This window comes from Proteiniphilum sp., from assembly GCF_034927365.1.
In the GTDB taxonomy this organism is placed as follows: domain Bacteria; phylum Bacteroidota; class Bacteroidia; order Bacteroidales; family Dysgonomonadaceae; genus Proteiniphilum.
Genome location: NZ_JAYFQD010000028.1, coordinates 1 through 57,671, shown reverse-complemented (window position 1 = coordinate 57,671; position 57,671 = coordinate 1). Strand labels below are relative to the sequence as shown.

The 57,671-nt window shown below is 44.4% G+C and carries 41 protein-coding genes, 2 tRNA genes and 1 pseudogene (1 of these 44 running past the window's edge); 34 read left to right on the top strand and 10 right to left on the bottom strand.

Features of this window, described 5'->3' with window-relative positions:
* On the bottom strand, positions 1–623 hold the 5' portion of the coding sequence (locus VB073_RS15220) for a hypothetical protein (RefSeq protein WP_323405043.1). The gene continues 118 nt to the left of window position 1, outside the view; only the first 623 of its 741 coding nucleotides appear in the window; the start codon lies at positions 621–623; its stop codon lies beyond the left edge, outside the window.
* A 630-nt stretch (positions 624–1,253) separates the two neighbouring features.
* Here VB073_RS15220 and VB073_RS15215 point away from each other — a divergent pair.
* Positions 1,254–1,400, top strand: coding sequence for a hypothetical protein (locus tag VB073_RS15215; RefSeq protein WP_323405042.1), 147 nt, complete (start codon positions 1,254–1,256; stop codon positions 1,398–1,400).
* Positions 1,401–1,634: 234 nt separating this feature from the next.
* Positions 1,635–2,831 carry a pyridoxal phosphate-dependent aminotransferase gene (locus tag VB073_RS15210; protein ID WP_323405041.1) on the top strand — a complete coding sequence of 399 codons (1,197 nt, stop codon included), beginning with the start codon at positions 1,635–1,637 and terminating at the stop codon, positions 2,829–2,831.
* A 109-nt stretch (positions 2,832–2,940) separates the two neighbouring features.
* On the opposite strand, the gene VB073_RS15205 is transcribed toward VB073_RS15210, so the two are convergent.
* From VB073_RS15205 to VB073_RS15195, 3 genes are all read right to left on the bottom strand, one after another.
* Positions 2,941–3,795 (bottom strand): endonuclease/exonuclease/phosphatase family protein, encoded by an 855-nt coding sequence (locus VB073_RS15205; RefSeq protein WP_323405040.1) that lies wholly within the window; start codon positions 3,793–3,795, stop codon positions 2,941–2,943.
* A gap of 169 nt (positions 3,796–3,964) precedes the next feature.
* The gene (locus VB073_RS15200; RefSeq protein WP_323405039.1) at positions 3,965–5,122 is read right to left on the bottom strand and encodes an FN3 domain-containing metallophosphoesterase family protein; all 1,158 of its coding nucleotides are present in this window, start codon (positions 5,120–5,122) and stop codon (positions 3,965–3,967) included.
* Between the two features lie 75 nt (positions 5,123–5,197).
* Positions 5,198–6,121, bottom strand: coding sequence for an endonuclease/exonuclease/phosphatase family protein (locus tag VB073_RS15195; protein WP_416349561.1), 924 nt, complete (start codon positions 6,119–6,121; stop codon positions 5,198–5,200).
* A 204-nt stretch (positions 6,122–6,325) separates the two neighbouring features.
* On the opposite strand from VB073_RS15195, the gene ileS reads away from it, so the two are divergent.
* The 5 genes from ileS (at position 6,326) to ppdK (ending at position 14,683) form a co-directional block, all read left to right on the top strand.
* A complete protein-coding gene (ileS, locus tag VB073_RS15190; RefSeq protein ID WP_323405038.1) occupies positions 6,326–9,742 on the top strand; it encodes an isoleucine--tRNA ligase in 3,417 nt (1,138 codons plus the stop codon).
* A 50-nt stretch (positions 9,743–9,792) separates the two neighbouring features.
* Complete coding sequence (locus VB073_RS15185; protein WP_323405037.1) at positions 9,793–10,173, top strand: TraR/DksA family transcriptional regulator; 381 nt, start codon at positions 9,793–9,795, stop codon at positions 10,171–10,173.
* 96 nt (positions 10,174–10,269) lie between these two features.
* On the top strand, positions 10,270–10,950 hold the full coding sequence (locus tag VB073_RS15180; protein WP_323405036.1) for a lipoprotein signal peptidase: 681 nt from the start codon (positions 10,270–10,272) through the stop codon (positions 10,948–10,950).
* Complete coding sequence (locus tag VB073_RS15175) at positions 10,937–11,857, top strand: DUF4296 domain-containing protein (RefSeq protein ID WP_323405035.1); 921 nt, start codon at positions 10,937–10,939, stop codon at positions 11,855–11,857. The genes VB073_RS15180 and VB073_RS15175 overlap by 14 nt, the downstream gene beginning before the upstream one ends.
* A gap of 105 nt (positions 11,858–11,962) precedes the next feature.
* Positions 11,963–14,683, top strand: a complete 2,721-nt coding sequence (gene ppdK, locus VB073_RS15170) for a pyruvate, phosphate dikinase (protein WP_323405034.1) — start codon at positions 11,963–11,965, stop codon at positions 14,681–14,683.
* A gap of 65 nt (positions 14,684–14,748) precedes the next feature.
* On the opposite strand, the gene VB073_RS15165 is transcribed toward ppdK, so the two are convergent.
* Positions 14,749–15,570, bottom strand: coding sequence for a ThuA domain-containing protein (locus VB073_RS15165; RefSeq protein WP_323405033.1), 822 nt, complete (start codon positions 15,568–15,570; stop codon positions 14,749–14,751).
* Positions 15,567–16,625, bottom strand: a complete 1,059-nt coding sequence (locus VB073_RS15160) for a glycoside hydrolase family 18 protein (RefSeq protein ID WP_323405032.1) — start codon at positions 16,623–16,625, stop codon at positions 15,567–15,569. Before VB073_RS15160 ends, VB073_RS15165 begins: the two co-directional genes overlap by 4 nt.
* Positions 16,626–16,925: 300 nt before the next feature.
* Between VB073_RS15160 and VB073_RS15155 the strand changes: the two genes are divergently transcribed.
* The 9 genes from VB073_RS15155 to VB073_RS15115 all read left to right on the top strand — a co-directional run bounded on the left by VB073_RS15155 (position 16,926) and on the right by VB073_RS15115 (position 25,830).
* Positions 16,926–18,293 carry a peptidylprolyl isomerase gene (locus VB073_RS15155; protein WP_323405031.1) on the top strand — a complete coding sequence of 456 codons (1,368 nt, stop codon included), beginning with the start codon at positions 16,926–16,928 and terminating at the stop codon, positions 18,291–18,293.
* Positions 18,294–18,312: 19 nt separating this feature from the next.
* Positions 18,313–19,932, top strand: coding sequence for an OstA-like protein (locus tag VB073_RS15150; RefSeq protein ID WP_323405030.1), 1,620 nt, complete (start codon positions 18,313–18,315; stop codon positions 19,930–19,932).
* Positions 19,933–19,994: 62 nt separating this feature from the next.
* Positions 19,995–20,318, top strand: coding sequence for a hypothetical protein (locus tag VB073_RS15145; RefSeq protein WP_323405029.1), 324 nt, complete (start codon positions 19,995–19,997; stop codon positions 20,316–20,318).
* 21 nt (positions 20,319–20,339) lie between these two features.
* Positions 20,340–22,175, top strand: coding sequence for a DNA mismatch repair endonuclease MutL (mutL, locus tag VB073_RS15140; RefSeq protein WP_323405028.1), 1,836 nt, complete (start codon positions 20,340–20,342; stop codon positions 22,173–22,175).
* 68 nt (positions 22,176–22,243) lie between these two features.
* Positions 22,244–23,209 carry an aldo/keto reductase gene (locus tag VB073_RS15135; protein WP_323405047.1) on the top strand — a complete coding sequence of 322 codons (966 nt, stop codon included), beginning with the start codon at positions 22,244–22,246 and terminating at the stop codon, positions 23,207–23,209.
* A 181-nt stretch (positions 23,210–23,390) separates the two neighbouring features.
* Positions 23,391–23,852, top strand: coding sequence for a hypothetical protein (locus tag VB073_RS15130; RefSeq protein ID WP_323405027.1), 462 nt, complete (start codon positions 23,391–23,393; stop codon positions 23,850–23,852).
* Between the two features lie 435 nt (positions 23,853–24,287).
* A tRNA-Gly gene (locus tag VB073_RS15125) sits at positions 24,288–24,360 on the top strand.
* A gap of 8 nt (positions 24,361–24,368) precedes the next feature.
* Positions 24,369–24,455 (top strand) — tRNA-Leu (locus VB073_RS15120).
* A 409-nt stretch (positions 24,456–24,864) separates the two neighbouring features.
* Entirely contained in the window at positions 24,865–25,830 is a 966-nt protein-coding gene (locus VB073_RS15115; RefSeq protein WP_323405026.1) for a glycosyltransferase family 92 protein, read from the top strand.
* Here the strand turns inward: VB073_RS15115 and VB073_RS15110 are convergent.
* A complete protein-coding gene (locus VB073_RS15110; RefSeq protein ID WP_416349562.1) occupies positions 25,791–28,289 on the bottom strand; it encodes a glutaminase domain-containing protein in 2,499 nt (832 codons plus the stop codon). The genes VB073_RS15115 and VB073_RS15110 overlap by 40 nt on opposite strands.
* Positions 28,290–28,820: 531 nt before the next feature.
* On the opposite strand from VB073_RS15110, the gene VB073_RS15105 reads away from it, so the two are divergent.
* From VB073_RS15105 to VB073_RS15045, 13 genes are all read left to right on the top strand, one after another.
* On the top strand, positions 28,821–29,870 hold the full coding sequence (locus VB073_RS15105) for a BF3164 family lipoprotein (RefSeq protein ID WP_323405024.1): 1,050 nt from the start codon (positions 28,821–28,823) through the stop codon (positions 29,868–29,870).
* Positions 29,871–29,912: 42 nt separating this feature from the next.
* Complete coding sequence (locus VB073_RS15100) at positions 29,913–30,515, top strand: hypothetical protein (RefSeq protein ID WP_323405023.1); 603 nt, start codon at positions 29,913–29,915, stop codon at positions 30,513–30,515.
* An 11-nt stretch (positions 30,516–30,526) separates the two neighbouring features.
* Complete coding sequence (locus VB073_RS15095; RefSeq protein ID WP_323405022.1) at positions 30,527–31,267, top strand: hypothetical protein; 741 nt, start codon at positions 30,527–30,529, stop codon at positions 31,265–31,267.
* A gap of 24 nt (positions 31,268–31,291) precedes the next feature.
* Positions 31,292–32,515 carry a 6-bladed beta-propeller gene (locus VB073_RS15090; RefSeq protein ID WP_323405021.1) on the top strand — a complete coding sequence of 408 codons (1,224 nt, stop codon included), beginning with the start codon at positions 31,292–31,294 and terminating at the stop codon, positions 32,513–32,515.
* 11 nt (positions 32,516–32,526) lie between these two features.
* Positions 32,527–33,699, top strand: coding sequence for a 6-bladed beta-propeller (locus VB073_RS15085; protein WP_323405020.1), 1,173 nt, complete (start codon positions 32,527–32,529; stop codon positions 33,697–33,699).
* Between the two features lie 327 nt (positions 33,700–34,026).
* Positions 34,027–35,094, top strand: a complete 1,068-nt coding sequence (locus VB073_RS15080) for an efflux RND transporter periplasmic adaptor subunit (protein WP_323405019.1) — start codon at positions 34,027–34,029, stop codon at positions 35,092–35,094.
* Positions 35,095–35,096: 2 nt separating this feature from the next.
* Positions 35,097–36,320: a 6-bladed beta-propeller gene (locus VB073_RS15075; RefSeq protein ID WP_323405018.1), complete on the top strand. Its 1,224-nt coding sequence runs from the start codon at positions 35,097–35,099 to the stop codon at positions 36,318–36,320.
* A gap of 40 nt (positions 36,321–36,360) precedes the next feature.
* Entirely contained in the window at positions 36,361–39,459 is a 3,099-nt protein-coding gene (locus VB073_RS15070; RefSeq protein WP_323405017.1) for an efflux RND transporter permease subunit, read from the top strand.
* 91 nt (positions 39,460–39,550) lie between these two features.
* Positions 39,551–40,774, top strand: a complete 1,224-nt coding sequence (locus VB073_RS15065; protein WP_323405016.1) for a 6-bladed beta-propeller — start codon at positions 39,551–39,553, stop codon at positions 40,772–40,774.
* An 18-nt stretch (positions 40,775–40,792) separates the two neighbouring features.
* On the top strand, positions 40,793–42,274 hold the full coding sequence (locus VB073_RS15060) for a TolC family protein (RefSeq protein ID WP_323405015.1): 1,482 nt from the start codon (positions 40,793–40,795) through the stop codon (positions 42,272–42,274).
* 11 nt (positions 42,275–42,285) lie between these two features.
* Entirely contained in the window at positions 42,286–45,570 is a 3,285-nt protein-coding gene (locus VB073_RS15055) for an efflux RND transporter permease subunit (protein WP_323405014.1), read from the top strand.
* A gap of 18 nt (positions 45,571–45,588) precedes the next feature.
* Positions 45,589–46,785, top strand: coding sequence for a 6-bladed beta-propeller (locus VB073_RS15050; protein ID WP_323405013.1), 1,197 nt, complete (start codon positions 45,589–45,591; stop codon positions 46,783–46,785).
* Between the two features lie 128 nt (positions 46,786–46,913).
* Positions 46,914–47,942, top strand: a complete 1,029-nt coding sequence (locus VB073_RS15045; protein ID WP_323405012.1) for a dihydroorotate dehydrogenase-like protein — start codon at positions 46,914–46,916, stop codon at positions 47,940–47,942.
* Positions 47,943–48,052: 110 nt separating this feature from the next.
* Here VB073_RS15045 and pepE read toward each other — a convergent pair whose 3' ends face one another.
* Positions 48,053–48,766: a dipeptidase PepE gene (gene pepE / locus VB073_RS15040; protein ID WP_323405046.1), complete on the bottom strand. Its 714-nt coding sequence runs from the start codon at positions 48,764–48,766 to the stop codon at positions 48,053–48,055.
* A gap of 165 nt (positions 48,767–48,931) precedes the next feature.
* Between pepE and VB073_RS15035 the strand changes: the two genes are divergently transcribed.
* Positions 48,932–49,591, top strand: coding sequence for a DNA alkylation repair protein (locus tag VB073_RS15035; protein WP_323405011.1), 660 nt, complete (start codon positions 48,932–48,934; stop codon positions 49,589–49,591).
* 64 nt (positions 49,592–49,655) lie between these two features.
* Here the strand turns inward: VB073_RS15035 and rlmH are convergent, their stop codons facing one another.
* Positions 49,656–50,129, bottom strand: coding sequence for a 23S rRNA (pseudouridine(1915)-N(3))-methyltransferase RlmH (gene rlmH / locus VB073_RS15030; RefSeq protein ID WP_323405010.1), 474 nt, complete (start codon positions 50,127–50,129; stop codon positions 49,656–49,658).
* Positions 50,130–50,241: 112 nt separating this feature from the next.
* Here rlmH and nadC point away from each other — a divergent pair, with 112 nt between their 5' ends.
* The 4 genes and pseudogenes from nadC to VB073_RS15010 all read left to right on the top strand — a co-directional run.
* On the top strand, positions 50,242–51,096 hold the full coding sequence (gene nadC, locus VB073_RS15025) for a carboxylating nicotinate-nucleotide diphosphorylase (RefSeq protein WP_323405009.1): 855 nt from the start codon (positions 50,242–50,244) through the stop codon (positions 51,094–51,096).
* A gap of 6 nt (positions 51,097–51,102) precedes the next feature.
* Entirely contained in the window at positions 51,103–51,558 is a 456-nt protein-coding gene (locus VB073_RS15020; protein WP_323405008.1) for a dCMP deaminase family protein, read from the top strand.
* Positions 51,555–53,195: a S41 family peptidase gene (locus VB073_RS15015; RefSeq protein WP_323405007.1), complete on the top strand. Its 1,641-nt coding sequence runs from the start codon at positions 51,555–51,557 to the stop codon at positions 53,193–53,195. The genes VB073_RS15020 and VB073_RS15015 overlap by 4 nt, the downstream gene beginning before the upstream one ends.
* A gap of 6 nt (positions 53,196–53,201) precedes the next feature.
* Positions 53,202–54,897, top strand: a pseudogene (locus VB073_RS15010) (polysaccharide biosynthesis protein); the annotation flags it as partial.
* 270 nt (positions 54,898–55,167) lie between these two features.
* On the opposite strand, the gene VB073_RS15005 reads toward VB073_RS15010, so the two are convergent.
* A complete protein-coding gene (locus tag VB073_RS15005; protein WP_323405005.1) occupies positions 55,168–57,006 on the bottom strand; it encodes an ABC transporter ATP-binding protein in 1,839 nt (612 codons plus the stop codon).
* Between the last annotated feature and the right edge of the window lie 665 nt (positions 57,007–57,671).

Below are 57,671 nucleotides of genomic sequence, written 5' to 3'. Positions count from 1 at the left end.
TTCAACTTCACTGTTTTGCCATTCGTGTCGGGTAATTTGTCGAGCTTGAATGCTACCAGAGCATCTCCCATTCTTCCATACAGGTCGTCGGAAGCATTATGCCTGAATTCCAGTTCATATGGTTTCTCAGGATCGGAACTTTCTACAAGATTGACATAATGGATCTTATCCCGGTATCCTCCCCACATGGTTCTGAAGCGTAAGGTCAGGTAACCGTCCTCGACAAGTGTTACCCAGTCCCTGACGATTTCCACCGGATCATTCCCGTATGCAGCAATATTTCCGTCTCCCAGATTTGGGACCATCGGTTTTGTCCGGATGCTGTCAATCCAGTTTATATGTACGGCTTTGCTATAAATGCCACTGGGTTTATTGACCTCCTCGAAGTTCACCAATGCACGCACCTCTTTTGAATCGAATGGATGTTTTGCCAGGTTCACAGGCAGCAATGTTGTCTTATCATCCAATTGCAGATAAACGGCGTTGTCGTCGACTGGTTTGACTGTCACAAGGGCATTCGGCCAATAACTGTATTCACGGGAATCATCTTTTAAACATGACTGAAATAAAAGGAGGGAACAAAGCAGACCTCCTGCCAATAAAAGTGGTTTTTTAGTCTTCATAATTTTACTATTGATAAATTGTTATACATTTTATATTGCTCGCTTTCTATAGATAGTAAATCCTGAAAATATGGAAACCTTGCATCAGACCAATTTATTTAACAAAAAATCACCGATTTTATTTAGATGAGCGGCGAAATAGTCCATAGGGTTGTTTGATTTTTGACATTCAATCTTTTCCGAAAATTGGCTTTTCCTTTTTCGTAGCGGTTTTCTTCGGTAATGGTCGCCTGTTTTTCTAATAGCACTTTAATTCCCTTTCTATAAATACTTCAATTCAAACTTCTTGTTCGGGCCAGTTATCATCTTTGGCAATTTTAGTTTCAAGAATCAGCAATACTTTGACTGTTATCAGTGGAAAGTTGTTTAGTCATTATCCGTTCGTTTTGGATATTCATTGAAAAGATTAGTAAAATCAGCTCTTTTTCATGATAGAATAGACGTTTTCTATCTTAATTTGCAAAAATCTATCAAAAATATGTTGTATAACATGTTTTTCGTAGTATCTTTGCATCGATTTAAATGGCAAGCGAGTTATTTGAAATTATTTTTTAGGTTATCAATTATTTACTGAAAAAGGCTTTTCTTAAAACGGTTGCCGATAAATCATAACTTTTAATAAAGAAAATTATGACTATCAAAAGCCTAACCAAAGAAGAAATTCTGTCACAGATCAAGTATCTGGAGCAGAACATCTCAAACGGGTCTGCCATATACCGTGCAAACAGGGTAAACAGACTCAGAACTTTGAGAGCAAGCTTGCGTATGGCAAGCTAATGAAACGGACTGTTGTCTGAAGCTGAGTAATCCAAAAGGGATTATGAAAGCTTTGTTTTGAATACTTATTTCAACCAATATATATAAATGAAGGCTGTTAAATACAGCCTTTTTTTGTGCCTTTCCTGAAGGCCTGTGTCAGATGCAAAAATAATAGTTAACCTCGCTTGATCGTGTATTTTTTATTATCTTTGCCCTCGTTATCTAACAAAAAGTTCAAATTTATTGCAATTTATGAAAGATTTATTATCAGCAAGATTGACTGCCTTATCGCCTTCTGAAACGTTTGCGATGGCACAAAAAAGCAATGAACTGAAAGCGCAGGGCATTGATGTGATCAATATGAGTGTGGGCGAACCCGACTTTAATACTCCCAAGCATATAAAGGAAGCGGCCAAGAAAGCAATTGACGATAATTTTTCTTTTTATTCTCCCGTGCCGGGATTTCCCGATTTGAGGAAAGCGATTTGCGAGAAGTTGCAAGCTGAAAACGGACTGGAGTACACACCCGCTCAAATTGTGGTCTCCGGTGGTGCAAAACAGTCGTTGTGTAATGTTATTCTTTCCATTGTGGATAAGGATGAAGAGGTAATTATCCCGGCTCCTTACTGGGTCAGCTATCCTGAGATGGTTAAGCTGGCGGAAGGAACACCGGTGTTTGTCTACGCCGGGATCGAACAGAATTTCAAAATCACACCACAGCAACTGGAAGAGACGATTACACCCAAGACCAAAGCGTTGATCCTCTGTTCTCCGTCGAATCCCACCGGTAGTGTATATACTAAAGATGAATTGGTTGCCCTTGCCGCTGTCCTGGAAAAATATCCGCAAGTGTACGTGATCTCCGATGAGATCTATGAACATATCAACTATATCGGGCAACATGAGTCGATTGCTCAGTTCGGCACTATCCGCGACCGGATAGTGGTGATAAACGGAGTATCGAAAGGGTATGCCATGACTGGCTGGCGTATCGGTTGGATTGCAGCACCGCAATGGATTGCATCGGCTTGTAACATGCTGCAGGGACAGTACACTTCCGGTCCCTCTTCCATCTCTCAAAAAGCAGCTTTGGCTGCCTATACCGGAGATCAATCCTGTGTAGCTGAGATGCGGATAGCTTTTGAAAGGAGAAAGAATCTTATCGTAGAACTACTGGGACAGATTCCGGGACTGAGGGTGAACAACCCGATGGGTGCTTTCTATATCTTCCCCGATTGCTCAAGTTACTTTGGACGGTCATATAATGGAAAAGCGATACAGACGGCTACTGATTTAGCCATGTATATATTGGAAGAGGCTCATGTAGCCTGTGTGGGAGGAGATGCTTTCGGTGCACCCGGATGCATCCGTTTGTCGTACGCTACTTCCGACGAGAATATTGCCGAAGCAGCTACCCGTATCAAAAAAGGACTGGAAAAATTATCATAAGGTTGCTTTCGTAGTAAAGCATACGATTTACGAGAGGTAAACATAAAATAACCCGGTTTGATTGTGAAATCAGCCGGGCTTTTTTATGTTGGGGAATTTGTCGGCTCTGTTACATCTTCGCCTGAATTACTACAGGAAAATGATCGGAAGGGAATTTACCATATGGCATCTCGTTGAGTACTCCATATTTCTTTACCGTGATATCCTTGGTAACCCAGATATAGTCGATCCTGCTCTTCATTGCGGAATTCAGCCTGTATGCATTGAAAGTGCCTTCTGTTCCGTAAGGAGGCTCTTGTGTTACAAGATAGGAGTCATTGAGTTTGCCTGAGTTGTAGATGGTTTGAATGGGTTCATCATCGGGAGTCGCATTAAAGTCACCCGTGGCAAATACCGGATTGTTCCCCGCGATCTGTTCAATCTTCTTCATCAGTAGTAATGAGGAATTTTTGCGTGCTATTTTTCCTTCGTGATCATAATGGGAGTTGAATACGAAGAACTTTTTGCCCGACACTTTATCCTTGAATTTTGCCCATGAACAAATACGGTTGCAGCAGGTGGCATCCCATCCTTTTCCGGGTACGTCCGGCGTTTCAGAGTACCAGAAGTCTCCATTATCTAATAGTTCGAGACGATCTCTCCTGTAGATGATGGCCGAATGTTCTCCCGCATCTTTCCCATCGTCGCGTCCACCGCCCACGTAGGCATACTCTTTGAGTTCAAGTATACCATCCAACTGATGCTTAAATCCTTCCTGGGTGCCGATGATATCCAGGTCGTGGAATCTGATCAGACTCTTTACCATCTCTTTCCTGTTGGCCCAGACGTTTTCCCCATCGTGGGGAGTGTCCATTCTCAGATTGAATGAGGCTACCCTCAGATTGCACTCTTTTTTGCGATTAATTTCGGCACTCGCTGTAATCATTGTCATAAGGGATAACCCCAGAATTAATAATTTCTTCATAACTTTTTTTTTAGAACCAAGACTTATAGAACCAAGACTTATAGAACCAAGACTTATAGAACCAAGACTTATAGAACCAAGACTGTTAGAACCAAGACTTATAGATTATTAGAGCCAAGACATTTAGATTGTTAGAACCATGGCACCTATCCACCTAACCACCTGTCCACTACTTGACTACATGCCTGTTCACTGTTTTACCCGACATATCTTTCTGTAATATCTCTATTTGGGAATTTACGGATATTTCAAGATAGGTTTCATCATCATTGATCAGGACCGGGAAATGGATGTTCTGATCATCTCCTTTATCAATATATTTATAGTTGTGGGTATGCCCTGACAGCATTATGTCGATATTGGCCTTATTCAACAAAGGTAGGAATTTTCGGGCGACATCCTGTGTGCCGTGCCAAGTCGTTCCTGAAGGCGGAATATGCATGATAGCGATCCTAAAGGGGGCCGATTGAAATTCGGGTGTAGCAATCACCGTTTCAATCCACTCCTTTTGTTCATCCCGGTAGTTGTCGAATTGAGACAATTCCGAATATTCAATGTCGGAATCGGGTTTATCCTCTCCGCTATCGAGTACCAGAAAGAATACAGGGCCGTGGCGAAATGCAAAATAAAAATGTCCGTTGCTACCGGGGAAATAATCGTACAGCCTGGTATTTGCCCTTCCACGGGTTTCATGATTTCCCCGGGTGTAAAAAATCGGGATCTCTTTGGCGAACAGTTCTACTGCAGTATCCATAAAACCGGTGAAAATCTCTTTTTCATCGTTAAGGGTTGAGATCATATCGCCGTTAAAGATAACCAGATCGGTATTCTCTTTTTTTACATCTTTCAGCATGGCCAGTAAATTATCGGCTTTGCCATGGATATCGTTGACTACCCGGAAAGAGAATGCTTTTTTATTCTTATCCAGCGTGGTGAAAGAAAAAGGTTTTCTGCTATATACGTTAGATGAGGCGATGGTGCCGTATAGTACCTGGTGTCCCGCGTAACCGGTCACCTCTTTCGAAAAGATACGGTAACGGTACTCCGTTCCTGGTGAAAGACCCTTCACTGTAATGCGGTGTAGTTTGCCTATTACCCGGCTGCCATGAGACGTGTTGTAATACCGGGGTCTTTCTGTAGCATAAAAACTGTCATTTCCGGCAGGAGCCAGTTCGAGCCAGGATATAGCATCATTGTTGGTGGTCCAGATAATAGTTGCTTCATTCTCTCCTATCCGTTGTAAGTATGGGCCGTTTGTTATCTGTATTCCCTGAGAGAAAAGGAAAATCGGTAAACAAAAGAAAATTAATAACCAGTTTGTTCTCATATCATAATATATTTTATGGTAATCCCGACTCACGATTTTTAAACTCATGATATTTTTGCCGGGGAAGGGATAAGATTACTTTTTGAAAGAGAGATTCACTTTTACTGGAAAGTGGTCCGACGGCATGCGTGCCATGTATCCCTTCAGGCTTACCTCTTTCGGGAAATCTCCTTTCCTTATAATGCTATCGTTGACTTGCGAACGGTAGGTATCGGTGAGGATACCATATTTCTCTACGGTGAAAGAGGGAGAGACAAATATATGATCGATACGACTGTCCGTTTTCAGGTCGGGATCGAAAGCGCTGAAAGTACCGTTGAGTGCGAAGCGGAATTGAGCAGTTTCATATGAATCTTTCAGGATGCCTGAATTGGCGAGGATATGGTAGTTGTTATTTGTTTGATCTACATTGAAATCCCCTGAAAGAATGACAGGGGCATTGCCGCATATCTCTTTGATCTTGTTCAGTACGAGTTTGGAACTCTCGTCACGGGCAACTACCCCTACGTGATCGAGGTGTAGATTGAAGAAATAAAACCGGAGTTTACTCTTTTTGTCTTTAAACTCGCCCCAGGTGCAGATTCGGGGAAGTGCCGCATCCCACCCTTTGTTGGGATAATCGGTATTTTCAGAGAGCCAGAAATTGCCTGAGTGCAGCAATTCGAAACGCTCGCTCTTGTAAAATATAGGGGCATATTCACCTTTTGTCTCCCCGTCGTCGCGTCCCACGCCGATATATTTATATCCCGGCAGATTGTCGAGCATATCGTGCAGCATGTGATCCAATACCTCTTGGGCACCAAATATTTCAATATCATTATAAAGAATGATTTGGGTGATGACAGGGAAACGGTTTTTCCAGCCATTACCTTTTTCAACGTCGCCTTTGTTGTCATAGCGCACATTATATGAAGCCACGGTCATTTGGTGTATGGAAGAGCATCCGGATGATGCAACCAGAAATATTATGGCCAGGAAGATAACAATTTTCTTATTCATGTTGTATTGTCTTATGTATGTAGTCGCATGAAACGGCTGGTAATACAGGGTGAATATCAGGGGCAAAATTATAATATTGTTCTTTCAAACGCAAATAAAACCGTTATATTTATAGAATAAAGAGAGGAGTGATTTCGGTTGCCATTTCTCATTTTATTGTTACCTTTGCACCTTAATTTTTGTGTGGTATAAATTTCATTGACAATGAATAAGAAATTTCCGGAATATAGCCATTTAGACCTCTCGGAAATAAATAGGGAGATGTTGAAAACCTGGGATGAGAAAGAGATTTTCAGGAAAAGTCTGGAAACACGGGAGGGACATACGCCTTTCGTGTTTTATGAAGGACCACCGTCGGCTAATGGGATGCCGGGCATCCATCATGTGATTGCACGTTCCATTAAAGATATTTTCTGTCGTTACAAAACGATGAAAGGTTTTCTGGTAAACCGTAAGGCCGGATGGGATACGCACGGATTACCCGTGGAACTGGGTGTGGAAAAATCACTTGGAATCACCAAGGAGGATATCGGGAAAAAAATATCGGTCGAAGAGTATAATTCAGCATGCCGTACCGAGGTAATGAAATATACCCGGGAATGGGAGGAACTCACCCGCAAAATGGGATACTGGGTAGATATGGGTGATCCTTACATTACCTATGACAATCGTTATATTGAAACGCTATGGTATCTGCTGAAGGATTTATATCAAAAAGGATATCTCTATAAGGGGTACACTATACAACCCTACTCGCCTGCTGCCGGTACCGGCCTGAGTACGCATGAGCTGAACCAGCCGGGATGTTACCGCGATGTGAAGGATACTACTTGTACAGCCCAATTCCCAATCAGGAACCCGTTGTCTGAGTGGAGTGAGTTCGGGGAGCCCTTCTTCCTGGCATGGACTACCACGCCATGGACGCTGCCTTCCAATGTGTTATTAGCCGTGGGACCTAAAATCGACTATGTAGCGGTACAGACCTATAACCCCTACAGCAGCCAGCCGATGACTGCTGTACTGGCTAAGAATTTGGTGAACAACTACTTCCCCGCGAAGAATGCGGAACTGTCACTCGATGATTATAAACCTGGCGATAAAAATATCCCATTCCGTGTACTCGATAAGGATTGGAAAGGTGCCGAATTGGAAGGTATTGCATACGAGCAGCTTATCCCCTGGGTGAAGGTGTCGGATAACGGTCTGAAAGTGGTGACGGGTGATTTCGTAACCACCGATGATGGAACCGGTATCGTGCATATAGCACCTACGTTTGGTGCCGATGATGCGAAAGTGGGCAAAGAGTACGATGTTCCTGGTCTGACCCTTACTGATAAAGAAGGGAATCAGCGTCCTATGGTCGACCTCACCGGAAAGTACTTCCGTCTGGAAGATCTTGATCCCGAATTTGTAGAAAACAATGTAAATACTGATCTCTATGGTGAGTATGCCGGCAGGTATGTGAAAAATGCGTACGACGACTCGCTCACCGACGACGATGCCACGCTCGACGTAGATCTCTCGGTCATGCTCAAGCAACAAAACCGTGCATTCCGTATAGAAAAGCAGGTGCACAATTACCCGCACTGCTGGCGTACCGATAAACCGGTATTATACTATCCGCTGGATAGCTGGTTTATCCGCACCACGGCATGTCGAGATAAGATGATAGCACTCAATAACACCATCAACTGGAAACCGCAATCTACCGGTACCGGCCGTTTCGGTAAATGGCTTGAAAACCTGCAGGACTGGAACCTGAGCCGTAGCCGCTATTGGGGTACACCCCTTCCGGTGTGGCGTACAGAGGATGGAAAAGAAGAAAAATGTATCGGTTCGGTGAAAGAACTCTTTGCCGAGATCCGGAAAGCGATAGAAGCGGGTGTGATGAAAGAGCTCCCATGGCAAGGAATGGAGTTGAGCGTAAATCAGGAGCCGGACTATGATAAGATAGACCTGCACCGTCCTTATGTAGATGATATCGTGCTGCTATCCGATAGCGGTAAGCCGATGAAACGGGAGACAGACCTGATCGATGTCTGGTTTGACAGTGGCGCAATGCCTTTTGCTCAGGTATTTTATCCTCATATAGGGGAAGAAGAGTTTCAGAAAATATTTCCGGCAGATTTTATCGCCGAAGGAGTCGACCAGACACGTGGATGGTTCTATACCCTGCACGCCATCGCCTCGATGGTAAAGGGAAGTGTCGCCTTTAAGAACGTGGTATCCAACGGACTCGTGTTGGATAAAAACGGTAATAAGATGTCGAAACGGTTGGGCAACGCGGTGGATCCCTTCGAAACCATCGACAAACATGGGTCCGACCCGCTTCGCTGGTATATGATTACCAATGCTGCACCGTGGGAGAATCTGAAATTCGACATCGAAGGAGTGGAGGAAGCACGCCGTAAATTTTTCGGTACACTCTATAACACCTATTCTTTTTTTGTGTTGTATGCCAACGTGGATGATTTCCGCGATCAACATACGCAGATGGCTCTCGAAGGGCGGCCCGAAATCGACCGATGGATACTCTCCATGCTCAATTCGTTGATAAAAGAGGTGGACCAAAGCTACGAGGCATACGAACCAACCAAAGCGGGACGTGCTATCGCTGATTTCGTGAATGATCATCTTAGCAACTGGTATGTACGTCTCAATCGTAAACGTTTCTGGGGCGGAGAGATGACTAACGATAAGTTGTCTGCCTATCAGACGCTGTATCAATGCCTGGTGACCGTGGCAAAGCTCATGGCACCCATTGCCCCCTTTTATGCCGACCGGCTTTATCTTGACCTGACCTCGGCAACCGGCAGCGAACAGTTTGAATCGGTGCACCTGGCCGAATTTCCCCAATGGGATGATTTGATGATCGATAAACCTCTCGAGGAGCAGATGTATCTGGCTCAGACAGCTTCATCCATCGTATTGTCATTACGCCGTAAGGTAAATATTAAGGTACGCCAGCCGTTATCCAAGGTTATGATCCCTGTAGTGGATGACCAGCAGAAGAAAAATATCCAGGCTGTTGAGTCGCTGATACTCAACGAAGTGAATGTGAAGGAACTGCAATTTGTCGATACGGACAGTGATATATTGGTGAAACGGGTAAAACCTGACTTTAAGAAACTGGGACCGCGCTATGGAAAGATAATGAAACAGCTTGCACCAAGGATTCAGGGAATGACACCGGCAGAGATCCAGGAACTGGAAAAGAATGCCCGGTTCAGTGTAACTGTGGAGGGGCAGGAGGCTGTGATAACGCTCGATGATGTGGAGATCATCTCCGAAGATATTCCGGGATGGTTGGTAGCCAATGAGGGGCGGTTGACAGTAGCGTTGGATATCACCCTCACTGATGAACTCAAGGAAGAGGGGATTGCCCGCGAGTTGGTAAACCGGATACAGAATTTGCGTAAGGCGAAAGATTTCGAGATCACCGATCGCATCACTGTCAGGATTTCGGCTCATGCTGCTTTTGATGAAGCCTTCATCCATAATGCCGGTTATATCAGGAATCAGGTGCTGGCCGATGAGATCGTTATTGTGAATGAACGGCTTGAAGATGAAATTGAGATCGATGATGAGCCGCTCACCATCAGCATAATGAAGAACAGTTGAGAATTATATGATTTATGCGTATATTTGCAAAATAAACAACGATATATATTATGAGCGAAAAGACGAGATATTCAGACGAGGAATTGGAAGAATTCCGTGCTATTATCAATGAAAAATTGCAGATAGCCAAACAGGAGTATGAAAATTATCGTGCTGCTGTCACTAATGCCGACGGGAACGATACGGTAGATACCTCTCCTACCTATAAAGTGTTGGAGGAAGGTGCATCCACTCTCTCCAAGGAGGAGGCGGGAAGGCTGGCCCAGCGTCAGATGAAATTTATCCAGAATCTGCAGGCTGCATTGATACGTATTGAGAACGGAACCTATGGTGTATGCCGCGAAACTGGTAAATTGATTCCGAAAGAACGTCTTCGTGCGGTACCACATGCCACATTGAGCATCGAGGCGAAGTCGCAAAAGAAAAAATAATTACTTCCCGATGAAGAAGTGGCTGGTATTTGTGAGAGTTAAAGGGAGGGGCGATACTCCTCTCAGGCTTTCTATGCCTGTAATAAAAGAAAATCTATGAAGAATAGTACACGAAATAGATGGATTGCTATTGCCGTTGTAGTAGCAGTGCTCCTGGTCGATCAACTCTCCAAGATATGGGTAAAAACGCATATGGAATTGAGGGAGTCCATTTATATTTTCGATTGGTTCCAGATCCATTTTGTGGAAAATCCCGGGATGGCATTCGGTATTGAAGCGGGAGGGAAATTATTTCTCTCGCTCTTCCGTATTATCGCAGTTATTTTTATAATCATTTATCTGTCGATGTTGATAAAGCGGAATTACAAGACCGGATTTATTGCCTGCTGGGCGCTGATCCTGGCGGGTGCTTCAGGAAATATTTTAGATAGTATTTTCTATGGTGTTATTTTTGAACCAAGCTACCAGGGGCATGTGGCCTCTTTTGTGCCTTGGGGTGAAGGATATGCTTCCCTGCTTCATGGGAGAGTAGTAGATATGCTCTACTTCCCGCTGATAAGTGGCGTATACCCCGATTGGGTGCCCTTTCTGGGAGGAGAGGAATTTCTTTTCTTCCGGTTTATCTTCAATGTTGCCGACTCGGCTATTACCGTAGGAGTTATCCTTATCCTGATTTTTTATAGAGGGGCATTCTCCTATTCATTGCTCTCGAAGAGTGAGCGTGAAAAACTGGATAGATTAAAACAAGAACAGCAAGTCGGAGGTGAAGAATTATAAAAGCGTTTCATATTTGTTCCTGCTCATTCTGATAGGCGGACTGGCCTACTCCTGCCAGAATCGTCCCAAGGAGGTATTGGGCAGGAAGCAGATGGAGCGGCTGATGTATGATGTGTATATCGCTGAAGCAACCATGGAAAACGATTACGCCAATTTTAATACCCCGGAAAAGAAAGAGGCATATATTCATAAAATATTCAAAGAACATAAAATTAGTCCGGCTCAATGGGACAGTTCGCTGGCGTGGTACTCCGACAGAATCAATATTTATCTGAAGATGAACGATTCGGTGAAAGTACGGTTGCAGCGGACCCGTCAGGAGGTTGAAGCCCTGGTGGCACAAAATCAAGCAAATCAGACAAATCAGTCCTTGTTGCAGGATTCTTATATTCCTCCTTTTTATGCGTTCTCTATGCCAAATACGATAAGGGGATTCCGCTTCCGATTGGATTCTCCCGATATCTCTTCCAAAATTGAAGGAGATGATTTTGCTTTTACATTCAGTGTAATAGGTATTCCTCCCCGCTTCTCTTCATCTTTTACATCATTATTAACATTAATATATGCCGATACCACCATTTATAGGTATGAGCAAATAAAAGAAAATAAAACATACGAACTCACCGGATCGAAATATATTACTGGCGATACACTTAACACAATCACGGGTTTTGTGCATTTGCATGATTCGACCGGTGTGATACCTCATATTCAGCTATACAATATATCGTTGCATGCCCGGACTCTCTTTTTAGAAACAGACACTTTAAAGATGGTACCGGATAGTATTGAGGGAGAGCCATTAGATAGTGATACCTTGAAGCTTACCAAATTGGTTGAGGCAAAACCTTTAAAGCCCGATTCCATACTACAGGGCAAGAAGGATTCCATAAGGCAGGTGGAATGAAAAAAACTTCATAGAGAAAAGTAATCTGTCATAATGACTTATATTTTAGATAAATTGTTATATTTGCAGAAATTTCATATTTAACTTATAGTAACTTAACATCAAATGGAAAAAAAGAGAGTTTATACCTTTGGGAATGGTGCTGCTGAAGGGCGGGCAGATATGAAGAATCTGCTTGGTGGAAAAGGTGCTAACCTTGCCGAAATGAATTTAATAGGTGTCCCCGTTCCTCCGGGTTTTACCATTACCACTGAAGTCTGTACGGAATATAACGAATTGGGTAGAGATTACGTGGTGAATCTTCTCAAAGGAGAAGTTGAGCAAGCCGTGTTACAAATTGAAGGATTAACGGGAACTAAATTCGGTGACAAGGAAAATCCCTGCTTGGTATCTGTCCGTTCAGGTTCGCGGGTATCTATGCCGGGAATGATGGACACTGTCTTGAATCTTGGTCTGAATGATGATGCCGTGGAGGGGATTGCTAAAAAATCGGGTAATGAACGTTTTGCATGGGATTCCTATCGCCGTTTTGTGCAGATGTATGGGGATGTAGTATTGGGGATGAAGCCACAAAGTAAGGAAGATATCGATCCTTTCGAGGAGATCATGGATCAGGTGAAGGAAGCGAAGGGAATTGAGCTGGATACCGATCTTAGTACCGACGACCTGAAAGAACTTGTCAAAAGATTCAAGGCGTCTGTAAAAGAAAATACCGGCAATGATTTTCCGGTAGATCCCTGGGATCAATTGTGGGGTGCCGTGTGTGCCGTATTCGACAGTTGGATGAATGAACGTGCGATCCTCTATCGTAAAATGAATAATATACCCGAAGAGTGGGGTACTGCTGTCAACGTGCAGGCTATGGTGTACGGGAACATGGGTAAGACTTCCGGTACGGGAGTTGCTTTCACCCGTGATGCTGCTACAGGAGAAGATATTTTCAACGGTGAATACCTGATCGATGCGCAGGGAGAAGATGTGGTTGCAGGGGTACGTACTCCGCAGCAGATTACTATCGAGGGATCACGTCGTTGGGCGAAGCTTCAGGGTATCTCCGAAGATGAACGTGCTGCAAAATATCCTTCACTCGAAGAGGCTCTGCCCGAGTGTGCAAAAGAACTGATTGAAGTGCAGCAGAAACTGGAGGATTATTTCAAGGATATGCAAGACCTTGAGTTCACCATTCAGGACGGTAAGCTCTGGTTGTTGCAGACCCGTAGTGGAAAACGTACCGGTGCGGCAATGGTGAAGATTGCTATCGATATGCTCCATCAGGGATATATTGATGAAAAAACCGCCCTGAAAAGGTGCGATGCAGAGAAGTTGGATGAACTGCTCCATCCGGTTTTCGACAAGAAACTGCTTGCACAGGCAAAACCGTTGACCAATGGTTTGCCGGCTTCTCCGGGAGCGGCTACCGGTCAAGTTGTGTTCCATGCCGATGAGGCTGAAGAGTGGAGCAAGGAAGGAAAACAGGTGATCCTTTGCCGTATTGAGACATCACCCGAAGATTTACGCGGTATGGCTACCGCTCAGGGAATCCTGACGGCCCGTGGAGGGATGACTTCCCACGCAGCCGTAGTGGCAAGAGGGATGGGTAAATGTTGCGTGTCCGCCGCCAACAACGTAGTGATCAGCTATAAAGAACGTACCATGACCATCAACGGCAAGGAACTGAAAGAGGGAGACTGGATTTCTCTGGATGGCTCTACCGGACTTGTCTATGAAGGCAGAATACAAACCCAGGATGCAGAATTGGATGCCGATTTCAACGAATTGATGGAAATCGCTGATAAGTATGCGCGCCTGGATGTGAGAACCAATGCCGATACTCCGCGTGACGCCCAGGTAGCTCGTGATTTCGGTGCGAGAGGTATCGGTCTGTGCCGTACTGAACATATGTTCTTCGAAGAAGACAAGATCATTCCCATGCGTGAGATGATTCTCGCTAAGGATGAAGATGGACGCCGCAAAGCATTGGAGAAATTACTCCCTTTGCAAAAGAGGGATTTTGCCGGAATTTTCAGGGCGATGGACGGCTTGCCCGTTACCGTTCGTCTACTCGATCCGCCGTTGCACGAGTTTGTACCGCATGATGAAAAAGGACAGATGGAGATGGCCAGGGTGATGGGTATATCCTACAAAGATATTCACGAGAGAGTGGAAGGATTGCTGGAATCGAATCCGATGCTCGGTTTACGTGGTTGCCGCCTCGGAAACCTCTATCCAGAAATCACCGAGATGCAGGCGCGTGCTATCATCGAGACTGCCCTTGAGCTGAAAAGGGAGGGCGTGAAAGCTTGTCCTGAAATCATGGTTCCTCTCACTGGTATCGTTTATGAGTTTAAAGCTCAGAAAGATATCATCGAAGATACTATTCAAAAAGTGTTTGCAGAGCAGAACGACTCCGTGGAATACAAGATCGGTACGATGATTGAAATCCCGCGTGCAGCACTTACTGCTCACCGGATTGCCACCGAAGCCGATTTCTTCTCTTTCGGAACGAATGACCTTACCCAGATGACATTCGGTTATAGCCGCGACGACGTGGCCAAGTTCTTGCCGATGTATATTGATAAGGGAATCCTGAAACATGATCCATTTGCCGTGCTCGACCAGAATGGGGTAGGGCAGCTTGTCAGCATGGCAGTACAGAGAGGACGTGAAGTCAAGTCTACGCTCAAATGTGGTATCTGTGGAGAGCATGGTGGTGAACCATCGTCGGTTAAATTCTGTCACAGGGTAGGTCTTAACTATGTTTCCTGTTCTCCGTTCCGCGTGCCTATCGCGCGTCTCGCGGCAGCCCAGGCAGCCATTGAAGGGTAATAACGGAAAGGATTATATTTTTGCAGAGACGCCGTTCACGGCGTCTCTGTTTGTTTTTCTCCTGCTCACTTTTTGAAAGGGTCTCCTTTTTTATTTTGGCTTAATACCCAACGGAATGCATTGATGAATAACAGTTTTTGAGTAGCATCGGTAAATTCGTTGTCACCATGCCCCATGTTCAGGTAAATCATCCGGTAATTTCTGTTGGTCCACACGATGGGAAAATCACCAAAATTCACTATATCTTTTATCCCTAACGGATAATTTTTTGGAGAGATCGATACCAGCACTTCAACCTCTTTATTCTTGCGTGGGCTTGGATTCCATTGGTACCATTCGCTCTCGGGCACCACAAATGATGCAGGCAGGTTCTTCGTGACAGGATGAGATGGATTGTCTACTTCAATCAATACCGGTTGTGGAGGCCAGTTGTTACAATAGAAGACCCCACCTCCGATGAATTTCAAAAACCAGGGCCAGTTCGTATTTTTATCATTGTATGCAGCGGCATGGAATCCCATCCATCCCCCTCCGTTTTCCATATATTTTTCAAATGTATCACGTTCGGTTTTCTTATTGGGATGGGCGTTCAGCATGACGACTATCTCGTACTCTTTCAGCCTTTCATAGTCATATCCCGAAAGATCGGTCGTTACGTCAAGGATATATCCATTTCCGTAATTGAGTCTTTTAAAAAACTCGACAGCTTGTTTGGCAAATTGCACATGTGCTTGCTCAACATATTCGGTGTAATACAGCAGTGCCTTGAATCGTGGCGCACCAGCATAATTGGCAGGATAATTCCCGGGTATTTGAGCATCTAATTCAAAAGCTGATAATGTCAGGATAAATAGTCCCGAAAGGAATTTAATGGTTAAGTTCTTCATATACTCTTCCCTGCTCTTGTCTTGTCGTTCATTATCGCCTTATAAACCGCTTTCCGCAAGTCTCCCGCCTTATTATCTCCGTCATAATCCCAATACATCACACCCAGTAATCCTTGTTCTTTTGCATATTGACATTTGATTTCCAGTGAGCGTGGATTGTCAAAACCACAGACAAACTCTCCGGTTGAATCGGTAAGATAGGGAACCTGTGCTTTTTCATCCCAATGAGTAGTCACACCTGTCAGCGTTTCAATATTTTTATAATCGATGAAATTGGGAATCCCGTTTTTTCCTCCGCGGCCGTAGAATGGCATACCCAGAACCAGTTTGCGTGTTGGGCATCCTGCTGCATTGTGTCTTTTTACAGCTTCGTCGGATGTAAGGTAACCGCTATTTTCAGACCGGTATAATGCCGAATGATGTTTGGGAGCGGAAGCCATATCGTAGGCCATGATATTTACAAAATCCACATACGGGTCAATCGCTTCCAAGTCGATGTATTCGGCGGAGGCTGCGGATGCCAGCGTCAGGAGCTTCTCCTTTCCAATCGCATTTCTTATATCCCTCATAAGAAGGGTGAAATTGTTTGTGTCATCGGGTGAGGAAGAGATCTCAGCCGCAGAACTTGTGGGATATTCCCAGTCAATATCAATACCATCGAGGTTGAATTCTGTTGCAACCTTCCGGCACTCTTCGGCAAACTGTTGTCTGTTTTGTGCGCTGGCAGCCATCTCGGAAAATCGTCCGCTGCCCCATCCTCCCACCGACAGTAACACTTTCAGTGAAGGATTCTCTTTCCTTAAGGAAACAATTTGCTTTAGTCGGTTTGGATTGTCGATGCGCACTCCGTTGAACGAATCATTTACATGCCCGAAAGCATAATTAATGTGGGTCATATATGCCGGGTCCGGAATAATCGAACTCCAGGAAGTCACATATGCTACGATAATTTTTGACGGTTCATCGGACTTCTCTACGGTTGATGTTACTGACGAACAGGAAATGACGAACAGTAATATCAATAGAAAGTAAATCTCTTTTAAGGCTGTTTTCATCTTTCAAGCATATTAAAAGGACAAATATCTATAAATAAAAAGAAAAACAAAAAGAAATTTTACAGGAATTGAAAAAGTTGTTGAATTTTTAAAATCGGTAACCCCGTGCTTCTCCCAATATAACTACTTTTAACCATCAAACTATTTTGCTACTATGGGGATTATCATTACTTTTACACTCCCAGAATGTACGATGTGAGATTTATGATTTAGGATGTCGGATGCAGGATTTTATAACTCAACGATTAAACAATCTCACATTGGCATATTGGCACATTAGCATATTAGCACATTAATCATATGAAGTATTCAGTGAAGATATTACTCTTTCTTATAGCATTGTCAACCACCCCCTTTTTGATGATGGCTCAGAATAATGTTATCGATGAGATCGTGTGGGTTGTTGGCGATGAAGCCATCCTGAAATCGGAAGTGGAAGAATTCCGCAAGGAGATTCTGATGAATAGTCAACGCATCGAAGGTGATCCCTATTGTTTTATTCCCGAGCAGTTGGCTATCAGGAAACTCTTTCTCGATCAGGCAAAACTCGATAGTATTGAGGTACAGGAATCGCTGGTAACCCGTGGAGTTGAGTATAGAATCAATGAGATGATCGCATCCGTCGGTTCCGTGGAAAGAGTCGAAGAGTATTGGGGTAAGAATATTGCAGGCATACGGGAAGATTTGCGTGGGCAATATCGTGAGCAACAGCTTATTGAAACTGTGCAACAGAAACATTTTGGGGATGTGAAATTGACCCCTTCCGAGATCCGCAAGTATTTTAACAGTCTCCCCCAGGATAGCTTACCTTTTATACCGACCACGCTAGAACTGCAGATTATTACGGCTCAGCCTGAAATCCCCTTGTCGGAAATCGATAGAGTGAAGGCCCAACTGCGTGATTATACCGAGCAAATCACCAGTGGTAAGAGTAGCTTTTCTACATTGGCCTTGTTGCATTCCGAAGATGAGGGAACTGCGTTGAGGGGCGGGGAATATGGATTTTCAAATAAGTCAGGTTTGGTGCCTGAGTTTGCGAATGTTGCCTTTGCGCTGACTGATCCCGCTAAGGTCTCTAATGTGGTGGAGACTGAATATGGATTTCATATTATTCAGTTGATTGAACGACGAGGCGATATGGTTAATTTCCGACACATACTGTTGAGGCCTAAAGCACCCCAGGAGTCGATTGATACGGCGATGGTCCATCTTGATTCCATCAGGATCAAGATCATTGAAAACAAGATCTCATTTGATGATGCGGCCACTTATTTATCAGCCGATAAAAATACCCGTAATAACAAGGGGATCATGGTGAACATGAGGAATAGTATCTATGGAGGTACTCCCCGTTTTCCACTGAACGAGTTGAATCAGGATATTGCCAAGATTGCCGGTGAGATGAAAAAGGGAGAGATGTCCCAACCGTTTGTGATGATCAATGACAATGGGCATCGGGTTGCAGCTATCATTAAAATTAAGGAGCGCAACGAAGGGCACAAGGCAAATATCAATAACGATTATCAGATCATTAAACAGATGGCCGAGAGTGCCAAGCAGCAAGAACTCGTGGATGAGTGGCTGCAGGATAAGATCAGGAAAACTTATGTACGTATAGACCCACAATGGCAAGGTTGTGAGTATAAATACAAAGGGTGGCTCAAGTAACAGTTTTCATCATATAGCAATGAAAGGAGTAAGCTTGCAATCTTTTAGGCTATTTCTGCCGGGGTTGTTGTTGTTCGTCACGGCGTTGACGTATGGGCAGCAAACTCCTCCACAATCCGCCTCAACCGGGCCGGTCGAAATTGTGGAAATGAAGCAGGCCGACCTGGGATCTAAAAGAGAAGGCTTTGAAGCGATGATCTTTAGCGGGAATGTGGTCTTCTATCATCAGGGGGCATTCATGTATTGCGACAGTGCTTACTTGTTTCGGGAAAGCAACACCTTTGAAGCGTTCAGCAATGTGAGGATGGAACAGGGCGACACTATTTTCGTCTATGGCGATTATCTGCATTATGACGGTAACACAAAGCTTGCACGGTTGAGAGACAATATCAGGATGGAGGATCGCACCGCGACTCTCTTCACCGATAGCCTCGATTACGACCGGGCAGCTAACCTTGGTTATTATTTTGATGGAGGTATGCTGGTAGATGAAAAAAACGAACTTACTTCCTACTGGGGGCAGTACAGTCCTGACACCAAAGAGGCGTTGTTTAGCGACAGCGTTAAACTGGTCAATAAAGACTACACGATCTTCGCCGATACCTTAAAATACAATACCGAGTCGAAGATGGCAGATATTCTGGGGCCTTCCCGCATCGTATCCGACAGTGGCTACGTGCACACGAGCAGAGGATGGTATGACACCCAGACGGATGATTCCAAACTGCTCGACCGTTCCGAAGTGTACAGTAACGACGGCACAAAAGTGCTTATCGGTGATACCATCCTTTATAACCGTCGGACAGGTATCGGAGAGGTGTTTGGCGATATGTTCCTCGAAGACAAGGCGCAAAAGGCTATCCTCCGGGGGAACTATGGTTATTATGAAGAGAAGACCGAATACGGGATGGCTACCGGTATGGCGTATGCCGTCGACTATTCACAGAGTGACAGCCTGTTTATTCATGGTGATACGCTCACGATGGCAACCGACTCGATATATCGTGAAGTGAAGGCCTATTACGGAGTACGATTCTATCGTTCCGATATGCAGGGCCTGTGCGACTCATTACACTATTCCTCGGCGGACTCTATGCTTTATATGACCGGTCGCCCCGTGATATGGAGCGATAATAATCAGGTACTGGGGAACCGGATCGATATTCTCCTGAACGATTCCACCATGGAAAAAGCTTTTGTGAGGGATTATGCATTTTCCGTCCAGGATAGAATGGAAGATAATCAATTCAATCAATTGAGCGGTAGGGATATGACTGCTTCCTTTCGGGAAGGAAAACTCTATCATATCTTTGTGGAAGGGGATGCTGTTTCGTTGTATTATGCGATACAGGAAGAGGACAGCACTGTTATCGGGTTGAACAAGATGGAGAGTGCTTATCTGGAGATAAATACGGAGAATAATAAGATTACAAAATTAAAAACGTATTCGCAGACTACAGGAGTTATAACTCCTCTACCCTTGTTACAACCCGAAGATACTCGCTTGAAAGGATTTGTCTGGCTCGATTATCTGCGTCCTACCGGCCCTAAAGATATATTCCGCAGCAATGAGCGGCGCAGTGAAGATAATAAAGAATCGGGTCCTATACCCTTCCAGCGGGAAGATATCACGCTGTAGTCTGGCGTGATTGCATTTCTGGAGGAGATTTTTATTTTGTGAGAACCGAACAGTTTTTCTTTATGGCTGCTTTCTTTTTTTACAATAACAGGAAACCGGGCAAATTCAATTATAAGCCTGTCTTGTACAATCCCGAAGAGGAGGAACGCAAGAAGAATTTGCAAGACAGGATTGAGAAGATAAAAAGGGAGATGGGTGTGTTACCGGAAGAGAAGAAAGCTGAAAAAAAAGATTTTAAGGTCGAATTTGTTTCCCGCACGCACCATCTGAAGAAACGCAAAGAGAATGAAGGTCGAGCCAACAGGTCTTATTTTGCCAATAACGGATTGCTCATCATCATACTGTTGTTGCTTTTCGTCCTCTTTTATTTCTGGGTTTTACGTTAGTTAGATTGTGGAGATATACCTATGCCAGACATTATCCATCTACTTCCCGATTCCATCGCCAACCAGATTGCCGCGGGTGAGGTCATACAACGCCCTGCCTCGGTAGTAAAGGAACTGGTGGAGAACTCGCTCGATGCGGGCGCCACCCGTATCATACTCAGTATGATGGATGCCGGTCGTACCTTCATCCAGGTCATTGATAACGGCAAGGGGATGTCGGCCACCGACCTCCGGATGGCATTCGAGCGGCACGCTACCTCGAAGATACGCAATGCCGATGATCTTTTTTCGCTTACCACCATGGGATTCCGTGGGGAAGCCCTGCCTTCCATTGCCGCCATCTCCCATGTGGAGGTGAAGAGCCGGCGGGAAGAAGATGAACTGGGCTCGCTGTTGGTTATTTCCGGATCGAAAGTAGAGAAGCAGGAGATGATCGCTGCCGCTACCGGTACCTCCATCACGGTGAAGAATATCTTCTTCAATGTGCCAGCAAGACGGAAATTCCTGAAATCGAATGAGACGGAACGGCGGAATATCTTCACCGAATTCGAACGTATCGTACTGGTCAACCCCGACGTGGAGTTCACCCTGATTGAAAATGGTGTGGAGACGCTTCATCTGCCCAAAACAGGATTGAGGCAACGAATCGTGCAGTTGGAAGGGAAAAATAGCAATCAGCAGTTGATCGAGATCAGCGAAGAGACCACCCTGGGTAAGATCTACGGCTATATAACCCGCCCCGAATTTGCCAGGAAGGGTAAGGTAAACCAGTTCTTTTTCGTGAATAACCGCTATATCCGCCATCCCTATTTCCACCGGGCAGTCGCCACTGCTTTTGAACCCCTTATTGCCGCTACCGAGAAACCCGGCTATTATATCTATTTTGAAGTCGATCCCGCTACGATCGATGTGAATATCCACCCCACTAAGACCGAGGTGAAGTTTGAAAATGAACAGGCGCTCTGGCAGATACTGATGGTCACCGTGAAAGAGTCGCTGGGTAAATTCAATGCGATCCCGACTATCGACTTCGACCGGGATGATGCACCCGATATACCGGTTTATAATCCTTCAAGCGTTCCTTCGATGCCGAAGGTGAATATAGACCCGGCTTATAATCCTTTTCACTCCCATCGTACGGAGAGTGCCAAACCTGCCGCCCCCGCATTCGGATGGGAGCAACTTTACAGAGGATTCGAGAAAGAGAAGGAACTGACGGTTGATACCGGAAGCGATACCCCTGCCACGTTGTTCAAACCGGGAGGAAGCGACCAGAACCCGACCGATAGCGAGCTCTTTCCCGAGCATTATCAATATAAGCAGAAATATATACTCACCTCGGTGAAATCGGGGCTGATGATTATCGATCAGCACAAGGCACACGTGCGGATCCTTTTCGATAAATACATCGCACAGATAAGGAACAAGAAAGGGATCTCCCAACGGGTATTATTCCCTGAAGTGCTTGACTTGTCGGCTTCCGAAGCGGCTTCCCTGCCCGCCATTATGGATGATCTGGAGGCACTCGGCTTCGAATTGGGCGACCTGGGTAACCATAGCTTCGCGATACAGGGTGTTCCTTCTGAAGTAGAGAATATCGCACCTGCTGCCCTTATCCGTTCTATGATCGGTAAAAGCATGGAGACCGGGAACGATGTGAAATCGGAGATACAGGAATCGATCGCCCTTTCGCTTGCCAACCTCACGGCTATCCCCTACGGAAGTACGTTGACCACGGAAGAGATGCTGCTTATCGTCAGCCAGCTCTTTGCTTCGCCATCACCTACCTATACACCCGACGGGCAGAAGGTGCTCAGCGTGATCTCGGAAGCTGAAATTGAAAAAAAAATGCAGTGAAATATCTCTAATTGAAAAGAGTATTAGAACTGTATAATCGAAAAAACTTTTAAACTGGAATAAATATGATGCGCTATTCATACTGTGGAAAAAGTGGTCTGCAACTTCCTCAAATTTCATTGGGATTGTGGCATAATTTCGGATTTGCCAATGATTACGGCATGGCACGGGAAATGATACTTTATGCTTTTGATCAGGGTATCACCCACTTCGACCTGGCCAATAATTACGGGCCCCCTCCCGGATCGGCAGAATCGAATTTCGGAAAAATCCTGAGAGAAAATCTTTCTTCCCATCGCGACGAGATGGTCATTTCCTCCAAGGCGGGCCATCTGATGTGGAATGGACCGTATGGCGACGGCTCATCGAGGAAGTATCTGATGGCCAGCATCAACCAGAGCCTCAAACGGACTGGGTTGGAGTACTTCGATATCTTCTACTCGCATCGTTACGATCCCGATACCCCGGTGGAGGAGACCATGCAGGCGCTGGTAGATATTGTCCGCCAGGGAAAGGCGCTTTATGCAGGCATCTCCAAATATCCTCCGAAACAGGCACGGACCGCGATGAACTATCTGAAGGATAGGGATGTTCCCTGCCTGATCTTCCAGGATAAATACAGCATGCTCAACCGTAAGCCGGAAAAAGATATCCTGGATATCACCGAAGAGTTCGGTTCCGGGTTTATCGCCTTCTCCCCGCTGGCGCAGGGTGTACTGACCGACAAATACCTGAACGGTATTCCGGATAAGTCGCGTGCTGCTGAACCTTCCGGTTTTCTGCAGGAAGAACAGGTGACACCGTCAATCGTTGATAAGGTGAGACAGTTGAGCGGATTGGCCGCAGAAAGGGGGCAGACCATGGCGGAAATGGCCCTGGCATGGGCGCTGAGGGATAAGAGGGTCACCTCCCTGATCGTGGGTGCCCGCAATGTGGCACAGTTGCAGGACAACCTCAAAGCATTGGAAAATACCTCTTTTTCACAGGAGCAACTGGGACGGATTGATGGGATTTTGGGGGATGTGGTAATGTGATGAATGTGCCAATGAAACTAATATGCCAATGTGCTAATATGCCAATGTACCAATATGCCAATATGCCAATATGCCAATAGTGGCAGGTGGTGTCCAATTGGAGCACAGTGAATCGAAGACGCCGATTTATCGGAGGAAACTGTTATGATGCGATGTGAATGATGATTATGTGTAAAGACGTATGAAACGGATTGTTTTTTTACTTGTCTTACTGATCGGGATTTCCTGTGGGGATGAAGCACCACGGCAGACTATTCCTTTTGCGCCGGTCAATTTCAGGGTTGATCCGGGTGGCGCCGATCATCAGTTGAAAAACGAACTGAGCTATAAGATCTTTACAGGTAATGAGGCGCATCCTTCATCAGACCGTTTTGGTTACGCAGGTGTGTTGGTTGTGACTGATGCGAAAGCTGCCCTTCACGCATTTGATTTGTGTTGTCCCCATGAAGACAATAAAAAGATTGTAGTTGATCCCGATTATGAAGGGAAGGGATATAATGGTAAAGTAAAATGTAGTTCATGTGGATCTGTTTTTGTGACCATGTTTGGTATTGGTAATGTGGAGTCGGGACCTTCAACGGAACCGTTGCAACGGTACAGCGTTATCTTGCTGCAAGATGGCAGCTATCGGGTCGTCAATTAGCCTGTAAATGCCAATATTCGTTGACGGGAGCAATTATAGCTGGGGCTACGGGAGAAATTGGAAATCTGTCAGTAAAAAATCTCCGTATTGTTTTGAAATAAGGAGAAACATGTATACATTTGCAGTCGCAAAAAATAAAACGAAGAGCATAACCTTGCCCCAAAAGGAAATGGAGACTAACCTTGGCAAGGGAGATGAACGAACCGGATAGAAGTGATAACGTTTCCGTACATGAAATTGTCTTGGTTCTAAAAGTCTTGGTTCTTGGCTCTTTGATATGAAATATTGCGGAAGTAGCTCAGTTGGTAGAGCATAACCTTGCCCCAAAAGGAAATGGAGACTAACCTTGGCAAGGGAGATGAACGAACCGGATAGAAGTATAACGTTTCCGTACATGAAATTGTCCTGGTTCTTGGCTCTTTGATATGAAATATTGCGGAAGTAGCTCAGTTGGTAGAGCATAACCTTGCCAAGGTTAGGGTCGCGGGTTCGAGTCCCGTCTTCCGCTCAAGGTCCGCTCGGATGGTGGAATGGTAGACACGCAAGACTTAAAATCTTGTGACCATTACGGTTGTGCGGGTTCAAGTCCCGCTCCGAGTACCAAAAACCGCTGTGAATCGATTGATTATCAGCGGTTTTTATTTTTCTGGGACGCCAAAGAAAATAGAAAACAAGATTTAAACAACTTTAACTATAAACCACACTTTTCCCATTCCACTTACCTATATTTTTCCTTTTATCCTTATTTTTGCATAAATCGTGGTATTTTAGTAATTATGGTATGGAAGTCTGATTTGATTTTTTATACCCTTGGTGAGTATACACATGGCTTTTCGGAGTTTTTATAGTATAAAAAAGCTAAAATGGTGCAACTTTTCTCAGTTTTTGCGTCTTTATTCTAAATTCCTCAGTTATTCCATATATTGGGGCGATCATGGCTTGAAGCCTCCCCCAACAATGTGTGAAATGTCTTTGTGTGTTTGTATGAAATGGTAAGATGATGAATAAGTCAATGGCAGACTTTCTGACGGCATTTATTCCTAACAGGACGAAAAGGGAAAAGTGGCGTGAGGAGTTGATGAAATCTGATCTCTCCTTTATGATACGTAAGGGACTTGCAGAGATCATGGCAGGAATTATTCCACACAAAATGGCGAGAAACCGGTGGCGGGGAATTTTTCGTTATGGATTACTACGAGGCGTTCGGCTCCGCTGGAAGGTGTATCACAATAGGGGGATGTCTCCGAAGCATTATCTGACTGTCTGTGCAATCGCAAAAAACGAAGGCCCTTATTTTCAGGAATGGATAGAATGGCATCATAATTTAGGTGTAGAGAAGTTTTATATATATGACAATGAAAGTACGGATAATACCACAGATGTATTGGTGCCTTACATCGCATCAGGTTTAGTGGAATATGTGTTTAGGAAGGGGGTAAAGCAACAACTGCCGGTCTATGATGATTGCCTCGAAAAACATCGTTTGGATGCACGTTGGATTGCGTTCATTGATTTGGATGAATTCATAGTGCCGGTACAGGACAAAACCATTCCCGGGTTTTTATCCCGATTCGAGGGTGCGTCAGCGGTAGAAATTAATTGGTTGATATATGGAAGTGGCGGAGCCCGGGAAAAAGAGGCCGGAGGGGTCATGGAGCGATTCAAAAGACATTCTGAACCGGATCATGTTTTGAACAGGTATGTGAAGAGTATTGTCAATCCACGTCGGGTCTTTTCATTCATCGGTTGCCATGAAGTGGCGAGGATGTCCGGGAAAAATGTTGACTCGCACGGCCAGCCGGTTCGAAAGAACTTCACAGATCGCGAGCCCCGGCAGGATGTTATCCGTATCAACCATTATGCTGTAAAATCTTACGAAGAGTTTTTGAAAAAACGTGCCAGAGGTCGAGCCCGGACACTTGATATCCGGAACCTGGACTATTTTGAACGATTTGACCTTAATGACATAGAGGAGTGATCCAGCATCTTCATCCAGTAGCCGCCTACTACCGGGCGTGCATGGAAGCCACCCGCTTTTTTCTTGCTGTCGGTGTAGTACCAGTCGGTCATCGGGACACGGTCGGTGGTCTCGCTCATAAAGTTGTGGATAGGCTGGATGAACTTTTCGAAAGTCTCCTTGTCGTTGGCCATGGTGGCTGTCCAGACGATCCAGTCCGATTTGGTGTAGGTCTTGCGGCTGTCCAGCGGGAGCCCGTATTCGTGCTGTTTGGTCAGATAAAAGTTGATCTCTTTCTGCCGTACCGATTCGGGGAATATATTCCATTCCATCAGTTTGTCCCATACCATGTTGTACTTCTGGCTCCATGTGTCGGGCCGTTTGAACGATAAGCGGTAGTGGTCGCCGTCGTCGGCCATCGTCACCCATTGCTGTGCCATCTCCTTCGCTTTGTACATGTACTTCTCGCCGGTCTCCTTGTCTCCGGAGAGTTGGGCCAGGTAACCATAAGAGGCCACCCCCATGATCGCTTTTACCGAGAGGTTGGTATTGCTTTCCAGATGTCCTGCAAAGTCGTCCGTGCAGAGTTGGTTTTCGGGATCGAGCCCTTTTTCTTCGAGGTAATTGACCCAGGTGGTCAGTACCTCCCAATGTTTTTGGGCATATTTGGCGTTACCCTCTTCCTTGGCGATTGCAGCGGTGAGGATAAGCATGTTACCTGCTTCTTCCACCGGCATATCCTCGAAATAGACCTGGTCGTAAGCCCAGGGATATTTACCCACGTCGTGTGCGGGATAGCGTTTGGTCCATAATCCCGATTCACTGTAGTAGAAAACCGGGTTCATGATTCCTTTCAACAGTTCGGGATTGTAGTAGAGGAAGAGGGGGGCGGAGGGATAGGTGACATCTACCGTGCTGACGAAGCCACCGCTCGAGATCTCTTTCGACGGGAACAACAACTCCCCTTCGGGCGATTCCATCAGTTTGTGGCAGGCAAACACCTGACGGTAACCCAGCGCGCATAGCTCGGCATATGCTTTCCCGCCGGCTTCGGTCGCCTCTTTCATCAGGTTATAGTCGAATTGGGCGCATGCTTTCTTCAATTGGGCAAACTCGGTATTGGCCGCCGCGAACTGCGACTCGATTTTCTTGTCACCCGACTTGTTCCAGTAAGGACGTAGGTTCGTTCCAAAATAGTTCAGCGAGTAGATATCGTCATAGCCGATCATGATCTTGCCTGAAGCGTGTTGTTGGCTGCCCAGGTCTTCGGTGATGGCCATATAGGCATTCTCTTTCAGGGTCACGTCACCGTTCAGGGCTCCCTCTTTCTCGAAACTCAACCGCATGTCCACAGGATTTCCCACGGCATACGATGCCTTTTCCTTGGTACCGCTGAGGTAGAGATAACCCCAGTTGGTGAGCACGCTTCCCTCTTTCGGCCCCAGTACATTCTGCTCTACGCTCCCTGCCTTCAGGAACAGCAAGCCATTCTCTTCATACCCTTCCGCGCGGGTTTCCTTGTGGGTATTCTCCACCGTCCAGTGTGGTGCTGCCTCGATATAGACCTGTACCTCATGCGGATTTCCATCCAGGGAAGTAACCTCGTAAGACAGGTAGTTCACCGGGCGGGATACAAGGTCCAGGTTATCCGGCAGGAAAGGGGCGATGAACGACAGTTTCAGTGACACATCCCCACATTCGAAGGTGTAGTGCGTCTGGGTTGCCTGCACATCCACCGATGTCTGCCGTGCTGTTGTTTCCAGCGATGTCTTGGTCGCATCTTCGGCATAGATCCCGAAATCGACGAGCCCTCCGAACATCCGGTTCTCGCAGTGTGCGGCTATGGTGATTTTCCCCTCTTCAATGGTCCCCATGATTTCATCCGTCAGCACCACCAACACATCCTTTTTCCAGGTGTAACCGGTCTCCACCAGTTTTATGCCGTTTACGTAGAGTTCGAAGGTGTCATCGTGCGAATATTTCAGGAAGAGCTTGTGATTGGCCATCTGCTCGGGAGATAATTGGATATCCCTTCTCACCCAGATATGGTTGCTGGTCCAGAGCGTTTTTACGTTCGTCTCCCCTTGGGTGCCGAAAGCAGCTTCTCCCGTCTGCCATCTGCTGTCGTTGAATCCCGGTTCTTCCCATCCTGCGGGAGGAGCCTCGAAAGTGTACTTCCCACTCCAGGGTTCTTCATACGACATTGCCGCCAGCGCCTTCTTGGGCGATTCATTCAGTCCCATCAAACGGTATGCCTTCCCGTCCACACGGATAGCTCCCACCAGGGGATGTTCTTTGCCCGTACGGTGTTTCACTTGATCGCCATACAGGTTGTCGGAGAACGACCATGCACTGGTATAGGGATCGAGCAATACCAGCGGATAAGCCGGCGCCCTTAACTCATTTTTAATCCCGGGAACCTGGTGCTCACCACAGGATATCACGTATGCCGCCAGGCATAATAAAAGAAGTTGCTTCATCATTTTATATTTATAGTGCTAACTGTCTATCGGAGCTGTCTCGAACAATACCGGGGAAATAGGATACAAAAATAGTGATAAAAAACTGATTATTTACTCGTTTTTTATACACTAAGACAACTTGTCAAGTTCAAGTTTCGCGTTTATATAATACGAGAATGACAAATAAAGCCGCAGACAATTTTGTCTATTCTATTTTGACATGTTTGACTCTTTTTGTATTTTGTGTTAGCTGTATTTCAATGAGGTAGCATTTGATGAAAATTTCATACACTTAAAAAAATATGGAAAAGAATAAACCCTCTTTTAGGTGCGAAATCGAACATAACATGTGCTTAATCGCACATGTTGGTTTGGGTCGTTTCTTTGTAATTGATTTATAATTAATTATATAATAAGTTGGTACGACCTTTGTAGTAGGTATGGAGGATAAGAAAAATTATAAAAATTAAGTTATTTGTTTTATTTGTGGTATATTTGTCAGTAATTTCCTGCAATAAATCGTTTATTGAGACAGTAAACATCGGAAGTATGAAAATAGATTTGATGCCATTTCTTTTAATAAGCTTCATATTACTACTATCTTGTGAGGAGAGAGGTGCTTCTGATGATAATACTCTTATCATCAGCGATTCAGATTTTGGTGATTATATCAAATTAGCAGGCGAAGAGATACTTTTTGATGATATTGTCTATAAACCTTTCAAAATGACACTGAAAGATTCAATATTGATAGTCTATAATGTCAGTACAGAATATGCTTATCAAAAATTCAATATCAAGACAAATAAATATCTCGGGGAATCCATACTTATCGGGAATGGACCCGGTGAGATGTTATACCCTAACTTTATACAATCTTCTGATACCAATTTATGGTTATATGATCAGCAGAAATCGATTGTATCTAAATATGATATTGGCTCCTTTATAAAGGAAAAACATCCAACGCCACTTGCGACCATTACCTTGAAAGACAGGAGTGAACAGCTTTCAGTCATCGGGGACAAGATATTTTCATTCAAATTGAACAATAACCTGGATAATAACAGATTCAATATTTTTGATTTGAATGGGACGCTTCAAAGTTCAACAGGATCATTTCCATATATCGATAAGAACAAGACATTTGAGGAGGTTATTTTTGGATTTACAAGTGATTATTCCACCAACTTTAAAGACCGGATTTTCTTGAGCTACCGGCTCATAGATCTGATCGAGATATACGATGTAGATGGGTTGTTAATCCGGAGAATACAAGGGGCTGATTGTATCAAACCTTCCGTGGAAGCAGTGAGAAATGAATCTGTCTCCGTAGCCGGTGGAACAGAGGAAACAAGAGAGACCTATTTTTATCCCGCCAATGCGGGAGAGGAAGTTTTTGTTACCTATTCGGGTGAACTATACGCAGACAATGTCTTCCATAAAAGATATATATATGTTTTCGACTGGGATGGCAATCCCCTAAGGAGATATCTGTTGGATATTCCTATTTATGGAACTGTGGTGGATCCCACAAACCGTATTATTTATGGATTTAGTGATGAACCTGAATGCCATATCGTGAAATTCAACTATTAACGTAAAAGGGAAATATGCACCATATTATAAAACAATGAAATTATGAGAACGAATATTTTAGTAATCTTACTTCTTGCCATTGGCTGCATGGGGTTGAGTGCACAAAACGCCGACAACCTTTTATCGGCAAAAGAGAAAACGATTACTTTGAGAATGACCGAATCCTCAAAGGTGGAAGAGGGGTGGGTGCATGGCAACAATGCATGGTATTATTACGGAAGCAGGATAATGGTTACACCTGTGTCTTACTCGATAATCGAGACGATAGATAGTACGCATATATCCGGGGGAAAAGAGATAAATACGGTGATGGAAGTGCACGAAGAATCATCCGGTAGTTATCAGACATCTGAAGAGGGGTGGAGTTGGACCGGAAAACGATGGACCTTTGAAGGAGATACTGTACACGCATACCCCTCCTCTTTTATTAGAAAAGCCAAGGTGGAGAAAAAAACCGTCAAGAACGAAGAAGTGATTGCCGCTGCAATTGATGAATCAGAAGAACAGTATCAGGTAGAAGACCAGAACTGGTCTTGGGATACCAGGAAGAAGATATGGCGCTACAATAATGAAGATGTTGACAAGTTGCCCGAATATAAAGTTGTAAGGTCGAAAGTTACATCTCGTAGTCTTAATATAAACTGATTTTTTACACTATGGCTGGCGATTTCATCAAGGAGATTAATCAGTTTTCTGAAAGTGCTGTTATTCGAGACATAATCAATCTTCCAAATGGGAATTTCTTGTGTTATTGCTTTGATTTCTCTGATGGATATAAATATGCCGGGTTATGGGAGGTTGATTCGAAAGGTGAGTTTCTGAAGATGCACCTGGATAGAAAATATGGCTATCCTTTTGTGTTGAACGAAGACTATTCTTATTTATATCCGATGGATGATGGTGTGGGGCTTTCTTGTGGCGACGTGAATGAGATCTATCACTTCCGGCAGGATTCATTGTATAAATATTTATCTTATGAAATAAAGAATGGGATGTCCATAGAGGATGTAAAAAATAACAAGATAAGTAAAGGAGACGGTTATGTCAGCAAGATAAAAACTCAGGAAAAAGGAAACATCCTTCTGACGGAATGGTCTGATGAGGGAAATAGAAGTTTTATATCCCTATTTTCAAAGAAAGACAATATTGTAAAGACATTGAGGGGGATCAAATTCAAAAATTCGCAGATCCCTTCTGTAGATGGTCAAATTATTGCGTCTAATGATATTCATTCTATTGTATTGGCTATCCCCTACGATTTTGTATTGGAGATGTTAGATAGTGAATATACATCCGATATTGCTAAAGCTAAATTAAGGGAATTAACCGCTTCCATGTCGGAAAAAGAAATGAATGAGATGAATCCAATCATAGAGATACTGCATTTGAAGCAGTAACCATTTGTGGAGAGACATAAGCTTATGAAACAAAAAATATCACTTATCTGTATCGCCCTGATGCTATGGCTTGGTTATTCCTGTAATAATAATCCGTTACCGCAGGGGGATATGGATGTAATCATCAATGTTGATCCCGGTAAGGCGATTGGATCAATTAATCTCTCTGAACTGTTTTCCGATATCAGCTACATACCCCTTGAAACCACAGACCACTCTCTTATAGGGGAGATTTCCGATATCCTTAAATATAAGGGTCGGTTTTATATTCTGGATAAAGATATTAGCCGGTCGGTCTTCTGTTTTAATGAAAGCGGGAAGTTCCTTTTTAAGATCAACAGGGTAGGTGAGGGTCCAGGAGAATATAAGAGTCTGGGAGGATTTACCGTAGATACCGATAATGAACAATTATTACTGCATGACACCTCTAGAAAACAGGTTTTGCATTTCAGCCTCGATGGTGAATACATCGAATCCCATAGAGTGGAGTTCGAAGCACGTCGTATCTCTTACATACCCGGAGGATATTTTGCCTTTTATTGTGATTATATCACCAACCGGGATCTTTTTAATGAAGGAAGATATCCCAATCTTATCATCACAGATAGAGATTTTAAAACTTATAGTACTGATTTGTATTTTTCTGAAAATGCGAATGGTTCCGCAATCCCAACTGCAATACAGTGCTTTAGTAGACATGATGCAGTGGCTCTGTCGTTAATAGAGTCGTTGAATGATACTATTTTCCATATTTCCAAAGAAGGGGCCACTCCATACCTCTATATCAATTTTAAAAATAATCAAAGAACGGAGGAGATGGAGATACTGATGAATACACCTGAACCGGATCTGGATATAAATGCAATAGTTGATTTTGTGAGGGAAAATGGTATATGCGATATTTTCTATTTTGCAGAATCGGCAAACAAGGTGTTTTTTGCCTATTCTAAATATCCTTCTACACATTACGTGCTCTACGATAAAGTATCAAAAGAACTGAAAGATATTTCCTATAACAGGGGTGGACAGTTCCCTATCACAAATGATATAGATGGTGGAGACGACCTTCCCATGCCGATGATGGGTGACGGGGATTTATTCTATGGCACTGTTCCTCCCGACATGTTAATTCAGAAAAAAGAAGAGATAGCTTTAGGCAATACGCCAAAAAAACAATACTTATTGGATTTGATCAATCAGATATCGGAAGATGACAATCCGATAATAGCTGTAATCACTCCTCAATAAAAATCAACGGGATGAAGAAAAAGTATATAGTTATAATTATTGTCGCCTTACTGGCCCTGCTGATCGCTCTCTTCAATAATGTAATCGGTTTTGAATGGGGAATGCCCAAGGTAAATGCTGAGATAAGTAACGTTCCCACGATCACACTGTCGTCGGCAGATGAAATCTTACCGGACACTTCCTGTTTTAAAAAGCCGCAGATAGTGGTGTTGGAAACGGTTGACGAGTCGCTCCTGTCGGAAATAAGCAGGATCTCTTCGGACGGGGATCAGCTTTTTGTCCTTGACAGGGGGCTGATGGAGGTATTGTCATTCGATATGACCGGAAAGTACACCGGTAAAATAAGCAGTAAGGGACAAGGTCCGGGAGAATATATACAAATCAGTGATTTCGCGGTGGATACGCATCAAAAACAGATAATCCTTTTATGTGATATCCCTAACAAGATCATCCGATTTACCTATGATGGTCGGTTCATTGAAGAGAAGGGACTTGATGAATACTATAGTCAATTGGCCGTGAATGAACATCATATCTATCTGGAGAAAGTACATAATAGCGATTTGGAAACGGGGCAACTGCATGTGATAAACAAAGAGACCGGGAAGATGATCCAAACATTGGATCCGATAGATATAAAGAACGATCTGTTCATCAGTGGTAATTCTTTGAATAGGGGAAAGAATATTTTATATGTGCGTCGATTCGACAATGCAATATACAGAATCAGGAATGGATATGCCCTCAAGATATATGATCTGGATTTTAAGAAATTTACATTTCCCGAAAGATTGAAGCAGGAGGAGCGTTCCGAAGTGATCCTCAGGGAATGTGCTGAGAATGATTATATCTATTCAATGTCCAATATTGTCGAAAATGGAGATCATCTGATGTTTACAACTAACACCGGAATCTTCATCTGTAATAGTAGGAGTAAGGAGTTGAAGGGCTATCAATATATGGTAAATCCCGGATGGGGAGTAGAATTCCGGAGTTATGTCACTCTTGGTAATACAGATAAAATTATCTGTACCATTGATGATCCTTCCCATATAAAAAACGCTGTAGAACGCATACCGGAAGAAAGAAAAACCGATCAAAGATTTACGGAGATAGTGGAGGTGGTTGCCAAATTGAATGAAGAGAACAATCCAATCTTATTTATTTACGACTTTATCGACTGATTTGAGGACAAGAAGCAGGTAAAAATTATATACTGATATCGCTATTCATTCCTTTTATAAACAGATATTTAGGTGCTTTTTTATAGGTAAAAAATTATGTTTTTGTTGGCTATGATGTTTTTATTTCTTTACTTTACAACCACAACTGCCGTTAGGATACTTTAATACTTTCTGTGGCAGATACACAATCGTTATTCAAATGAACAAAAAGTATAATAACCTCATAGGAAGATGGCTACATTCGATCTGGTGCATTTACCTTAGATACTACAATCCAATACGCCAATGAGGGCATTCAATTGAAGAAAAATATAAAACGAAACAGATATGTCGAAGAAAATTTTGATGGCTATCGTGCTTGTGTCGATGTTGTATTCGTGTTCATCCAACAAGCCGAAAGCAGAGGAGGAAAATGAAAAAACGACGGAGGTGGCAGAAGAGAAGCCGGTGGAGGTGAGGGCCAAACTGGTGGAATACCAGGACTTCAAATATGAACTGATCTCTAACGGGACGATCGCTTCTTTGCATAAGGCCGATCTGCGCTTCCAACAGCAGGAGCATATTGTGAAGATATACGTGAAAAACGGGGAGAGGGTGGCCAAAGGGCAGAAGTTGGCAGAACTCGACAAGTTCAAACTGCAAAATAGTATGGAGCAGGCTGAAGAGTCGTTCGAACGGGCCAAACTCGACCTGCAGGATGTGCTGATAGGGCAGGGTTATTCGCTCAGCGATTCGGCACAGATCCCGCCCGAAGTGATGAAGATTGCCAAGATCAGGAGCAACTACGAGCAAAGCCGCAATAATTATAAAATAGCCAGATACAACCTGGAGATGACGACATTGTACGCTCCATTTAACGGGGTGATCGCTAACCTGACCGTGAAAGAATTTAACCAGCCCGGGGGTGATCCTTTTTGTACCATCGTCGATAACCAGAATCCCGAAGTGGTCTTTCATATCCTTGAAAATGAACTATCCCTTATCAAACTGAATGATAAGGTGATCGTGTCGCCTTTTTCCCAAAGCAGTTATGCTGTCGAGGGACGTATCTCCGAAATTAATCCCATCATAGACCGGAACGGGATGGTAAGGGTGAAGGCGATAGTCAACAACCGTGAGAATAAGTTTTATGAAGGGATGAATGTGAAAGTGCGCGTGCAGCGACTGTTGGACAAGCAGCTCGTGATACCCAAATCGGCTGTGGTGCTAAGGACCAATAAGAAAGTGGTCTTTACCTTGAAAAACAGTAAGGCTATGTGGAATTATGTGGAAACGGCACAGGAGAACTCCGACAGCTATGTGCTTGTCCCGGACAGGATAAACGCGGGAGACAGCGTCATCTACGAAGGGAATATCAACCTGATGGACCAGGTGCCGGTGATTGTGAAACGATGAGTATGAAAAGGAATATCATTCTGTGGTGCAGTGCATTTCTCATCGGAGCCTTGTATCCGGGTTGTTACCAGAAGCCGGATGAACAACCTTCCGACGGGGTGGAGACGATAAAGGTCAGCAGCCTGAAGAAGGTGCCGAAGTTGAGGTATAACGATGCGAATTATTTTGAAGATTGCTTTTTGGTGAAACTGGAGACCACCGATGAGAGCCTGATCAAGGATATAAACCAGATTCAGTTGATGGATAGCGTGGTTTATATATTGGACAGGACCCAGGCGAAGATATTATCATTCTCCTACGATGGGAAATACCTGGGTAAAATCGGGGTGATGGGACAAGGACCGGAAGAATACATCGCGATCTCCAGCTTTTATGTAGACAAGATAGACAAGTCGATCAACCTGATTGATCCGATGAGTATGTCCATTATCCGGTACAGTGCGTCGGGCGCTTTCCTGAACAGGGCCAAGCATAACAACAGCAATGCTTCATTCATAAAAAACGCACAAGTGATGAATGAAGATGAAATATTCTGCTATTCGGGATCCAGTTGGGAAGATAACAGCCTGTATTCTATCGTAAGCCGTTCATCCTTCGAAAAGATAAAAGATATCTGTTATTATCCGGCGAAGACAGACGCGCAGATTTCATACACACTCTCCAGGCAGCCCTTTTCTATCCATGACGGGAAGGTCACTTATGGGATGCTTTTCTCCGATGTGATTGAAAGGTACGAAGATGGAGATTCTAAACCTTACTTGAGGTTCGATCATGGGAAAAAGAGCATATCTCCCGAATCCTTGCAGCAACGATTGGAAAGCAAGGAGTATAATTACGACTATATACAGCTTATGCGTAGCATGGCGAAAGAGAATGACTATACTCCCGGCTTCCTGGATGTGGTGGAGAGCAGCCGTTTTATCGTGGCTGATTTTCAGGTAAAAGAGTCTTTCATGAGTGTTGTCGTATGGGATAAGAAGGAGAACAAGGGTATCTATGTGGAAGAATATGGGTTGATATCCACTCCCGACTTTGGCACAATGGATTTCTATGACGATGGTACCATTGTGAAGGTCTGGTCGAATGGTAGTGTAAACTCTTTTAAGTCAGAAATAAATAAGGACGAGGCGCTCAAAAAAGAATATCCCGCCGATGTTGAAGCTATACTCAATCAATATGATGAGGATGATAATCCGGTACTGGTCTTTTACAAATTGAAGGGATAGGGTTTAAACAAATGGAGCTACTCAATAATAGTATAAGGTAATGATCAAATATTTCATCCACAGGCCTATATCGGTATTGATGGTCTTCTCTGCCCTCTTTATACTGGGTATCATTGTCTATATGAATATCCCGGTATCGTTGCTGCCTAACGTGGCGATCCCCGAGATCACCGTGCAGGTATCCGGGCAAAACACTTCCGCCCGTGAACTGGAGAACACGGTGGTCAGTCGTGTGCGCCAACAACTGATGCAGGTGAGCAAATTACGTGATATACGCAGTGAGACCCGTGACGGAAACGCTGTGATCCACATGAGTTTCGAATATGGGGCTAATACCGACCTGGCATTCATCGAGGTGAACGAGAAGATCGATGCCGCGATGAACTACCTGCCCCGTGAGATTACCCGTCCACGGGTGATCAAGGCCAGCGCGACCGATATCCCGGTGTTTAGCCTGGACCTTACCTTGCGTGCCGACAGTAGTTTCGAACAGACCGATGTGGCCAAGTTCATCGAACTGGGTGAGTTTGCCGAGAGTGTCATCCGGCGCCGTTTCGAGCAGTTGCCCCAAGTGGCGATGATCGACATGTCGGGGATGATGAAAAAGCAAATCATCATCTCGCCCGACAAGAGAATGCTCGATATCAGCGGTATTAGTCTGTCGGATATCGAGAGAGCGCTGAATAACAACAACGTGGATCCCGGAAGCATGGTGGTGCGCGACGGCTACTATGAATATGTGATCCGTTTCTCGTCGATCTTACGGACATTGCAGGATATCGAGGATATTTATATCCGCAAGAATGAACGGATATACCAGCTGAAAGACCTGGCAAAAGTGGAGTTCGCTCCCGAGAAGGAGGAAGGGATGGCCATATACAACGGTAAGCGTGCCATTATCCTCTCAGTGATCAAGCAGTCGGATGAGAATATGACCAGCATGCAGCGTGCCATGGACGAGGTGGTGGAGCAGTTCCGGAAAGACTTCCCGGAGATAGAGTTCAATATGACCCAAAACCAGACGGAGCTGCTCGATTATACCATATCCAACCTGCAGCAGAACCTGATACTCGCCTTCCTTTTCGTATTCCTGATCTCGGTGATCTTCCTGAAAGATGGCCTCTCCTCCATTATTATAGGTCTCAGCCTCTTCGTGTCGCTGGTGATCAGTATCCTCTTCTTCTACCTGTTTAATGTTTCCCTGAATGTGGTTTCCCTGACAGGGTTGATCCTGGCTTCGGGGAACATGATCGACAACTCCATCGTGGTCACCGACAATATAGGGCAATACCGGAACAGGGGGTTAGGGTTGAATAAGGCTTGCATAGCAGGGACGAACGAGGTGAGTATCCCGATGTTGAGTTCCGCGCTGACCAATATATCGGTCTTCCTGCCCCTTATCTTTATGAGCGGGATCGCCGGCGCGATATTCTTCGACCAGGCCTTCTCCGTTACCGTCGGCCTGCTGGTCTCCTATCTCACAGGGATGACCCTCCTTCCCATACTCTACAAGATTGTCTATTCCGGCAGGATGCCAGCCTTCCTGAGCAATATGAAGCCGAAAGTGCATGAAGAAGAAAAGGATTCCATCGCACAGAAAATATACCATAAGGGGATCGACTTGGTCTTCTCCCATAAGATCCTTACCCTGACGCTTATGCTTCTTCTCTCCCCGATATGCGTGGTGCTCTTCATGGTAATCAGGAAGGAGAAGATGCCCGATATCAACCAGAATGAGGTGATGGTGCTGGTGGAATGGAACCAGAATATACATATCCAGGAGAACTATGAACGGTGTATCCGGTTCTTCGAGGCTTTCGACTCACAGACAGAAGAGAACTCCGGGCTGGTCGGCCTGCAACAGTTCCTGTTGAACAGGGACCGTGACCTGTCGTCTACCGAGGCGGAGTTCTATATCAAAACCAAAACGGCGGATGAGGTGAATAGGCTGAAGCCAAAGATCCAGGACTATTTCCGTCAACAATACCCGGAAGCGTTGATCACCTTCTCGCCGGTGGGTAATATTTTTGAGAAGATATTCAGCACGGGTGAGGCGGAACTGGTGGTGGAGTACTATGCCACGGATAAGACCTGGAGCATAGACGAAGCGACGGTCCTTGCCATGGAGAAGAACCTGGAGCAGATCACCGGGGAGACACCCGTGGGGAACTCCTTCCAAAACCAGATCAACCTACATATCGACAGGGAGAAGCTGCTGCTTTACAATGTGGATTACGACCTGATATACCGTGCACTCAGGACTGCCTTCAAGGAAAACCAGTTCGCCACCCTGCGCTCCCAACAGCAGTACCTCCCCATATTATTGGGCGATGAGGAGAAAACCATTACGGAGGTGATCAACAATACGCTGGTGGAGATCTCTTCCAATAGCGACGGTACAAGAAACAGGGTAGCTCTTTCCACCTTTGTGACGGCAACGCCTACCAAGGACCTGAAGACCATCGTGGCGGGAAAGGCCGGTGAATATGTGCCCTTCCCCTACTTCGAGACCAATAAGGCGGAGCAGATCATAGAGAAAGTGAAAACCGAGACCGTCAAGGATAGAGACTGGGAGGTCGATTTCTCGGGAGGATTTTTCTCCAACAGGAAGATGCTCAACGAGATGATGCTGATCCTGCTTGTTTCGGTCATGCTGATGTATTTCATATTGGCTGCCCAGTTTGAGAATTTCAAACAGCCGCTGATCGTACTGCTGGAAATACCGATCGATATCTCTGCCGCCCTGGCGCTGCTGATCGTTACCGGTCATACGCTCAACCTGATGTCGGCGATCGGTATTGTGGTCACCTGCGGTATCATCATCAACGACTCCATCCTTAAGGTGGATGTGATGAACCAATTGCGCAAGGAGGGGATGCACCTGATGGAAGCAATCCATGAAGCGGGCCGCAGACGTTTGAAAGCGATCCTGATGACCAGCATGACTTCCATCGTATGTATGGTTCCCCTGCTCTTCACCAACGACTTGGGATCCAATATGGAGAAACCACTGGCAATTGCCACCATCGGCGGTATGCTCATGGGAACGCCCGTCAGCTTGTTTGTTGTGCCATTGGTCTACTGGTGGATTTATAGGAAAGAGGAGAAGGTTAATGTGTCAATATGCCAATGTGACTAATGTGCCAATATGATAATGTACTAAGATCTGACTACGTTGATTTGGAATTCATTTTCAATTTTCAATTAATAAACTCTTGATTCTAAGAGATATGAAAATTATTTGTACTGTTTTGTTTCTTTCAATGTTAGTATCTTGCTCTTTTTCCGGAAAGAGGGAGCGTTCGCCCGTTGCCGGAAATGAAAATTTATATGTGGTAAATATTGATGAGACGCCGAAGGAAGAGTTTATCAATTTATCCACTTTCTTCCGGGATGTGGAGACAATTATTCTGGAAACAAAAGAGGAATGTCTTATCGGTGAGGTAAGTGCCATAAGGGTATTGGACGATTTTATTGTGGTAACGGATGCTGACAATACGGAGTCTGTGTTTGTATTCGACAGAAAGGGGCGTTTTCTGCACAAGGTTGGGCAAATGGGACAGGGACCGGGTGAATATCAGGGTGTATCAGGTTCAGCGATAGATTTTGAAAAGAAAGAGATTTACCTGCTTGATAATTCATCGGACAAGGTGCTTCAATATGATATTGCATCCGGCAAATTTATTAACTCGATAGGGATAAGTCAGGATGGGTTCAGTAGTTATTATATCCACTATGATGATGGTAAAATATATACCGGTTCAATACCAAACTCAAAGAGGGATGATTCTTTCCTGTTACAGGAATTTGACGCAAAAACCGGTAGACCGGTAGCCTCCTATTTGAGTGCTTTGGCATATAATAAGGGTTGGAATGGATATATTGGACGTTCAGAAGGATTTTTTTATCCCGATGAAGATGGAGGTGCCAAATATGTCCAGATGTTTATGGATACTGTTGTTTACATCCAGAATAATGAAATAACACCTTATCTGGCAATTCAGTCCAAAAACTGGATCACTGAAAAAGAGATTCAGGAATTGATTAAAAGTGAAGGAGAAAATTATAGTAGTAAGTTTCATGAAATAATGTTTGAACGGGATATTTCCTATAATATTGAGCAATATGTTGAGTTTGGAAATATAATCTGTTTCCGGTATTATAATAGGAAAGACTCGGAATATGTGGTGTATGATAAGGAGCATAAAACAACGAGAAGGGTAGATTACCTGAAAGATGATCTTGTCTATAGCGGAGACTGGGTTTTATTTTCAACATTTGCCTATGCGGACAGTAAGGGTGTATACAGTTATCTCAGATCAGAGCAAATTCCCCGATTTTTGGAAATTGCAAGTACAGGTGGTTTAAACTCCAATTTAGATAAGCGGGAGATTTTAGAAAAAATCTCTGAAGATGATAATCCGGTTGTCTTTTTCTATTATTTCAAAAAATAAAATCAAACGTATTGTACAATGAAAAAGTTAGTTCTTCCGTTAATTTGCTGGTTATTTGGCCTGTCGCTATTTTCACAGGCGATCACGCTTGACTTGGGCCGGAGTATCGATATCGCTTCCGACAGCTCGCTTCAGGCGTTCCGGGCAAAAAACCTCTATATGGCAAATTACTGGGAATACCGCTCTTTCAGGGCAGGGCGACTGCCTTCCCTGTCGTTGAGAACCACCCCTATCCAATACCGGCGGGATTTTACCCAGCGATATGACTCGGAGAATAATATCGACGTGTACCGGCAGCAACAATCATTGCATACCTATGGTAATCTTGCCATAAGACAGAATTTTGACCTTACCGGGGGTACCTTCTTTATCGACTCCGAATTGGGATATATGCGCAATTTCGGGGAGAATACCTACTCGCAGTTCAGCTCGGTGCCAATCCGTATAGGGTACTCACAGTCCCTCTTCGGATTCAATGGCTTCAAGTGGGAGAAGAAAATAGAACCGCTCAAATATGAAAGGGCCAAGCAGCAGTTCCTCTATTCCATGCAGGAGATCTCGGAATCGGTTATCTCCCACTTTTTCTCGTTGGCCATGGCGCAGGTGGAATACACGATGGCACAGGAGAATGTAGCATCTGCCGATACACTTTACCATATCGGCGAGAACAGGTATAAGATTGCCTCCATCTCCCAGTCGGACCTACTGACACTGAAACTCAACGCGGTCAATTCGAAGAATACGCTACAAAATAGTGAGATCGCACTGAAAAGGGCGATGTTCGGCTTTGTCTCTTTCCTCAACATGGACAAGGAGACACAGGTAAAGCTTGCATTGCCCGACCGGCCGGAGAAAGTGGAGATATCATCCGATCTGGCGCTTCAATACGCGAGGATGAACAATCCCGACTTTATCGGATTCGACCAGGAGGTGCTGGAAGCGGAGAGGGAAGTGGACAGGACCACCAAGAGTTCGACTTTCGACGCCAGCTTCTCGGTGAGCGTCGGTTTTAACCAGGTTGCCCATAATCTGTCAGGAGCCTACAAGAATCCGCTGCAACAGGATGTGGTGAGTGTAGGGCTGACCATCCCCCTGGTCGACTGGGGCGTACGTAAAGGGCGTGCGAATATGGCACGCAATAACCTGAACGTGACGAAAATATCGATCCAGCAACGATTACTCAACCTGGAGCAGGATGTAATCATGACGGTCAATGATTTCAATGTTCGTCAAAATCTTATCTCCAGTGCCGAGGAGGCGCTCGAACTGGCTACCATGGCCTATAATATGACCAAGGAACGGTTCATCATCGGGAAGACCGATCTGAACAGCCTTATCCTCTCGCAGGAAAGACAAAACAGGGCGCACCAGAGTTATATCCTGTCGCTGCGGGATTACTGGTTGAGCTACTATAAATTACGCAAACTGACGCTTTTCGACTTCCTGGAGCAGGAGGTGCTGACGGAGCAGTTCGACAGGATAGAAGGAATAAGAAATTGAGGATAAATTCCATGCAGGATAGGAATGAATTGACATATACCGGGCACAGGGACAAGGAGAAGGAGAAAGGGCGGTTCCCCTCCTTTTCCATCATCGTCGTCTTTATTTGCTTGCTGATCATCGGGATTATCCTGATACCCCAGCTATCCGTCAAACTCAACCCCTCACGCAAGTATCCGGTAGTGAATGTCTCATTCAGCATGTGGGGACAATCGGCCCGGGTGGTAGAGACAGAGGTCACCTCCAAGCTTGAAGCAATGCTGATGCGGATAAACGGGGTACAGGATATAAGCTCCTATTCTTCCAACGGCCGCGGTAGTATCACCGTGCGCTTGTCGGACCATGTCGATCCTGATATGGCCCGATTCGAGATATCGACTGTCGTCCGGCAGACATGGCCGTCGCTCCCTCCCGGCGTGAGTTACCCTCACATCTACATGTCGGGCACCACCGAAGAGGTGAACCATCCATTTATCCGGTACACGATCAATGCGCCCATCTCTCCCATCCAGATACAGGAGTATGTGGATAACAATGTCAAACCGAGACTCGCCGAACTGAAAGGAATCGACCGGGTGGATGTCACCGGCGCCAGCAGGATGATTTACAAGTTGAAATATGATTTTGTGCAACTGCAAAGCTATAAAGTCAGCCTGAACGATATCAGATCGGCCATCCATGCCTACCTGACCAAGGAATTCCTTGGGGTGGGCAAAATCGAAGATGCACAAAACCATGAGGAGTGGATACGGATAGCGCTTATTGCCGAAAACCGGGACACGCCGTTTGATCCCGCTTTGATACAAGTGAAGAACAGCGAAGGGACGATCCTTTATCTCGACCAGTTAGTGGAGACCAGCTACGAAGAGGAAGAAGCATCCAGCTACTTTAGGATCAATGGTTTGAATTCCATCTATCTGTCGGTGACAGCGGAAGATGCTGCCAACCAACTGAACATGAGCGGAGAAGTACAGCAGTTGATGAAAGAACTCGAAAAGTCGATGCCTGCCGATTATGAACTCCACCTGTCGTACGATGCCGGTGAATACATAAAGGCGGAAATGGACAAGATCTATTTCCGTTCTGGATTGACGGTATTGATCCTGCTGGTCTTTGTCTTGTTGATCTACCGCAATCTAAAGTATTCGTTCCTGATCATATTCTCCCTGGTGACCAATATCGCCATAGCGGTGATCTTCTATTATCTGCTAAAGATAGAATTGCAGATGTTTTCCCTGGCGGGGTTGACCATTTCGCTGACATTGATCATCGATAATGCCATCATCATGTCGGACCAGATTATCCAGCGGGGTAACAAGAAAGCGTTTATGGCGATCCTGACAGCCACCATCACTACCATCGGCTCGCTGGTGATCATCTTCTTTATGGATGAGGGTGTACGGCTCAATCTATTGGATTTCGCCTGGGTCATCATCATTAACCTTATCGTTTCGTTATTCGTCGCGCTGTTCCTGGTGCCCGCCCTGATAGAAAAACTCAATATAGGGAAAAACAAAAAGAGAGGCTCTACCGGTCGGCTGCATCAGGGAAACAGGATAAGGCGTATCCTGCAAAGAATAAAGAGTAAACGGTTATTGGCCATCCTCAACCGGGTATATGAAAAGGTGATCCTGTTCATGTACTGCAAAAGGGCCTGGTTTATCCTCCTTCTTGTATTGGCTTTCGGGATACCGGTCTTCCTTTTGCCGGATAAGATAGAGAAGAAGACTGAAAGAGGTTATTTCACGGTCACCCAGTCGCAAGACCTGGGATTCTGGGGAGACCTCTATAACAAGACATTGGGCTCCTCCTTTTACAAGGAAAAGATAAAACCGGTGTCGGATGTCGCACTGGGTGGCACGATGCGTCTCTTCGCGCAAAAGGTACGCAACGGATCCTATTCCTCCGGTGAACGCAGTGAGACATCGTTGAATGTGGCGGCCACCCTGCCCAACGGGACCACCCGGGAGCAGATGAACGACCTGATCCGGAAGATGGAGAACTACATCAAGCAATACCCTGAGGTAAGGCAGTTTGAGACCAGTATCGAAAGCGGGCAGAGGGCGAGCATCCGTATCCTGTTCGTGAAGAAACACCAGCGTGGGGCATTCCCCCATACCCTGCGGTCAAGGTTGATAAGCAAAGCCCTTGAACTGGGAGGTGGCAGCTGGGGCGTATACGGGCTGGGCGACGGTTTTAACAACGAGGTCAAAGAGCAGGCGGGATCCAGCCGGATCAAGCTGTTGGGGTATAGTTATGACGACCTCAACTCGCTGGCGCTGGCGATGAAGGATTCCCTCCTGCAGCACCGCAGGATCAAGGAGGTGACGATCGACTCCAAATTCAGTTGGTATAAGAGTGATTATATGGAATATGTCTTCGACCTGGATAAGGAACGGTTGGCACAGGAGAATATTCTGCCGGCCGACCTGTTCCATTCGCTTACCCCTATGTTCGAGAAGAACGTGCATGCGGGGGATTGGATCAGTAGTGGCCGGATAGAACCTATACAACTTTACTCCGAGCAGATCTCCAAATTGGATATCTGGAATATGGAGAACTACCCGGGAAGGGTGGGCGACAGGGGGTATAAGCTGACCGAAATCGCATCCATTGAGAAGGCGCAGGTCCCGCAGGATATTGCCAAGGAGAATCAGGAATATCGCCTTTGCCTGCAATATGAATATATCGGCAGTTACCAGCAGTCGTGGAACGTGATGGAACGCACCATTAAAGCGTTTAACCAGGATGCACCATTGGGTTATAAGGCCGAAAGCGAAGGCTACCGCTATTGGTGGGATCAGGGAGGTTCAAGCCAGTATTGGTTGTTATTCCTGGTAATAGCCATCATATTTGTCACCACCAGCATCCTGTTCAACTCCCTGAAGCAACCGCTGGTAGTGATATTTATCATTCCGATTTCATTCATCGGCTTATTCCTCACATTCTACCTGTTCAATCTGAATTTCGACCAGGGTGGCTTCGCCGCTTTTATCCTCCTGGCGGGGATATCGGTCAATGCAAATATTTATGTGCTGAATGAATACAATAATATAAGGAGGGCTAATAAAAGGACATCACCGATGAGAGCTTACCTGAAAGCATGGAATGTGAAGATCAGGCCGATATTCCTGACCATCATATCTACTGTACTTGGTTTCATCCCATTCATGGTGGGTGAATACAAGGAGGCTTTCTGGTTTCCCCTGGCAGCCGGCACCATCGGCGGGCTGGTATTGTCGTTTGTGGCCTTGTTTGTATTCCTGCCGCTGTTTATGGGAGTAGGGAAGAAGTAATAAAATTGTTGTAACCGTATGAAGTATTTGTTTTATATGTTCTTATTTCTGGTGATTATCTCTTGTGGAGACGGGAAAGAGAAACAGAATGGGAAAGGGTTGTCGAATGTCGTAGAGATTGATATCCGGCAATTGCCGGTGAAGAACCTGTTTTCGTATAAGCGACCCATAGACAATTGTCGGTTTGTGCCTTTAGAGACAACAGATGAAAGTTTGATCGGCGAGATTGATAAAGTTTGTGTTGAAGGTGACTTGATATTTGTGAAAGACGATAAGAAAGACCTGTTTACTTTTAGTATGTCAGGAAAATTCCTGAATAAGATAGGGAGTGTTGGACAAGGTGGAGAGGAATTGATCTCTTTTGTTGATTTTTATGTCAATAAGGAGAAGGGTTATGTCGGTATCTTCGATGTGCTGAAATCTAAAATGCTCCGGTTTTCATTCGATGGAAAATATATCAGCAGCCATAGTTGTGCCAAAGAAATGAATGAAAGTTATAATATTGTTGGCATAATCGGTGATGACCTGTTGCTGGGCATGCGTAATAACAAGGATAGCCAATATGCCTATATCACCGTGAGTGAGAATGATTATTCTATTACGGGTAGCTATTTGCCCTACCCCGTCATCGGTAGTGTCTCAAGCACTCCTATGAGGAGTATAGCCGGTTATTCAACACATGGCTTTTATGTGACGGCACAATTTTCCGATTCAGTCTATCAATTTTCTGATAAGAATATCGCCGAACCCATCTTAACGGTCAGATCGGATCTAAAGGTTGTCAACCCGAAACTATTGTCTGAATTAAATGCCATGGATCTTGAGACTGATTTCGATGCGGGTCCCATTTTGCGGGATAGGGGATTCTCTGTCGGACTGAGCTCTATATATGTGGCCGGTACTTTCCTGAATGTGCACTATCCATTGCCCAATTACCAGTCGGCTGATATATTTTATTCTATAAAAAGGGGCAAAGCATATAGAAGTACTGCAAACCGGAGTGATTTTTTTGGTCAGGGTTGGGGCCCGGCACTCACAACAACGGATGAGGAAATAGTATATGGCATGGAAGCGGACAGGATCATTGAATTGAAAGATGAAGCCGATTTATTTGTGAACAAGGAGGTGCTGGAGCCCATTAAAAATGTGGAAGAGTTCGATAACCCGGTTTTAGTCTTTTTTTCGAGTGGTCTTGATTTCGCGGATGATGATTGATCTACTCTTGTACAAACTCAAAGAATAAAAAATCAGAAAAGCGATGTTCGAATATGGTTCTTTTATAAAAAAAGTATAACTTTGTCAGTAAACATAAAATCAATAGTACTGAATAAAAATATAGCCGTATGAGAAATCTGGAAACATCCTACATGGGCATTCAACTCAAGAACCCGATTATACTGGGAGCATCTGAGATGTCATCTGAAATAGAGTCACTTAAAAAAGCAGAACAGGCCGGTGCCGCCGCCATTGTCTATAAGACTCTCTTTGAAGAACAGATACAGTTGGAGGATTTGCAATTCGATGAGTTGAAAGAAGAATATAATGATATCCATGCCGAGATGACCTCGCTTCACCCCGATATCGACCGTTCTGAGATAGAGTATTATCTGGTAAAGATACGTAATGCGAAAGAGAGTCTGTCGGTGCCCCTGATTGCCAGCCTGAATGCGGTGAACGAAGTATCCTGGTTCCGCTATGCACGCCTTATCGAAGAGACGGGAGTGGACGGAATAGAACTCAACCTTTACCAGACACCGACCAGTTTCGACCTCGACGCATCTGAAATCGAACGTAGACAGATTGAAATCGTTGCAGAGATCAAAAAACAGCTATCCATCCCGGTGAGCGTAAAGCTTAGTTCCGACTATACCAATATTCTTCATTTTGCCAAACGTCTCGACGAGGTGGGTGTAGATGGAATGGTGCTCTTCAACTCTTTTTTTCAGCCCGATATCAATATTGAGAAGGAGAGCCACAGAAGGGCATTCAACCTCAGTAAGAAAGGTGATTATAAGCAATCACTTCGTATCGCCGGGATGCTCTATAGCCGTATCAATGCTGACGTGTGTGGTAGTAGGGGTGTTTTCAACGGTGAAGATGTAATCAAACTGCTACTTTCCGGTACATCCTGTGTGCAGGTAGTAAGCGCCGTTTACCGGCAAGGTCTGAAGCAAATTACCGAAATGATCCGTGAAGTGGAAGAGTGGATGGATAGAAAGGGGTACGATTCTATTGATCAATTTAGGGGTAAGCTTTCGGACAGTGTGATTAATGAGAATGATAATCTTTTTATTTACAAGCGTGCACAATATGTGGATCTGATACTCCATTCCGATACGATATTCGGAAATATGGAGCACCGTGGGTTTTAGATCGACGGCGGAGATCAGAAGATCAAAAAAGATAAGAAATCCTATTAGAAGCAATATTGAGAAGGGACTGTTTTTTAGACAATCCCTTTTTTAATGTGTATTTTCCAGTTTTATTTCCGTTGCAGGAGGAAACTGAAATCGTCTTCATTGGAGAGCTCCAGCGGTACTTCCCCGTATTTAAAGATACGGGCTTTGCGCGGGCCTATCAGTTCCATCTCGTCATCTTCCACAAGAAGCATGGTGCTTTCCCGCAATCCCACCACATATACATCGCGGTTTACTTCGATAAACTCATTGATACGCATCTCGCGAGTCTCACCACCATGATTGGCAGGGTGATCATCTAAGTAGTGCGGATTGATCTGGAAGGGAACCAGCTTTAGGGTCTTGAATTTCAATGGTTCCATGATAGGCATATCATTGGTTGTCCGCAAGGTAGGACAGGCGATATTGGAACCGGCACTCCATCCGATATAGGGAGTGCCTTTTTTTACTTTCTTGCGGATCACTTTCATCAACCCCTTTTCCTGAAGCATTTTGACCAGCTGCCAGGTGTTCCCGCCACCGACAACGATGGCATCGGCGTTTTCAATCGCTTCCACAGGATTGATAAAGCGATGGATTCCGGTAACGTGATGCCCTATTTCGGCAAAGCGGGTGTTTACCTTGTCTTCATATTCATCAAACGAAAAAGTGACTGCCGCATAAGGAATAAAAATGGCGTTATTCGCTTTCTCTCCTAGAAATTCTTTGATCTGGTTTTTTGGATAATCCAGATAGGCTTCTCCGGGATTGGTAGAGTTACTGATTAGAAGGAGTCTCATCATTATATATTTTTTTATTATACAAAATACTGAAAACAGAGAGGTGGGTCAAGCCTGCTTGAACGCACTTGAGACAAAAATAGTAAAAAATGATTGAAAATGCCAATTTCATGGGCGAATAGCCTATTTTTGCAGTCGACTTGAAGACAATAATGTAATTGGATAATGGAAACGATTTTACGAAGTATACGGAATGATCTTCGGCTGTCGATGAACGGTGTGACTGCCGCGAGCATGCGAGCCAAAGGAGTGGGGTATCGAATGAATTTCGGAGTGGATATTCTCCGTCTCAAACGGATAGCGCTCAGATATGCGCCGGACAGGGCATTGGCAGAAACAATGTGGAGAGAGGATGTCAGGGAACTGAAGATCCTGGCAACCATGCTCTGTCCCCCTGCACAGTTGTTGAAAGAAGATGCTTTTCGATGGGGGTGTGAAATCGTCAATCAGGAGATCCGGGAACAGGCATGCAGGAATCTTTTTCAAGAGCTTCCTTACGCTGAAGAGTTAGTCCAGGGCTGGACTGCGAGAGAAGAAGACAATATACGGACTACTGGTTACTGGCTTTTTGCACGGTTATGTATTATCCGGTCGGAAGCAGTGGTACGGATTGGACATGACGAGCTAATCGAAAAAGCAGTATCCGACTTGAAAAGTGAATCACTGCTGTTGCGCCAGTCGGCATTGAATATGCTGAAGTTCTTTGGCCGGATCTCACCCTATAATGCGGAGAAAGTGATGAGTATGATAACTGCTTTCGAATATTCCAATGATCCACAGGAGAAAGAGATATTCGATCTGCTCTCTTTTGAGTTTCAGGAATAAACGCTACTCCTTGAACTTGTTGCTGACTGGATAGTGATCCGTTTGGATGATGCTTCCGGGGAACTTATTCATGATGATAGGGCTCATTCTGGAGGATGGTCATAGCCCGGTAAAGTTGTTCCGTGAAAACCATCCTCACCATTTGATGGGTAAACGTCATTTTGGACAGCGATACTGCTTCGTTTGCTCTTTCACGCACCTCTGATGAAAATCCGTAAGGTCCTCCCACAACAAAAACCAGCCGCTTAATGGCGGAAAAGGATTTCCTTTCGATATATCCAGCAAATTCTGTCGAGGTATATTGTTTCCCCTTATCATCGAGGAGTACAACATAATCCGACGGCTGCAACCACTTCAGTAATTTTTCGCCTTCCTGCTTCATCTGCTCTTTTTCAGAGAGGCTTTTGCTATTTTTTATATCAGGTATCGTCTGGGTTTCAAACCCGATATAAAAATTGACCCTTCTATTATATCCTTCAATGATCTGCGAAAAGAGTGGATCATCTGTCTTCCCAACAGAAAGCAAAATTATTTTCATATAAAGTCAAAAATAATTGTTTATTTCGTATTTTTGTACTAAAATTTGTATAAGGATAACAAAACGGCCACATTATTTGTTTATTCAGAAATTGCGCGTTATCGTTTTAAGTATGACAGAAAGTGAGTTAATCCAGAACCTTATCCGACTAGCCTTTTCTGAAGATATCGGAGACGGAGACCATACTACACTCTGTAGTATCCCGGAAACAGAAGTCGGACAATCGAAATTACTGATCAAAGAAGCAGGTATACTTGCAGGAGTAGATATTGCTGTAGAGGTGTTTCATTTCTTTGATCCGGAATTGAAAGTGGAGATTTTTCTTGGCGATGGGACACAAGTGGAGCCGGGAGATGTGGCTTTTATTGTCTCGGGAAAGGTGCGGTCTATTCTACAGACAGAACGGCTTGTTCTCAATATTATGCAGCGGATGAGCGGTATTGCCACTGTGACCAGTCGTTATATGAAACTTCTCGAAGGTACCTCCGCAAAGGTACTCGACACCCGCAAGACTACTCCCGGAATGCGTATTCTGGAAAAGAGGGCCGTAAAGATAGGAGGAGGAGAAAACCACAGAATAGGCCTGTTTGATATGATTCTCCTGAAAGATAATCATGTGGATTTTGCAGGAGGAATAGAGAAAGCTATCCGTGGTGCCCAGAATTATTTAAAAGAGAAAAATAAAGAACTCAAAATCGAGATAGAGATCAGGAATATGGACGAACTACAGGAAGCGCTACGTGTAGGTGGTGTGGATAGGATTATGCTTGATAATTTTACTCCTGCACAGACGCTGGAGGCAGTGAAAACAGTGAGAGCTGTGAATCACTGCGTAGAGTTGGAATCGTCGGGTGGAATCGGCATCGATACGATTCGCGATTTTGCAGAAGCAGGTGTGGATTATATATCGGTTGGGGCGTTAACCCATTCGGTTAAAAGCCTTGATATGAGTTTAAAGGCAATCTGATGTGAGATGAAACAAAACGGAGAAAAACAGGAACTGCTCGACAGGCGGTATATGCGCATGGCTTTTATCTGGGCTGAAAATTCCTACTGCAAACGCAGGAAAGTGGGTGCGCTGCTGGTGAAGGATCAGATGATCATTTCCGACGGATATAATGGAACTCCTTCTGGCTTTGAGAATGTTTGTGAGGATGAAAACAATATTACGAAGCCTTACGTATTACATGCTGAAGCGAATGCCATCACAAAAGTGGCCCGCTCCAATAATAGTAGTGAGGGGGCGACACTCTATGTCACTTCTTCACCCTGTATCGAATGCTCTAAACTAATTATTCAGGCAGGCATACGAAGAGTAGTTTATTCGGAAAATTATCGCCTGAGTGATGGGATAGACCTGTTGAATAGAGCCGGAGTGGAACTTGTATCAGTGGAATTGGACAAAATAGTAACAGGAGAGATAAAATGAACTTAGCTAAGAGACCCAAGACGTGGCTTCCTTTATGGGTGGGTGTAGGTATAGCTTTGGGTATATTTATCGGAAGTAAATATAGTCAGTTTGGACGTTCGGGGAACGTGGAAGGGTATGGTAAACTGGATGCTGTACTGAACTACGTCAGGGAATCGTATGTCGATACGATCAATATGCGTCAATTAATAGAAGATGCACTCCCTAGTGTCATACAGGAATTGGATCCGCATTCGGAGTATATCTCGGCTGCGGATATGAGGCGGGTAAATGAAGATATGGAAGGCCATTTCTCCGGAATTGGCGTTAACTTCTATGTGCTGAGAGATACTATCGTCGTTACCGGTATCGTTCCGGGTGGCCCCTCCGAAGCAGCCGGCATAATGCATTGGGACCGGATTGTGATGGTTGACGATACCCTGGTGGCGGGCCTGAAGCTACGTAACAAAGAGGTGATAGCCAAGTTGAGCGGAGAGAAAGGTTCGGAAGTCAAATTGGGTATTAAAAGGGGCAATGAAAACAGTTTGTACGAAATCACCGTTACACGGGGTGATATTCCCATAAGCAGTGTCAATGCATCTTACATGCTAACCAACAAGGTGGGGTTTATAAAATTAGGAAAGAATTTCGGATACAATACCTTCAGTGAGTTCATCTCTGCCATATCCAAATTAAAAAACCAGGGAGCCAACTCCTTTGTCATTGATTTGAGGGGGAATATTGGTGGGGCGCTCGAAGTAGTGGTTGCCATGGTGAACGAGTTTTTGAGCAGAGGAGACCTGATTGTATACACACAGGGACGGAATTTTCCGAGAACCGACAGTTATGCGAATGGATCGGGCACCTGTAAGAATGATGATGTAGTGGTGTTGATCGATGAATTGAGCGCTTCGGCCAGTGAGATTTTCGCCGGTGCTATTCAGGATCACGACAGGGGATTGGTAATTGGACGGCGCTCGTTTGGTAAAGGATTAGTGCAGGGACAGCGTAATTTCCCGGACGGATCGGCTGTGAGATTGACGATAGCTCGTTATTATACTGCCTCGGGAAGATCTATTCAACGTGGATATGAAAAAGGACGGTATGCCGAGTATGAGATGGAAGCAATCAACCGTTATATCGAAGGAAATTACGTGAATGTGGATACAATATCAAACCATCTCATTCCCTTCCAAACAGCGGGAGGAAGGACGGTTTACGGTGGAGGCGGTATTATGCCCGATATATTTGTGGCTCGTGACACTGTGGGAATCAATCCATATTACAACCTGGTGGTGAATAACCGCTTGGACGAAAAATATGCCATGCTTTATTCCGATATGAATCGGACCAAACTGAGTAGTTTCGATACATGGCAGGAACTTTACAAGTATTTGCAGCAACAGCCGTTGTTATTGAATCTTGTGAGTTTTGCCGATAATAACGGAATCAGGAGAAGACCATACTACATACAGGAATCGAGTGAGTTGCTTGAAAATATGATGAATGCGTACATTATTCGGAATTTCTTTGGAGAAGAAGCATTCTGGGCATCCTATCAAAAAGAGGATATATTGATTAAAAAAGGAATAGAGTTAATAGAGACAGGAAGGACTACACGCCAATCAATCGTTAATGAGGAATACAAACTAAACTAAATCTTTATGAGCAATTTGATAAACAATTTTTTATCGAATAGGGTATTATCTCGATTTACCATTTTCATGATCGACATTCTGATGATTGTCTTTTCATGTCTGATGATGTATCTGGTGAGGTATAACTTCTCCGGACTTACACCTCAGGTCAGGGCTGATGCTATCACCTTGTGTCTGATCCTTATTTTTGTCAATGCGGTTACCTTTATATTGTTCCGTACATTCAGCGGTATCTTACGTTTTTCTTCATTTACCGACCTGATGCGTATTACCTACTCTTTGGTAGTGGGTTACACGATTACATACATTGTTGTTTTGTTTGTAAAGAGATATCAGCCCGATTTCCATTTGGGTGATGTTACTTTCATCGCAATCTTCTTTCTCAATATGTTCCTCATGCTCTTTTTGAGGGTATTAACCAAAGAGGTGTATGAATTTATTACGGGTCGGGATGTGAAACTGGTCAATGTATTTATATATGGTACAAAAGAGGCTGGTATCAGTCTGGCAAAAGCACTAAAGGGAAATAATGAATTCAACTATCGGGTACTCGGATTTATTTCCGATGAACACCACATGGTAGGTAAAGAGCTGATGGGAGTCACTATTCATGCCAATAATGAAAATATTTTCAGGACATTGGAAAGCAAGGATGTGAAGACTATTATTGTTTCCCCACAGCAAATGGAAGAGATAAAGAATTCCGAACTCCTTAGCAATTTTGTCGATCATAATATTTCGTTGCTTACTACTGTTCCCATTAACGAATGGAGTGGGACGATCATGAGTCGGGAACAGTTGAAAGATGTGCAAATTGAAGACCTCCTGCCGCGCGATCCGATTCATGTAAGTATGTTGAAGATAGCTTCCAATATAGAAGGGAAACGTGTCATGGTGACCGGAGCCGCGGGATCTATCGGAAGTGAGATTGTTCGTCAGGTAGCCAGTTTTAATCCTTACAGTATTATTCTTATCGATCAGGCGGAAACCCCATTGCATGATATGAGGCTTGAACTTAAAGAAAAATGGAGAGAGTTGCGCGCCGAGATTATTGTGGCTGATGTAAGCAATGCCAGCCGTATGGAGAGGATTTTTTCCGCAACGCGACCGCAGTATATTTTTCATGCTGCAGCATATAAGCACGTGCCGATGATGGAGGACAATGTGTCGGAATCGGTACAGACCAATATTCTGGGAACGAAGATCGTTTCGGATCTGGCTGTAAAATACAATGCCGATAAATTTGTGATGGTGTCCACTGATAAGGCTGTCAACCCATCTAATGTGATGGGTTGCTCCAAAAGAATTTGTGAGATCTATGTACAGTCTCTGGCAAAGTGTGTCGCGAAATCCGGTAAGAAATCAACACAGTTTATTACTACCCGTTTTGGGAATGTGCTGGGATCAAACGGTTCAGTAATACCATTGTTCCGGGAACAGATAAAGAATGGAGGTCCGGTTACGGTAACCCATCCGGAGATTATCCGCTATTTTATGACTATTCCCGAGGCTTGTCAGTTGGTGCTTGAAGCCGGCGCTATGGGCAAAGGCGGTGAGATCTATATTTTTGATATGGGTAAACCTGTCAAAATACTGGATTTGGCAAAAAGGATGATCCGACTCTCCGGATCGAAATATATCAAGATAGAATTTACAGGACTGCGACATGGAGAGAAACTCTATGAAGAGTTGCTAAATATAGCCGAACTTACTAAACCTACCTACCATGAGAAAATCATGATTGCTGACGTACGTGAGTATGAATATGAAGAGGTGAGTCGTAAGGTAGATGCACTCATTCATACGTCTTATGAATATGATGATATGGAGACAGTAAAGAAGATGAAAGAGATCGTCCCGGAGTTCCGCAGTATCAATTCTCCTTTTGAAGAAGTTGACAGACTGTTGGAGAGGATTGCAGAGAAAAAAGATCTGGCAGAGGAGGAAGACCCTTGTCCCTGTCCCAAAGTCGCTAATCGCTAAGATCGCGTTGTATATCGCACAATGAGGTGTAGTATCCTCCCTGTGCGTAAAGCGTAGAATGTTGCCCCGATTCCACTATTTGTCCCTCTTTCATTACATATATCTCATCCGCATTTTTGATGGTAGAGAGCCTGTGTGCTATCACGATAGTAGTCCGATTCTTCATCAACTTCTCCAATGCCTCCTGTACCAGCCGTTCCGAGTCGGTATCCAATGCCGAGGTCGCTTCATCCAGAATGAGTATCTTCGGATTTTTCAGAATGGCCCGTGCGATGCTGATACGTTGACGCTGTCCCCCCGACAACTTACCGCCCCGGTCGCCAATATTGGTTTGGTAGCCATATTCGGTAGCCATAATGAATTCATGGGCATTGGCAATCTTTGCTGCGTTGATCACTTCACTCTCCGTGGCATGGGTAACGCCGAAAGCTATATTACTATAAAAGGAGTCATTGAAAAGGATCGCTTCCTGGTTCACATAGCCCATCAATGATCGCAGTTCCTTCACTTTCATATCCTTTATATTGACTCCGTCGATCAGGATCTCTCCCTTCTGGATATCGTAGAAACGGGGTAGCAGGTCGGCCATGGTCGATTTACCCGAGCCCGATTGTCCCACTAATGCGATTGTTTTCCCTTTATCGATCTTCAGGTTCACCCCTTTGATCACCCAATCCGTTTCATATTTAAACCATACATCCTTATAATCTATATAGGAGTTGAAGGTGGCAGCTACAGGTTGTGCCGGATCGGCGATCTTATTGTCGGCTGTCAGTATCTTGTCGATACGATCCATAGACGCCAGTCCGCGTTGTATGGCATAAGCCGATTTCGAGAGTTCCTTGGCAGGGTTGATGATATTATAGAACATGGTGAGATAGTACATAAAGGAGGCGGCATTGATAAGGGTACTGCCTTCCAATATCAATGTGCCACCAAACCATAGCACAATGGCGATGGTGATGGTGCCAAGCAGCTCACTCATGGGGTGGGCCAACTGCTGTCTGCGCGCAATCCGGTTCGACATACGTCGGAACTCGTTGGTCCCAATATGGAATCGTTGGGTGATCTTACTCTCGGCACCGAATGCCTTGATCACTCGCAGGCCACTGAGTGTCTCTTCTATTTGCGACATCAATTCTCCCCATTTATTTTGTGCGGTGAACGAACTTCTTTTCAGGCTTCTGCCCACGCGTCCCATGATAAACCCCATTATCGGTAGCACCACCAACACAAAAAGGGTGAGTTGCCAACTGATAAAAAGCATGGCGCCAAGATAAAACAAGATCAATATAGGGTTTTTGAAGAGCATATCGAGGGAGCTCATCACTGAATTTTCCACTTCATTCACATCGCCCGACATTCTGGAGAGAATATCTCCTTTTCTCTCTTCAGTGAAGAAGCCGAGAGGGAGGGAGAGTACCTTGTCGTTGATCTGGTTCCGGATATCCTTCACCACTCCGGTCCTTATCGGAATAAGGAAATAAGAGCCCAGATAGGATGCCCCCGTCTTTAATAATGTCGATACGATCAAGAATATTGCCAGCATCAAAAGTGTGAAACTGCTTCCGTGTGTTTCAATCAGCTGGGTAATATACCAGTTCATGTTGTTGAGCACCAGTTTGAGGAACGGCGGGTCAGAACTATTCCATGGAATAAATGAAAATGTATTTCTCTCTATCTTGAATAAGATCTGGAGTATGGGGACGATGGCGCCATATGAAATTATATTCAATATGGCTGTCAGTATATTGAAGATAAATGCCAGAACCACATATTTCTTATAAGGAGGTAAAAACCTTTTTAATATATGTATAATACTCTTCATCTATGTTTGTTTTTTACATTTATATCAAATGAAATTTTTCTAATCATATCCTTTGATGAAAATGATTACGATGTTTGTTTCATTTATACGCGATTTTATTTGACTCTTCGTTGCGGATTTGCTGCGAAGATACTTATAAAATGTGATTCTATCGGAAAAATTGCATCTTTTTGCTTTTTGAGACAGGGATTATCTCCTCATTGTATTCCTTTCGGTGAATTTTTTTGTGGATTTTCCCGGATCCTCCCGGACTTTTTTCATATCGATTATCAGTTTTTTTCTGGTTTTTCTTTAGGAGTTTGTCGTTTTTTCCGAATTTTGTTGAGATAATTTAGTGGAGATTTTCCCTGCTTTTTCTGCGGTTTTGAATCATTTTTTCTCTTTTTCTCTTTTGGACGAAAAAAGATTGATTTTTTTTTGTTGGGATAATAATTTGATATTCTTTTGTTTGATTTAAAATGGGAAAAAAATCCAAAAAAAAGATTGATTTTTTTTGTTGAATTGTTTGCATGATAAAAAAAGACTCTCTATCTTTGCACCCGCTTTCAGGAAATAAGTACTGTAAGCGGTAAGAAAAGAAAAGCGATCTTTAGGATATTTACATATACGTTTATAAGACAAGACAAAGCAGAGTATACAAGGGGTCCAGGCCGGTCAGCGGCCGG

Excerpts from the sequence above, each read along its gene's own strand:
- VB073_RS15065 (WP_323405016.1), top strand. The coding sequence starts at position 39,551 with ATGAAAATTATTTGTACTGTTTTGTTTCTTTCAATGTTAGTATCTTGC.
- VB073_RS15055 (WP_323405014.1), top strand. The coding sequence starts at position 42,286 with ATGCAGGATAGGAATGAATTGACATATACCGGGCACAGGGACAAGGAG.
- VB073_RS15195 (WP_416349561.1), bottom strand. The coding sequence starts at position 6,121 with ATGAATAAGAAAATTGTTATCTTCCTGGCCATAATATTTCTGGTTGCA.
- nadC (WP_323405009.1), top strand. The coding sequence starts at position 50,242 with ATGACAGAAAGTGAGTTAATCCAGAACCTTATCCGACTAGCCTTTTCT.
- mutL (WP_323405028.1), top strand. The coding sequence starts at position 20,340 with ATGCCAGACATTATCCATCTACTTCCCGATTCCATCGCCAACCAGATT.
- VB073_RS15080 (WP_323405019.1), top strand. The coding sequence starts at position 34,027 with ATGTCGAAGAAAATTTTGATGGCTATCGTGCTTGTGTCGATGTTGTAT.
- VB073_RS15085 (WP_323405020.1), top strand. The coding sequence starts at position 32,527 with ATGAAGAAAAAGTATATAGTTATAATTATTGTCGCCTTACTGGCCCTG.
- VB073_RS15050 (WP_323405013.1), top strand. The coding sequence starts at position 45,589 with ATGAAGTATTTGTTTTATATGTTCTTATTTCTGGTGATTATCTCTTGT.
- VB073_RS15005 (WP_323405005.1), bottom strand. The coding sequence starts at position 57,006 with ATGAAGAGTATTATACATATATTAAAAAGGTTTTTACCTCCTTATAAG.
- VB073_RS15160 (WP_323405032.1), bottom strand. The coding sequence starts at position 16,625 with ATGAAAACAGCCTTAAAAGAGATTTACTTTCTATTGATATTACTGTTC.
- VB073_RS15100 (WP_323405023.1), top strand. The coding sequence starts at position 29,913 with ATGAGAACGAATATTTTAGTAATCTTACTTCTTGCCATTGGCTGCATG.
- VB073_RS15015 (WP_323405007.1), top strand. The coding sequence starts at position 51,555 with ATGAACTTAGCTAAGAGACCCAAGACGTGGCTTCCTTTATGGGTGGGT.
- VB073_RS15070 (WP_323405017.1), top strand. The coding sequence starts at position 36,361 with ATGATCAAATATTTCATCCACAGGCCTATATCGGTATTGATGGTCTTC.
- VB073_RS15135 (WP_323405047.1), top strand. The coding sequence starts at position 22,244 with ATGCGCTATTCATACTGTGGAAAAAGTGGTCTGCAACTTCCTCAAATT.
- VB073_RS15165 (WP_323405033.1), bottom strand. The coding sequence starts at position 15,570 with ATGAAGAACTTAACCATTAAATTCCTTTCGGGACTATTTATCCTGACA.
- VB073_RS15095 (WP_323405022.1), top strand. The coding sequence starts at position 30,527 with ATGGCTGGCGATTTCATCAAGGAGATTAATCAGTTTTCTGAAAGTGCT.
- ppdK (WP_323405034.1), top strand. The coding sequence starts at position 11,963 with ATGGAAAAAAAGAGAGTTTATACCTTTGGGAATGGTGCTGCTGAAGGG.
- VB073_RS15090 (WP_323405021.1), top strand. The coding sequence starts at position 31,292 with ATGAAACAAAAAATATCACTTATCTGTATCGCCCTGATGCTATGGCTT.
- VB073_RS15075 (WP_323405018.1), top strand. The coding sequence starts at position 35,097 with ATGAAAAGGAATATCATTCTGTGGTGCAGTGCATTTCTCATCGGAGCC.
- pepE (WP_323405046.1), bottom strand. The coding sequence starts at position 48,766 with ATGAGACTCCTTCTAATCAGTAACTCTACCAATCCCGGAGAAGCCTAT.
- VB073_RS15115 (WP_323405026.1), top strand. The coding sequence starts at position 24,865 with ATGGCAGACTTTCTGACGGCATTTATTCCTAACAGGACGAAAAGGGAA.
- VB073_RS15200 (WP_323405039.1), bottom strand. The coding sequence starts at position 5,122 with ATGAGAACAAACTGGTTATTAATTTTCTTTTGTTTACCGATTTTCCTT.
- VB073_RS15130 (WP_323405027.1), top strand. The coding sequence starts at position 23,391 with ATGAAACGGATTGTTTTTTTACTTGTCTTACTGATCGGGATTTCCTGT.
- rlmH (WP_323405010.1), bottom strand. The coding sequence starts at position 50,129 with ATGAAAATAATTTTGCTTTCTGTTGGGAAGACAGATGATCCACTCTTT.
- VB073_RS15045 (WP_323405012.1), top strand. The coding sequence starts at position 46,914 with ATGAGAAATCTGGAAACATCCTACATGGGCATTCAACTCAAGAACCCG.
- VB073_RS15035 (WP_323405011.1), top strand. The coding sequence starts at position 48,932 with ATGGAAACGATTTTACGAAGTATACGGAATGATCTTCGGCTGTCGATG.
- VB073_RS15060 (WP_323405015.1), top strand. The coding sequence starts at position 40,793 with ATGAAAAAGTTAGTTCTTCCGTTAATTTGCTGGTTATTTGGCCTGTCG.
- VB073_RS15210 (WP_323405041.1), top strand. The coding sequence starts at position 1,635 with ATGAAAGATTTATTATCAGCAAGATTGACTGCCTTATCGCCTTCTGAA.
- VB073_RS15105 (WP_323405024.1), top strand. The coding sequence starts at position 28,821 with ATGAAAATAGATTTGATGCCATTTCTTTTAATAAGCTTCATATTACTA.
- VB073_RS15020 (WP_323405008.1), top strand. The coding sequence starts at position 51,103 with ATGAAACAAAACGGAGAAAAACAGGAACTGCTCGACAGGCGGTATATG.
- VB073_RS15215 (WP_323405042.1), top strand. The coding sequence starts at position 1,254 with ATGACTATCAAAAGCCTAACCAAAGAAGAAATTCTGTCACAGATCAAG.
- VB073_RS15155 (WP_323405031.1), top strand. The coding sequence starts at position 16,926 with ATGAAGTATTCAGTGAAGATATTACTCTTTCTTATAGCATTGTCAACC.
- VB073_RS15145 (WP_323405029.1), top strand. The coding sequence starts at position 19,995 with ATGGCTGCTTTCTTTTTTTACAATAACAGGAAACCGGGCAAATTCAAT.
- ileS (WP_323405038.1), top strand. The coding sequence starts at position 6,326 with ATGAATAAGAAATTTCCGGAATATAGCCATTTAGACCTCTCGGAAATA.
- VB073_RS15205 (WP_323405040.1), bottom strand. The coding sequence starts at position 3,795 with ATGAAGAAATTATTAATTCTGGGGTTATCCCTTATGACAATGATTACA.
- VB073_RS15110 (WP_416349562.1), bottom strand. The coding sequence starts at position 28,289 with ATGAAGCAACTTCTTTTATTATGCCTGGCGGCATACGTGATATCCTGT.
- VB073_RS15185 (WP_323405037.1), top strand. The coding sequence starts at position 9,793 with ATGAGCGAAAAGACGAGATATTCAGACGAGGAATTGGAAGAATTCCGT.
- VB073_RS15180 (WP_323405036.1), top strand. The coding sequence starts at position 10,270 with ATGAAGAATAGTACACGAAATAGATGGATTGCTATTGCCGTTGTAGTA.
- VB073_RS15150 (WP_323405030.1), top strand. The coding sequence starts at position 18,313 with ATGAAAGGAGTAAGCTTGCAATCTTTTAGGCTATTTCTGCCGGGGTTG.